47 protein-coding genes, 1 tRNA gene and 1 pseudogene (1 of these 49 running past the window's edge) are annotated in these 57,671 nt (G+C 67.1%); 31 read left to right on the top strand and 18 right to left on the bottom strand.

The genetic code is table 11. From position 1 onward, the window contains the following. The 6 genes from lgt to JZ791_RS16815 form a co-directional block, all read left to right on the top strand. A protein-coding gene (gene lgt, locus JZ791_RS16835; protein WP_216895899.1) for a prolipoprotein diacylglyceryl transferase crosses the window boundary here: on the top strand, positions 1 to 400 show its 3' portion. Its footprint begins 770 nt before the window's first position; 400 of the gene's 1,170 nt are visible here — the last part of the coding sequence; its start codon lies beyond the left edge, outside the window; the stop codon is at positions 398 to 400. A 98-nt stretch (positions 401 to 498) separates the two neighbouring features. After that, a complete protein-coding gene (locus JZ791_RS16830; RefSeq protein ID WP_216895927.1) occupies positions 499 to 885 on the top strand; it encodes a TM2 domain-containing protein in 387 nt (128 codons plus the stop codon). 122 nt (positions 886 to 1,007) lie between these two features. Then, positions 1,008 to 1,766, top strand: coding sequence for a transporter substrate-binding domain-containing protein (locus JZ791_RS46530; protein WP_254205818.1), 759 nt, complete (start codon positions 1,008 to 1,010; stop codon positions 1,764 to 1,766). Between the two features lie 15 nt (positions 1,767 to 1,781). After that, on the top strand, positions 1,782 to 2,450 hold the full coding sequence (locus tag JZ791_RS46525) for an amino acid ABC transporter permease (protein ID WP_254205817.1): 669 nt from the start codon (positions 1,782 to 1,784) through the stop codon (positions 2,448 to 2,450). 81 nt (positions 2,451 to 2,531) lie between these two features. Beyond that, entirely contained in the window at positions 2,532 to 3,953 is a 1,422-nt protein-coding gene (gene pyk / locus JZ791_RS16820) for a pyruvate kinase (RefSeq protein WP_216895897.1), read from the top strand. Between the two features lie 26 nt (positions 3,954 to 3,979). After that, a complete protein-coding gene (locus tag JZ791_RS16815; RefSeq protein ID WP_216895925.1) occupies positions 3,980 to 4,882 on the top strand; it encodes an acyl-CoA thioesterase in 903 nt (300 codons plus the stop codon). 42 nt (positions 4,883 to 4,924) lie between these two features. Here the strand turns inward: JZ791_RS16815 and JZ791_RS16810 are convergent, their stop codons facing one another. The 4 genes from JZ791_RS16810 to JZ791_RS46520 form a co-directional block, all read right to left on the bottom strand. Further along, positions 4,925 to 5,305: a hypothetical protein gene (locus tag JZ791_RS16810; RefSeq protein WP_308162954.1), complete on the bottom strand. Its 381-nt coding sequence runs from the start codon at positions 5,303 to 5,305 to the stop codon at positions 4,925 to 4,927. Between the two features lie 168 nt (positions 5,306 to 5,473). After that, positions 5,474 to 6,115 carry an arsenate reductase/protein-tyrosine-phosphatase family protein gene (locus tag JZ791_RS16805; protein WP_216895893.1) on the bottom strand — a complete coding sequence of 214 codons (642 nt, stop codon included), beginning with the start codon at positions 6,113 to 6,115 and terminating at the stop codon, positions 5,474 to 5,476. Positions 6,116 to 6,262: 147 nt separating this feature from the next. Beyond that, positions 6,263 to 6,781, bottom strand: coding sequence for a phenylacetaldoxime dehydratase family protein (locus JZ791_RS16800; protein ID WP_216895890.1), 519 nt, complete (start codon positions 6,779 to 6,781; stop codon positions 6,263 to 6,265). A 405-nt stretch (positions 6,782 to 7,186) separates the two neighbouring features. Then, on the bottom strand, positions 7,187 to 7,498 hold the full coding sequence (locus JZ791_RS46520; RefSeq protein ID WP_216895888.1) for a hypothetical protein: 312 nt from the start codon (positions 7,496 to 7,498) through the stop codon (positions 7,187 to 7,189). Between the two features lie 163 nt (positions 7,499 to 7,661). Here JZ791_RS46520 and JZ791_RS16790 point away from each other — a divergent pair, with 163 nt between their 5' ends. Beyond that, entirely contained in the window at positions 7,662 to 8,117 is a 456-nt protein-coding gene (locus tag JZ791_RS16790; RefSeq protein WP_216895886.1) for a hypothetical protein, read from the top strand. A 365-nt stretch (positions 8,118 to 8,482) separates the two neighbouring features. Here the strand turns inward: JZ791_RS16790 and JZ791_RS16785 are convergent. Further along, positions 8,483 to 8,569, bottom strand: a tRNA-Leu gene (locus JZ791_RS16785). 197 nt (positions 8,570 to 8,766) lie between these two features. Here JZ791_RS16785 and JZ791_RS16780 point away from each other — a divergent pair. The 8 genes and pseudogenes from JZ791_RS16780 to JZ791_RS16750 all read left to right on the top strand — a co-directional run bounded on the left by JZ791_RS16780 (position 8,767) and on the right by JZ791_RS16750 (position 19,384). Beyond that, a complete protein-coding gene (locus JZ791_RS16780) occupies positions 8,767 to 9,387 on the top strand; it encodes an ANTAR domain-containing response regulator (protein WP_216895884.1) in 621 nt (206 codons plus the stop codon). Between the two features lie 275 nt (positions 9,388 to 9,662). Further along, positions 9,663 to 10,895, top strand: coding sequence for a branched-chain amino acid ABC transporter substrate-binding protein (locus tag JZ791_RS16775; protein WP_216895882.1), 1,233 nt, complete (start codon positions 9,663 to 9,665; stop codon positions 10,893 to 10,895). A gap of 185 nt (positions 10,896 to 11,080) precedes the next feature. Further along, the gene (locus tag JZ791_RS16770; RefSeq protein WP_216895881.1) at positions 11,081 to 12,118 is read left to right on the top strand and encodes a branched-chain amino acid ABC transporter permease; all 1,038 of its coding nucleotides are present in this window, start codon (positions 11,081 to 11,083) and stop codon (positions 12,116 to 12,118) included. After that, the gene (locus JZ791_RS16765; protein WP_216895879.1) at positions 12,118 to 13,347 is read left to right on the top strand and encodes a branched-chain amino acid ABC transporter permease; all 1,230 of its coding nucleotides are present in this window, start codon (positions 12,118 to 12,120) and stop codon (positions 13,345 to 13,347) included. The genes JZ791_RS16770 and JZ791_RS16765 overlap by 1 nt, the downstream gene beginning before the upstream one ends. Positions 13,348 to 13,369: 22 nt before the next feature. Next, positions 13,370 to 14,314, top strand: a pseudogene (locus JZ791_RS46515) (ABC transporter ATP-binding protein); the annotation flags it as partial. A 252-nt stretch (positions 14,315 to 14,566) separates the two neighbouring features. Next, positions 14,567 to 15,262, top strand: a complete 696-nt coding sequence (locus JZ791_RS45055; protein ID WP_254205832.1) for an ABC transporter ATP-binding protein — start codon at positions 14,567 to 14,569, stop codon at positions 15,260 to 15,262. Positions 15,263 to 15,544: 282 nt separating this feature from the next. Continuing rightward, positions 15,545 to 18,271: a DNA polymerase I gene (polA, locus tag JZ791_RS16755; RefSeq protein WP_216895875.1), complete on the top strand. Its 2,727-nt coding sequence runs from the start codon at positions 15,545 to 15,547 to the stop codon at positions 18,269 to 18,271. A gap of 693 nt (positions 18,272 to 18,964) precedes the next feature. Beyond that, complete coding sequence (locus JZ791_RS16750; protein WP_216895873.1) at positions 18,965 to 19,384, top strand: 2-isopropylmalate synthase; 420 nt, start codon at positions 18,965 to 18,967, stop codon at positions 19,382 to 19,384. Between the two features lie 128 nt (positions 19,385 to 19,512). On the opposite strand, the gene trxA is transcribed toward JZ791_RS16750, so the two are convergent. Beyond that, complete coding sequence (trxA, locus tag JZ791_RS16745; protein WP_216895871.1) at positions 19,513 to 19,890, bottom strand: thioredoxin; 378 nt, start codon at positions 19,888 to 19,890, stop codon at positions 19,513 to 19,515. 250 nt (positions 19,891 to 20,140) lie between these two features. Here trxA and JZ791_RS16740 point away from each other — a divergent pair, with 250 nt between their 5' ends. From JZ791_RS16740 to JZ791_RS16725, 4 genes are all read left to right on the top strand, one after another. After that, the gene (locus JZ791_RS16740; RefSeq protein WP_438804529.1) at positions 20,141 to 21,232 is read left to right on the top strand and encodes an isocitrate/isopropylmalate dehydrogenase family protein; all 1,092 of its coding nucleotides are present in this window, start codon (positions 20,141 to 20,143) and stop codon (positions 21,230 to 21,232) included. 148 nt (positions 21,233 to 21,380) lie between these two features. Beyond that, the gene (locus JZ791_RS16735) at positions 21,381 to 22,289 is read left to right on the top strand and encodes an ABC transporter substrate-binding protein (protein ID WP_216895867.1); all 909 of its coding nucleotides are present in this window, start codon (positions 21,381 to 21,383) and stop codon (positions 22,287 to 22,289) included. Positions 22,290 to 22,378: 89 nt separating this feature from the next. Continuing rightward, entirely contained in the window at positions 22,379 to 23,266 is an 888-nt protein-coding gene (locus tag JZ791_RS16730; RefSeq protein WP_308162957.1) for an amino acid ABC transporter permease, read from the top strand. After that, positions 23,266 to 24,069: an amino acid ABC transporter ATP-binding protein gene (locus JZ791_RS16725; RefSeq protein ID WP_305802013.1), complete on the top strand. Its 804-nt coding sequence runs from the start codon at positions 23,266 to 23,268 to the stop codon at positions 24,067 to 24,069. Before JZ791_RS16730 ends, JZ791_RS16725 begins: the two co-directional genes overlap by 1 nt. Positions 24,070 to 24,112: 43 nt before the next feature. Here JZ791_RS16725 and JZ791_RS16720 read toward each other — a convergent pair whose 3' ends face one another. After that, complete coding sequence (locus tag JZ791_RS16720) at positions 24,113 to 25,042, bottom strand: LysR family transcriptional regulator (protein ID WP_216895864.1); 930 nt, start codon at positions 25,040 to 25,042, stop codon at positions 24,113 to 24,115. 71 nt (positions 25,043 to 25,113) lie between these two features. Here JZ791_RS16720 and JZ791_RS16715 point away from each other — a divergent pair, with 71 nt between their 5' ends. After that, positions 25,114 to 26,481: an FAD-binding oxidoreductase gene (locus tag JZ791_RS16715; RefSeq protein WP_216895863.1), complete on the top strand. Its 1,368-nt coding sequence runs from the start codon at positions 25,114 to 25,116 to the stop codon at positions 26,479 to 26,481. A 3-nt stretch (positions 26,482 to 26,484) separates the two neighbouring features. On the opposite strand, the gene JZ791_RS16710 is transcribed toward JZ791_RS16715, so the two are convergent. Both JZ791_RS16710 and JZ791_RS16705 read right to left on the bottom strand, forming a co-directional pair. After that, complete coding sequence (locus JZ791_RS16710) at positions 26,485 to 26,994, bottom strand: HAD domain-containing protein (protein WP_308162953.1); 510 nt, start codon at positions 26,992 to 26,994, stop codon at positions 26,485 to 26,487. A gap of 156 nt (positions 26,995 to 27,150) precedes the next feature. Continuing rightward, positions 27,151 to 28,473, bottom strand: a complete 1,323-nt coding sequence (locus tag JZ791_RS16705) for a carboxylesterase family protein (RefSeq protein WP_216895860.1) — start codon at positions 28,471 to 28,473, stop codon at positions 27,151 to 27,153. Between the two features lie 119 nt (positions 28,474 to 28,592). Here JZ791_RS16705 and JZ791_RS16700 point away from each other — a divergent pair, with 119 nt between their 5' ends. After that, the gene (locus JZ791_RS16700; protein ID WP_216895858.1) at positions 28,593 to 29,564 is read left to right on the top strand and encodes an Lrp/AsnC family transcriptional regulator; all 972 of its coding nucleotides are present in this window, start codon (positions 28,593 to 28,595) and stop codon (positions 29,562 to 29,564) included. 141 nt (positions 29,565 to 29,705) lie between these two features. On the opposite strand, the gene JZ791_RS16695 is transcribed toward JZ791_RS16700, so the two are convergent. After that, positions 29,706 to 31,766 carry a hypothetical protein gene (locus JZ791_RS16695; protein WP_216895856.1) on the bottom strand — a complete coding sequence of 687 codons (2,061 nt, stop codon included), beginning with the start codon at positions 31,764 to 31,766 and terminating at the stop codon, positions 29,706 to 29,708. A 137-nt stretch (positions 31,767 to 31,903) separates the two neighbouring features. Beyond that, entirely contained in the window at positions 31,904 to 32,623 is a 720-nt protein-coding gene (locus JZ791_RS16690; protein WP_216895854.1) for an SDR family oxidoreductase, read from the bottom strand. A gap of 147 nt (positions 32,624 to 32,770) precedes the next feature. Between JZ791_RS16690 and JZ791_RS16685 the strand changes: the two genes are divergently transcribed. Both JZ791_RS16685 and JZ791_RS16680 read left to right on the top strand, forming a co-directional pair. Further along, positions 32,771 to 33,688, top strand: a complete 918-nt coding sequence (locus JZ791_RS16685; RefSeq protein ID WP_216895852.1) for a LysR family transcriptional regulator — start codon at positions 32,771 to 32,773, stop codon at positions 33,686 to 33,688. A gap of 205 nt (positions 33,689 to 33,893) precedes the next feature. Then, a complete protein-coding gene (locus JZ791_RS16680; RefSeq protein WP_216895850.1) occupies positions 33,894 to 34,895 on the top strand; it encodes an aldo/keto reductase in 1,002 nt (333 codons plus the stop codon). A gap of 140 nt (positions 34,896 to 35,035) precedes the next feature. On the opposite strand, the gene JZ791_RS16675 is transcribed toward JZ791_RS16680, so the two are convergent. Then, entirely contained in the window at positions 35,036 to 37,162 is a 2,127-nt protein-coding gene (locus JZ791_RS16675) for an AMP-binding protein (RefSeq protein WP_438804528.1), read from the bottom strand. Between the two features lie 292 nt (positions 37,163 to 37,454). Between JZ791_RS16675 and JZ791_RS16670 the strand changes: the two genes are divergently transcribed. Next, positions 37,455 to 38,531 carry an alpha/beta hydrolase gene (locus JZ791_RS16670; protein ID WP_308162952.1) on the top strand — a complete coding sequence of 359 codons (1,077 nt, stop codon included), beginning with the start codon at positions 37,455 to 37,457 and terminating at the stop codon, positions 38,529 to 38,531. Here the strand turns inward: JZ791_RS16670 and JZ791_RS16665 are convergent. The 3 genes from JZ791_RS16665 to JZ791_RS16655 form a co-directional block, all read right to left on the bottom strand. Then, positions 38,509 to 39,957: an MFS transporter gene (locus tag JZ791_RS16665; RefSeq protein ID WP_308162951.1), complete on the bottom strand. Its 1,449-nt coding sequence runs from the start codon at positions 39,955 to 39,957 to the stop codon at positions 38,509 to 38,511. The two genes, JZ791_RS16670 and JZ791_RS16665, sit on opposite strands and share 23 nt — an antisense overlap. Before the next feature lie 68 nt (positions 39,958 to 40,025). After that, a complete protein-coding gene (locus tag JZ791_RS16660) occupies positions 40,026 to 41,423 on the bottom strand; it encodes a condensation domain-containing protein (RefSeq protein WP_216895848.1) in 1,398 nt (465 codons plus the stop codon). Positions 41,424 to 41,432: 9 nt separating this feature from the next. After that, a complete protein-coding gene (locus JZ791_RS16655; protein ID WP_216895846.1) occupies positions 41,433 to 47,810 on the bottom strand; it encodes a type I polyketide synthase in 6,378 nt (2,125 codons plus the stop codon). A gap of 472 nt (positions 47,811 to 48,282) precedes the next feature. On the opposite strand from JZ791_RS16655, the gene JZ791_RS16650 reads away from it, so the two are divergent. From JZ791_RS16650 to JZ791_RS16625, 6 genes are all read left to right on the top strand, one after another. After that, positions 48,283 to 50,439, top strand: a complete 2,157-nt coding sequence (locus JZ791_RS16650; RefSeq protein ID WP_308162950.1) for an MMPL family transporter — start codon at positions 48,283 to 48,285, stop codon at positions 50,437 to 50,439. Positions 50,440 to 50,468: 29 nt separating this feature from the next. After that, positions 50,469 to 50,621 carry a hypothetical protein gene (locus tag JZ791_RS16645; protein WP_216895842.1) on the top strand — a complete coding sequence of 51 codons (153 nt, stop codon included), beginning with the start codon at positions 50,469 to 50,471 and terminating at the stop codon, positions 50,619 to 50,621. Further along, positions 50,621 to 50,770 carry a hypothetical protein gene (locus tag JZ791_RS16640; RefSeq protein ID WP_216895840.1) on the top strand — a complete coding sequence of 50 codons (150 nt, stop codon included), beginning with the start codon at positions 50,621 to 50,623 and terminating at the stop codon, positions 50,768 to 50,770. Before JZ791_RS16645 ends, JZ791_RS16640 begins: the two co-directional genes overlap by 1 nt. A 240-nt stretch (positions 50,771 to 51,010) precedes the next feature. Further along, positions 51,011 to 51,922 (top strand): SPFH domain-containing protein, encoded by a 912-nt coding sequence (locus JZ791_RS16635; RefSeq protein ID WP_216895839.1) that lies wholly within the window; start codon positions 51,011 to 51,013, stop codon positions 51,920 to 51,922. After that, positions 51,922 to 52,089 (top strand): type II toxin-antitoxin system antitoxin, encoded by a 168-nt coding sequence (locus JZ791_RS16630; protein ID WP_216895837.1) that lies wholly within the window; start codon positions 51,922 to 51,924, stop codon positions 52,087 to 52,089. The genes JZ791_RS16635 and JZ791_RS16630 overlap by 1 nt, the downstream gene beginning before the upstream one ends. A gap of 91 nt (positions 52,090 to 52,180) precedes the next feature. After that, entirely contained in the window at positions 52,181 to 52,885 is a 705-nt protein-coding gene (locus JZ791_RS16625; RefSeq protein WP_216895835.1) for a hypothetical protein, read from the top strand. An 87-nt stretch (positions 52,886 to 52,972) separates the two neighbouring features. Here the strand turns inward: JZ791_RS16625 and JZ791_RS16620 are convergent, their stop codons facing one another. From JZ791_RS16620 to JZ791_RS16610, 3 genes are read right to left on the bottom strand one after another with little or no spacing between them, the layout of a single operon-like run. Next, positions 52,973 to 54,019 carry an ABC transporter substrate-binding protein gene (locus JZ791_RS16620; RefSeq protein WP_216895833.1) on the bottom strand — a complete coding sequence of 349 codons (1,047 nt, stop codon included), beginning with the start codon at positions 54,017 to 54,019 and terminating at the stop codon, positions 52,973 to 52,975. Positions 54,020 to 54,056: 37 nt separating this feature from the next. After that, the gene (locus JZ791_RS16615) at positions 54,057 to 54,950 is read right to left on the bottom strand and encodes an ABC transporter permease (RefSeq protein ID WP_216895831.1); all 894 of its coding nucleotides are present in this window, start codon (positions 54,948 to 54,950) and stop codon (positions 54,057 to 54,059) included. Beyond that, positions 54,947 to 55,804, bottom strand: coding sequence for an ABC transporter ATP-binding protein (locus tag JZ791_RS16610; RefSeq protein WP_216895915.1), 858 nt, complete (start codon positions 55,802 to 55,804; stop codon positions 54,947 to 54,949). The genes JZ791_RS16615 and JZ791_RS16610 overlap by 4 nt, the downstream gene beginning before the upstream one ends. Before the next feature lie 170 nt (positions 55,805 to 55,974). Here JZ791_RS16610 and JZ791_RS16605 point away from each other — a divergent pair. Then, a partial coding sequence (locus tag JZ791_RS16605) for an ATP-binding protein (protein WP_216895829.1) occupies positions 55,975 to 57,671 on the top strand: 1,697 nt, incomplete at its 3' end.

The following is a 57,671-nucleotide window of genomic DNA, read 5'->3' as shown; positions in this document are numbered from 1 at the left end:
CGCCACCCACATCTTCGGTATCCGCATCAACTCGTTCACCTCGACGATCGTATTCGTCTGCGCCGTAGTGTATTTCCTGCTCGCGACCAAGGGGCGCGAGGTCGCCGCGGCCCTGGAGCCGGGCGGCAATCGGCCCTGGCCCTGGCAGGTGGGCGCGTTGCGCGAGTTCGGCGCGCGGCGCGTGGAACCGGAATCGGACCGGTCCGCCGAATCCACTGCGACGGAAAAGGATTCGGAAGCGGCCACCGACGGCAAGACATCGGCCGACAAGGAAGATACGGCGCCCAGCGAGCAGGAAACGGACTCCTCGGCGAAATCCGATGCGCCGGGCGGCGAATCGGAGGAAGCTGAATCCGCGAGCAGTGCCGAGACATCGGACAGCAACGCGGGCGGCCGATAACCGTTCGGCGGGGAGACAAGCGAGGTAAGACGGTGACCGATCCGTACCAGCCGCAGGGTTACGGACCGCAGTACGGCGCGCCGGGCACCGGTCCTGGAATGCAGAACCCGTACGGTCAACCGCAGGACGGCGTCCCCTACGGTGCGTCCGACCCGTACAACCCGCAGGTCTTCGCACCGCCGGGCGGCTATGGGCCCGGGGGATACGTGCCGCAGGGAATGGATCCGCAGGCCCCCTACGGCCGCACCCCCTACGGCGAGCCCTATTCGGACAAGTCGAAACTGGCGGCAGGCCTGCTGCAGATATTCCTCGGCGGCTTCGGGGCCGGACGCTTCTACCTCGGCGACAACAACATCGCCATCGCCCAACTGCTGGTCACCATCTTCACCTGCGGCCTGGGCCACATTTGGGGGTGGATCGACGCCATCATGATCTTCACGGGCAACGTGCGCGACCCGTATGGTCGCCCGTTGCGGGAGAACTGACAATTCGGTATTTCGCGTAACTCGAGCACAATGCTCTGGATGCGTCGTCGCATGTCGTACGCTGTTGCGGTTCTCTGTGTCGCGTCCCGGTACGACGCGCCCGCCCGCTGGAAGGTATCCCATTGCGCCGCAAGCTGTTCGCCGCCGTGTTCGCCATCGCCGCCGTCACCGGGCTCACAGCAGCCTGCGGCAGCAGCAGTGACCCGAACGTGCTGAAGGTCGGCACTGAGGGTACTTACGCGCCGTTCGACTATCAGGGTAGCAACGGCCAGCTCACCGGCTACGACGTCGAGGTCACCCAGGCCGTGGCGAAGAAGCTCGGCAAGAAGGCCGAATTCACCCAGACCCCCTGGGATTCGATCTTCGCCGGCCTCCAGTCCAAGCGCTACGACCTGGTCGCTGATCAGGTGACTATCAACGCGGACCGGCAGGCCAAATACTCGCTGTCCCAGCCCTACACCACCTCCGAGGGCGTCATCGTCGCCCGCTCCGACGACCACTCGATCAACGGTCCGACCGATCTGCGCGGCAAGACCTGCGCCCAGTCCTCCACCAGCAACTGGAGCAAGGTGGCCTCCGACGCGGGCTGCAAGGTCGAGGCCGTGGAGGGTATGGTGCAGGCCGTCCAACTGCTGAAGCAGGGCCGCGTGGACGCCACCATCAACGACACCCTCGCGGTCGGCGACTACACCAAGACCACGGGCGACACCGCGGTGAAGGTCGTCGCGAAGACCGGCGACACCAGCCGGCAGGGCTTCGCCGCGCGCAAGGACTCCTCCGCACTGATCGGCCAGATCAATACCGCGCTGGACCAACTCCGCGCCGACGGCACCCTGGCCGCCATCTCCAAGAAGTACTTCGGCGACGACGTCAGCAAGTAGGCCGGGCAACCATCCATGGACTCCTCTACCTGGGAGCTGATCCGGCACAACCTCGAGCCGATGCTAGTCGCGACGGTCAAGGAGACGTTGCCGCTGACGGCGATCAGCTTCTGCATCGGTCTGGTCATCGCCGTGTTCGTGGCGCTGGCGCGGATGTCGACGAAGTGGCCTCTCGCCGCGGTGGCCCGTTTCTACATCTCGATCATCCGCGGTACGCCGCTGCTGGTGCAGCTGTTCATCGTGTTCTACGCACTGCCCGAGCTGAATATCGTGATCAACCCGTTCCCCGCTGCGGTGATCGCGTTCAGCCTCAACGTCGGCGGCTATGCCGCGGAGGTGGTACGGGCGGCCATCCTGTCGGTCGCGTCCGGGCAGTGGGAGGCCGCCCAGGCGCTGGGGCTGACCTATCCGCAGACCCTGCGCTCGATCATCCTGCCGCAGGCCGCGCGGATCGCCGTTCCGCCGCTGTCCAATACGCTCATCTCCCTGGTGAAGGACACCTCGCTGGCGTCAACGATCTTGGTAACCGAACTGTTGCGAGTGGCGCAATTGGCGGCCGCGCCGACGTTCGATTTCTTTGCTCTCTATGGTGTCGCGGCGGTGTACTACTGGATAATTTGTTTGATACTCGGATTTGCGCAAACACGGCTCGAAACGCGGTTGGCTCGGCATGTCGCGAGGTGATCCGGATCATAAGCGGAGCCTATTGATTGCGAAGGGTATGCCCGGTAAGCGAACCCTTCGGGGCAGGACTAGGCTCGAGCCGTGATGCGACGGACAAAAATTGTGTGCACCCTCGGGCCGGCAACAGCCACCGAGGACCGGATCCGTGAACTTGTCGACAGCGGCATGGATGTGGCCCGGTTGAATTTCAGTCACGGCGAACACGCCGATCACGCTGCCAACTACGAGAAGGTTCGCAAGGCCGCCGACGCGCAGTCGCGGGCGGTCGCCATTCTGGCGGACCTGCAAGGGCCCAAGATCCGGCTCGGCCGTTTCATCGACGGCAAGGTGCTGTGGGCCAAGGGGGAGGAGGTGCGGATCACCGTCGACGACGTCGAGGGCACCCATGACCGTGTCTCCACCACTTACAAGGAGCTCGCCAAGGACGCCAAAGCGGGTGACCGACTGCTGGTCGACGACGGCAAGATCGGCCTGTCGGTGCTGAGGGTCGACGGAAACGACGTGGTGTGCACCGTGACCGAGGGCGGTCCGGTGTCGAACAACAAAGGTGTATCCCTGCCCGGCATGGACGTGTCGGTGCCGGCGCTGTCCGAAAAGGACATCGCGGACCTGGAATTCGCACTCGAGCTGGGTGTGGACTTCATCGCGCTGTCGTTCGTGCGCTCTCCGGCCGACGTCGAGCTGGTACACGACGTGATGGACCGCGTCAGCCGCCGGGTGCCGGTGATCGCCAAGCTGGAGAAGCCCGAGGCGATCGATAACCTCGAGGCGATCGTGCTGGCCTTCGACGCGGTCATGGTCGCCCGCGGCGACCTGGGCGTGGAGCTGCCGCTCGAGCAGGTGCCGCTGGCGCAGAAGCGCGCCATCCAGACCGCGCGGGAGAACGCCAAGCCGGTGATCGTGGCGACCCAGATGCTGGAGTCGATGATCACCAACTCCCGCCCGACCCGCGCCGAGGCCTCCGACGTGGCCAACGCCGTGCTCGACGGCGCCGACGCGGTGATGCTCTCGGGTGAGACCTCGGTCGGCGAGTACCCGATCGAGACGGTGCGCACCATGGCACGCATCGTGCACGCCGTGGAGTCCGAACCCTCGGCCCGCGTACCACCGTTGACACATGTGCCGCGCACCAAGCGCGGTGTGATCTCGTACGCCGCGCGCGATATCGGCGAGCGCCTGAACGCCAAGGCGCTGGTGGCCTTCACCCAGTCCGGCGACACCGTGCGCCGCCTGGCCCGCCTGCACACCCCGCTGCCGCTGCTGGCGTTCACCCCGCTGCCGGAGGTGCGCAGTCAACTCGCGTTGAGCTGGGGCGTGGAGACGTTCATCGTGCCGACCGTGCACACCACCGATGAGATGATCGGACAGGTCGACAAGGAACTGTTGTCGATGAACCGGTACACCAAGGGGGATCTGGTGGTTATCGTGGCGGGGTCCCCGCCCGGTACCGTGGGCTCCACCAACCTCATCCACGTGCACCGGATCGGCGAGGAGGACCACTAGAGGTGAATGTGTCGCTGGGCGAATCGGTGTCGACGACGGGATCCGGCGATCTGCCGGTGCTGCTGAAGCTGCTCGATCTGGAAGAGATCGGCGAGGATGTATTCCTCGGCCAGCACCCGGAGAAGGTGTGGAGCCGCACCTTCGGCGGGCAGCTGGTGGCGCAGGCCATGGTGGCCGCGGGCCGCACCGTCGGACCCGGTCGCCCGGTGCACGCGGTCAACGCGCATTTCGTGCGCGGGGGCGATGTGAAGAAGCCCATCGAATATCGGGTGGAACGGCATCGGGACGGGCGCGCGTTCGCCAACCGGACCGTCACGGCCTATCAGGACGAGTCCGAGCTGTTCGTGATGCTGGCGTCCTTCCAGGACTACGGCAAGGGCCTCGAACACGCCACGCCGCAGCCGCAGGTGCCGGATCCGGACGGGCTGCCGCGAGTGGAGGAGTCCTTCGCGGGGCTCGAGGATCGGCTCCAGATGTTCGTGAACGCACCGCATCCGATCGATATGCGATACACCAACGATCCGGCGTGGATCCTCAAGGGCACCGGCGGCACCCTCGACTACAACCGGGTGTGGATGAAGGCCGACGGCAAACTGCCCGATGATCCGCTGATTCACGTTGCGACACTGGGCTATTCATCCGACACCACGGTGCTGGACTCGATCATCACCACACACGGGCTGTCCTGGGGTTTCGACCGGATCGTCGCGGCGACGGTCAACCATTCGATCTGGTTCCACCGGCCGTTCCGCTTCGACGAGTGGGCGTTGTACGCGACTCAGTCGCCGGTCGCGGCGGGGCAGCGCGGCCTGGCTATGGGGCACTTCTATTCGCGGGCAGGGGAACTCCTGGCCACAGTCGTCCAAGAGGGCGTCATCCGCCACTTCCCGCCCCGCTCTCCCGCCTCTCCGCGCATCAGGCCAGACTAGGGTGCCGCACCGGTGGCGTTGGCGGCCGGCGGTGTACCGAAATCAGTTGTCGCTTTGCGACAGAGAAGTCTCACGGTTCTCTTCGAGGTCGAAGCTCTCGCGGTCCAACGTGGTGATCTCGTAAGGGACCGCGTCCTCGGTCGTCAGGTCCATCATCAGGTGGCGTTCCAGTTGGGCCAGGTTCGCCTCGGTGAGCAGTTTCGCGTCGCCGACGAGGCTGATCGCGATCTCGTAGGTGGCGCGGGCGCCCGGGTCGACGCCGGGATGGTCCAGGCGCCACTGGTTCTCCAGTTCGGTGTGGTCCGGCTGGTCGGGGTCGACCGGCAGGGTGAAGCGCCATGCGAACAGGTCGCGATCGGCCACATGGTCGTCGACCACCTGGCGCACGATCGCGACGACGCGGTCGAGCGTTTCGGGTGTCACATAAACATGGAGTGAAACATCCGAAATTCGTTTCGGCATGTCTGAGTCCTGTTCTTGTGTCGAACCTTTGGCAGGGCCATTCGCGGGGGAGTGTAGTCGCTCTCCGACGCGAATGGGGAGGACACTTGCGTCAAGAACCCCTATGTAACGAACGAGACACGTGAATTGTCAGGCGTGACGGTCGATTCGAACGGAATTGGGCGGCCGTGTCGCATCGGCGCGCCCACCGGGCAGCACCACGAGTCGCGGGCGTCCGCGTTCGTCCGCGCCGCGTCTGTCCAGACCGTGTTCGGCGTGAATGTGCAAGGCCAGCAGCAGCGGCACCAGCGTCTCGGCGATATGATCGCCCGCCGCACAGTATTTCGCCGCGGACAGGCCCACCGGGTCGGGGATGTTCTCCCGACCCACCAGCGCGAGATCGTTACGCGCGGAATCGAGTTCGGCGACGGTGCGCGCACCGGTGACCTTCGCGATCCGGTACGCCTGCGGCAGTGTGAAGATCCGGGCGGCGGCATCGGGTGCGTGCGTGGCGAGTTCGTCGCGGATCTGTTCGCTCATGGCCAGGATCAGATCGGCGCGCGCGAGCATCTCGGGTTTCACGCGGCGCGCACGAAAGTCGCCGGCATCTCCGCCGAGGCCGGTGATCGTCTGCGCCGCAAGTGGTTCCACGCCGAATCCGACGAGTGCCCGGGTGCCCGCGCTTTCGGCGGTGAGATCACGAAGTCCGTATTCGGCGGCTAATGCGCGCGCGAGTCGTTCTGCGATGACCGAACGGCACACGTTGCCGGTGCAGACGAACAGAACGTGCATGGCTGGTACGGTATGCCGCATCGAACCCGGCGAGAAGTACGCTGTGACCGAATACCTATTTCCGTAGCCGTATGTTCATTTCTTCGTCGCGTGTCACCGATGATTCGTTTGCGCGGTATTCGCTATACGTTGTAGATCGACCGAAATTCACTCCCGGTCGGAACCATCCTGGTAATACGTCTTTTCCCCGACAACGGGCGCAACCTTCGGAGTGTCGTCCTCGACCCGCCCCCGCGCGGAGAACAGCCGCCCCCGCATGGCCACGGTCGGCGCCACCCGCGCGAGCCCGGTCGGGGTACTCATGTCGTCGTACATGGTGTCGATTCCCCCACGCAGGAAATACGCCTCGTGCCAGAATCCGGTCCCCCCTGAATCGCGCAGGAACTGCTGCCACCACTCCCGATGCGGTTCTGACCGCGTCCACCGCTCCAGACTGTCCAGGTCACGCCAGTATTGCCGGGCTCCCCAATGTGGCGGGAACAGCCCCCAGATGATGTCCTCGTGTAGCAGCAGCCCGTCCGGCCGGTCACGATGCGACTGAATCAGCTTCGGCCCCAACCCCAACAGCCGCAGCACCCCCCGGGTCTTACGCACCCGCATCCCCAGATACACAACAACCAGATCCGGATACCCGGACAAATCAGCCGTACGCCGTTCAACCCGCATGTGCGACCTCCAATCGAGCCCGGGTCGTAACGCCGCGCTATCCGGTACTACGTACCCGCCCGCGCAATGGTTCGACTCGATCGATCACGACCCCACCCGGCCGAGCGGCCACGGGTCCTTGACATCCGACGACTCCCTGCCCTACTGACCCGGTCATTCCGCCGATCTACAGCGAAACCGGACCCCAGCGCAACACCTACCCCCATGGGCTTACAGCAAGCTGCCGGGTACGTCCGAAATGGATGTCGCTCACAACCGCCTCCACGGATGCCCAACTCTAACGGCTCTTCACCGCCCGCTAAAGGCGTGGAGAGACCAACCTGTAGGCGCGCTTTCTGCTCTTCGGCGGAGCAGTGGGCACGATTCGCCACCATGGCCCTGCCGAGACCCGTGGCTTCGGCGATTTCACTGGACCGCAACGTGATTCCGGGACGAAAGAGGGCGAGGATGGCCACGTCGGGCCCGCTCAGGTTGCCGGACTGCACAGTGGTCGGCTGTGTCGAACGGTCGAAGATTGTCGTGAAGCGGGTGATTCGAGATCCCCTCGGTCCCCAGATCGTCCGGAGTGACTGGGCCGAACAGACCGCCGGGGTTTCGAACGACGAGCCCGTTGATGTACAGCTCGATCTGAATTTGCGTGCCCCGCGCCGTAGGGCTGTAATCGCGATGCATCAGCGCATTGACGATCGCCTCGCGCAGCGCGTCGAGCGTGTCCACACGTCCGGCACCGGAAGTGCGCCGGTCGCTGGCGCAGTGCGTGGCGCGACATCTGTGTCACTCTTCCGATCGGTAACGCCCATCGCTGGGGACGCGACTGCTTTCATGTAAAGCTGCCTCGGCCATCCCGCTCTGCGGGCCGATGAGATTCTCAGGAGATCGCATGAGGGCAAGGACCTATATCGGTGCGACCATCGCGGCGCTCGCGATGACGGCGGTCGGCGCCGGCGTCGCGAATGCCGGCCCGCCGTCGGTCGACCCGACACCGTATCTGGTCAACGGCACCGCCTATTTCAGTGTCGGTTCCGTGGATTGCGGTATCCAGTCCAACGGTGATGTCGGCTGCGACATCCCAGCGGGAATAGCTAAGTGGTACGACGTCATCCCGGTCACCGACCTGGCCATTGATCTCCCGTTCCTCCCCGCCCACCCAACCTTCGGCCTCCTGGGTCCGCACGGCCGCCCAGGCAGCCTGGGCCTGCCCGACAGCTATGGCGACAGCGGCAGCTCCATCACCTACGCGGGCGCCACATGCTCAGGCGGCGGCCGCGGCGGCATCTACTGCACCTCAAAGGGCCACAGCTTCAGCTTCGGCTGGTCAGGCACCCAAACCACCTGATTCCCAGCAAAGCAACCCAACCCCGCACCTGCCCTCACCCGCGCGAGCCGCGGCAAGCTGCCGGGTACCGCTTCCACGGTTCCTCAACCGTCAAGGGCTCTCCGCCCCCACTGAAGACGCGGGAGGCGGGGGGCCCTGGTGCCGAGGGCTGAGAACAACGGCTTCGTCCACTTTCGGCTCGTCCCAAATTCGGTGGTAGCGGGGGGACTGTCGAAGTCGAGAAGTAGGCAATGGCGAATTCGGATGAGCTGTTCGACGGCGCTCATTCGGGAAGTAGTCGACTGGTGAACTCGCATCGACCAATCGCGAACGGGTGCCCAACTCCAACAGCTCTCCGCCCCCGCTGAAGACGCGGAGCGGCGGGTTGGTGCCGACTGTGGGACTCGAACCCACACGTCCTTTCGGACAACGGTTTTTGAGACCGTCGCGTCTGCCTGTTCCGCCAAGTCGGCGCACCGGGTGCAAATGATAGCTGGTGGGTGGGCCGGTTACCGAATCGGTGTGATGCTGGCCGGTTCCCGCTGGGTAGGTGGGTTCTGGGCGAAGTTGAAAGGTACTCTTTAGGTCACTCGGATGCGTGACGGTCCGTCGAGGGCGGCGTCGGACGGTAGCGCCGGGTGTCGGCATCGGAAATTAGAGGGGTCTGTCTATGGCAACGGCAACAGGGGGCGCGAAGAAGGATGGGGCGAACGCCGCGAAACGGGTGGTCGTGGCCGAGGACGAGGCGCTCATCCGGATGGACCTGGTGGAGATGCTCTCCGAGGAGGGCTATCAGGTAGTGGGGGAGGCGGGCGACGGCCAGCAGGCGGTCGATCTTGCGCAGGAGCATCGCCCCGATCTGGTGATCATGGATGTCAAGATGCCGCGCCGGGACGGGATCGATGCCGCGGCCGAGATCGCCTCGAAACGTGTTGCGCCGGTTGTGATCTTGACCGCATTCAGCCAGCGTGACCTGGTGGAGCGAGCGCGGGACGCGGGTGCGATGGCCTACCTCGTCAAGCCGTTCACCAAATCGGACCTGGTACCCGCGATCGAGCTCGCTGCCAGCCGTTTCCATGAGATCACCGCGCTCGAGGACGAGGTCGCGAACCTGTCCGAGCGGCTCGAGACCCGCAAGCTGGTCGAGCGTGCCAAGGGTGTGCTGATGCAGACCCAGGGGCTGTCCGAGCCGCAGGCGTTCAAGTGGATCCAGCGCACCGCGATGGACCGTCGCACGACGATGAAGGCCGTCGCCGAGGTGGTGCTGGAGAACCTCGCGCCGAAGTCGTAACGGGTACATCCGGGTATTTACCCGTTCGTAACCCGAGTGCGTTCGCATACCGCGTGGCCTGGAAGTCATCGCAGACGGGCCCGGTTGCCGCTCGTTAGCATGATGGAAACATGAGCGTGACAAATATTCGGGGTCGAATTAACACGAAAGCCCCGAATGTGATGCGGAGCTAACCTCGCACCGCTAAGTTCTGAGCGTGGCCGACTAGGACATAGTCGGCCCCCTCGGCAAACCCGAGGGACAGCTGGACAATGAGGTGTATCTTGCTAGGTTCAATGACCCGGAGTTCCACGCGTGGTCGCGTGGTCCGCGGTGCGTTGGTGATCGGGGCCGCGGCCGTGCTCGCCGTCTCCGGATGCAGTAGCAAATCGACGTCGAACAACGCCGGTGGCGGCAGCTCGGGCAATTTGTCGATCAAGTCGCTGGTACAGATCGACAATCAGGGTAAGGCGTTGTCCGCGTCCGCCGGCGCCACGCCGGCCAACCCGGCCGGTGACGGCAAGGCCACCTGCGCGCCGACCACGTCCATCGCCATGGCCGGCGCCCTGACCGGCCCGAACGCCGCACTGGGCATCAACATCCTGGACGGCGTGAAGCTGGCGATCAACCAGCACAACGCCGCCAACTCGGCCTGCCAGGTCAAGCTGAAGCAGTTCGACACCGAGGGTGATCCGCAGAAGGCCACCCAGGTCGTCCCGACCGTCATCAGCGACCAGTCGGTATCCGCGCTGATCGGGCCGGCGTTCTCCGGCGAGACCAAGGCGACCGGCGGGTTGCTGACCTCGGCCGGTCTGCCCTCGCTGACCGCCTCGGCGACCAACGCGTCGCTGACCAAGAACGGCTGGACCACCTTCTTCCGTGGCCTGGCCAATGACGATGTGCAGGGCCCGTCGGTGGCGCACTATCTGGTCGGTGCGGGTGGCTTCAAGAAGATCTGTGTGGTGCAGGACGATTCCGATTACGGAGTCGGCCTGGCCAAGGCGGTCACCGCGGCCCTCGGCTCGGCCAACGACACCGACTGCTCGGCCAACGTCAAGACCGGTGACCGCGACTTCTCCGCGACGGTCTCGAAGATCTCGTCGGCCAAGCCGGACGCGATCTTCTACGCCGGCTACTACGCCGAGGCGGCGCCGCTGGTGTCGCAGCTGCATTCGGGCGGTGTGACCGCGACCTTCGTCTCCGACGACGGCACCAACGACCCGCAGTTCGTCAAGCAGGCCGGCGACTCGGCCAAGGGTTCGCTGCTCTCGTGCCCCTGTGGCCCGGCGCCGGATACCTTCGCCGCTCAGTACAAGGCTCTCAACAGCCAGGATCCGGGCGTGTACTCGGTCGAGGCGTACGACCTGACCACGATCGTGCTGAAGGCGATCGACTCGGGCAAGGTGGCCCGCCCCGACATCCTGAACTACGTGCGCGCCTACGACGGTCAGGGCCTGGCTCGTCGTTACCACTGGGACAACACCGGTGAGCTGACGAATGCTTCGATCTGGATGTACAAGGTCCAGTAACGAACTCCGATGGGCAGTCGAACTGGCGTCGAACTGCTGCCCGTATCGGCTCACAGCGTGCACCGGGACGAGCATCCCTCGTCCCGGTGCACGCGCTTCGGTTTCCACGCCAAGGGGCAGCGTGGTCGCCTACGGGCTGCACCGCGATCCGGTGCACGTTGATCCAACGATGACGAGAGTTTTGGATGTCTCTAACCATATTGGCCGATCCCGCGCTGCTGGCCGGCGGGACGATTGATTTCAACATATCGGGGGTGGCTCACCAATTCTGGCAACTCACCGTCGACGGACTGAGTTACGGCGCGATCTACGCGCTGGTGGCTGTGGGCTACACACTGGTCTACGGCGTACTTCGCCTCATCAACTTCGCACACTCGGAAATCTTCATGCTGGGCATGTTCGGCCAGTATGTAGCCCTCGAGCTGATGGGTTTCACACCCAGTGGCAATGCCTATGCCGAGGGCACCATGATGACGATCGTCTATCTGCTCGCGGCGATGATCATCGGCATGCTGGTATCCGGCGGCGCGGCGGTCGGCCTCGAGCGGGTGGCCTATCGTCCCCTGCGTAAGCGCGGGGCCAAACCGCTGATCTTCCTGATCACCGCGATCGGCATGTCGTTCGTGCTGCAGGAGACCATGCACTACGTGGTGCCCAAGTTCGTGCACAATCTGGGCGGCACCAACCCACAGCAGCCGATCGAACTGGTCGAGCCCAAACAACTGTTCTCCCTGTTCGGGGCCTCGGTCACCAATCTGACCATCGTGATCGTGCTGGCGGCGATCGCGCTGGCGGCGATGACCGAGATCCTGATCAACCGCACCAAGTTCGGCCGCGCCATCCGGGCGGTCGCGCAGGACCCCGACACCGCGACCCTGATGGGCGTCTCGCGCGAGCGCGTGATCATGCTGACCTTCCTCATCGGCGGCCTGCTGGCCGGTGCGGCCGCGACGCTGTACACGCTGAAGGTGCCGCAGGGCATCGTGTTCAACGGCGGTTTCATCCTGGGTGTCAAGGCTTTCAGCGCCGCGGTGCTCGGCGGTATCGGAAACCTGCGCGGCGCGCTGCTGGGCGGCCTGCTGCTGGGTCTGGCCGAGGACTACGGCCAGATCCTGTTCGGCACGCAGTGGCGTGACGTGGTCGCCTTCGTGGTGCTGGTCGCGGTGCTGATGTTCCGTCCGACGGGCATCCTGGGTGAGAGCCTCGGAAAGGCGCGTGTCTGATGAGTGAGGCGACCAAGGTGCCTGTGGCGCCGAATCCGGCCGATCAGCCTCGCGGCGTCGGAGATGCGGTTCGCGGCTGGTGGGGCGGGCTGTCCCGGCCCGCGCAGTGGAGCGTGGGCGTGCCCGCGGTGATCGTGCTGGGTTTGATCGCGCTGTTCCCGCCGCCGATCATCAACACTCCCGGAACGAGTTTCGGCGGCGTGATGGCGCAGTTCGCGATGTACGCGCTGATCGCCATCGGCCTGAACGTGGTGGTCGGGCAGACCGGCCTGCTGGATCTGGGCTACGTCGGCTTCTACGCCGTCGGCGCGTATACCGTCGGCATCCTGACCAGTCCGAACAGCCCGTTCCACTCGAGTTCGGGCTTCTTCGACTCCAAGTGGGCATGGCTGGCGTGCGTGCCGCTGGCGATCATCGCGACCGCGGCGTCGGGCCTGATCCTGGGCACCCCGACGCTGCGGCTGCGCGGCGACTACCTGGCCATCGTGACCCTGGGCTTCGGTGAGATCGTGCGCCTGCTGGCGGACAACCTCGGCGGGGTCACCAACGGCAGCCTGGGCCTGTCGGGGATCGCGTTCCCGCATCTGGGTGAGTCCACGACCCACCCGAGCGGCTACTTCTCCGCGGGCAACCTGGGCTCGCACAGTTCGAATCCGCTGGACCGGGCCAACTCCGGGGTCTGGTGGTTCTGGCTCGGTATGGTGCTGGTGGTCGTGGTGCTGATTCTGGTCGGCAACCTGGAGCGCAGCCGGGTGGGCCGCGCGTGGGTGGCGATCCGTGAGGACGAGGATGCCGCCGAGATCATGGGCGTGCCCACATTCAAGTTCAAGCTGTGGGCGTTCACGATCGGCGCGGCCGTCGGCGGGCTGTCCGGTGCGCTGTACGCGGGTCAGGTGCAGTTCATCAACCCGACCGGGTTCAACGTCATCAACTCGATGCTGTTCCTGTGCGCGGTGGTGCTGGGTGGTCAGGGCAACAAGCTCGGCGTGATCGTCGGCGCGTTCCTGATCGTGTACCTGCCCAACCGGTTCATGTCGGTGAACGTGGGCGGACAGTCGCTGGGCGACTTCAAATATCTGTTCTTCGGCCTGTCGCTGGTCGTGGTGATGATCTTCCGTCCGCAGGGCCTGTTCCCGGCGCGGCAGAAGCTGCTCGCCTACGCGCGGCAGGTATATCGAGCGGTACGGCGGCCCGCCCCGGCCGCCGAGGCGACGGGAGCTTCACTATGAGCGAGCGCAGCGAGGTGGCGGCATGACAGGGCCCGGAGCAGGGGGCGCGCTGTTCGACAACGAGGACCTCGGTGGGGCCGGCGACACCGGCACGGTGGGTTCCGCCGGCGTGGTCGACGTCGGCGACGTGCTGCCGGAGCTGGCCGATGCCGAGACTGTCGCGGAAGTCGTCGCGGCGCATCGCGATATCCAGACCGAAGTGGGTGCGCCGCTGCTGCGCACCGACGCGCTGACGATGAAGTTCGGCGGCCTGACCGCGCTGGACTCGGTGAGCTTCGAGATCCGCCGCGGCGAGATCCTCGGACTCATCGGGCCCAACGGCGCGGGCAAGACCACCTGCTTCAACGCCATCACCGGGGTGTACCGGCCGACGTCGGGCACGGTGGAGTTCGACGGCAAACCGCTGGCCAAGTCCAAGCGCAACGAGATCACCCGTCTCGGCATCGCTCGCACCTTCCAGAACATCCGGTTGTTCGGGGAGATGACGGCGCTGGAGAACGTCGTCGTCGGCACCGACGCCCGGCACCGGACCTCGGTGCCCGGCGCGGTCTTCCGCACCACACGGCACCGCCGTGAGGAGCACGACGCGATCGAACGCGGGATGGCGCTGCTGGAATTCGTCGGCATCGCACCGCGTGCGGTGGAGAAGGCGCGCAACCTGTCCTACGGCGATCAGCGTCGGCTGGAGATCGCCCGCGCGCTGGCGACCGAGCCGAAGCTGCTGTGTCTGGATGAGCCCGCGGCTGGATTCAATCCCAGCGAGAAGTCGGCGCTGATGGATCTGATCCGCAAGATCCGTGACGACGGATTCACGGTGTTGCTGATCGAGCACGATATGCGGCTGGTCATGGGCGTCACCGACCGGATCGTGGTGCTGGAGTTCGGGCGCAAGATCGCCGACGGGCTGCCGGAGCAGATCCGGGAGGATCCGGCGGTGATCGCGGCGTATCTCGGTGTTCCGGACGAGGCGGAGGCCGTCGAAATCGCTGCGGCCGAGCCCGAACCTTCGATGTTCGTCAGCCCGGCCTCGGCGACCGATACCGCGGTGCTGCCGGTGTTCCGGGACGATGCCGAGCCGGGTACCCCCGATGTCGCCTTCCGGGCGCCCGAACCGGTCGCGTCGCGCGGTGCGACACTGGGATCGAGTGCCGTATGGACGGAATCGAGCGGTGCGACACGAGGGTCCGGCGATGGCGAGCCGTTGCTCACGGTCGAGGACATGGTCGTCAACTACGGCAGAATCCAGGCGCTGCACGGTATTTCGCTCACGGTGGCGCAGGGTGAGCTGGTGACCCTGCTCGGCGCCAACGGCGCGGGCAAGACCACCACCATGCGTGCGCTGTCCGGGCTGCTGCCCCTGAGCCGAGGGCGTATCACGTTCGAGGGCAAGGACATCAGCCGTACGCGGGCGCACGAGCGGGTGACCACCGGGCTCATCCAGGCGCCCGAGGGCCGCGGTGTGTTCCCCGGCATGACCGTGCAGGAAAACCTGGACATGGGTTGTCACGCACGGCCGTTCAAACAGCGCTCGGAATATACGAAGACGCTCGACTGGGTCTTCGAACTGTTCCCGCGCCTGGCCGAGCGGCGTAAGCAGATGGGCGGCACCATGTCCGGCGGTGAGCAGCAGATGCTGGCGATCGGCCGCGCGCTGATGGCCCGGCCGCGGCTGCTGCTGCTGGACGAGCCGTCGATGGGTTTGGCGCCCATGGTGATCCAGCAGATCTTCCGGATCATCAGTGAGATCAACGCCCAGGGCACCACGGTGCTGCTGGTCGAGCAGAACGCTCAGCAGGCGCTCACCCGCAGCGATCGCGCCTACATCCTGGAGACCGGTGAGGTCACCAAGACCGGCGGTGGTCGGGAATTGCTGAACGATTCGGCGGTCAAGTCGGCTTACTTGGGCGTCGCGTAACGGCGCGGTCCCAGCGGTTCGATCCGGCCGAACGCATGCCGGGATGGTGGCTGTCTTCTCGACGGTCGGCATCCCGGGTCGCTCGGGCGGGTTGCCACCTTGGCATGCGATCGGCCGGGTCCCTGACCTGGGATTCCGGCCGATCGCGCACCGCTACGTAAAGCAAAGCCGCGATCGCGTGAGTGTGGATTCCGGCCTTGGGTGCCTCGGCGTGCCCGGGGCCGGGATTCCGTTCGGCAGGTCCGGCGAAGTCTGTCGGTGGGTATCCCTAGACTCTGTGCCGTGACCTCAGCCACCAGCGATCAGCGTCCCAGCACCGTACCCGCAGGCGAGCGGCCGACCTTGTTGTTGCTGGACGGGCATTCGCTGGCCTATCGGGCGTTCTACGCGCTGCCGGCGGAGAACTTCAAGACGGTCACCGGGCAGACCACCAATGCGGTCTACGGGTTCACCGCGATGCTGATCAACCTGCTGCGGGACGAGAAGCCGACGCATGTCGCCGCGGCGTTCGACGTCAGCCGCAAGACCTTTCGTTCCGAGGCGTTCCCGGAGTACAAGGCCAACCGCGCCGCCACGCCCGACGAGTTCCGCGGTCAGGTGGAGATCACCAAGGAGGTCCTGGGCGCGCTGGGCATTCCGGTCATGGCGATCGATAACTACGAGGCCGACGATGTTATCGCCACACTGACCACACAGGCTGTGCCGCAGGGCTTCCGGGTGCTGATCGTCTCCGGCGACCGGGATTCCCTGCAACTGGTGAACGGCGATGTCACGGTGCTCTATCCGCGCAAGGGCGTCTCCGACCTCACCCGCTTCACCCCCGAGGCGGTGGAGGAGAAGTACGGTCTGACCCCGACTCAGTATCCGGATTTCGCGGCCCTGCGCGGCGACCCGAGCGACAATCTGCCCGGGATTCCGGGCGTGGGTGAGAAGACCGCCGCGAAGTGGGTGCGCGAATTCGGTGATCTGAACGCGCTGGTCGACCGGGTGGACGAGGTGAAGGGCAAGGTCGGTGATGCGTTGCGCGCCAACCTGTCCAGTGTCGTGCTCAACCGGCAGCTCACCGAGATGGTGAAGGACGTCCCGCTGCCCTACACCCCCGATCAGCTGGCCCAGCAACCCTGGGATCGCGACAAGATCCACCGCCTGTTCGACGACCTGGAATTCCGGGTGCTGCGCGACCGGCTGTTCGACACCCTGTCCGCACCCGAGCCCGAGGCCGAGGGCGGATTCGAGATCTCCGGTGGTGCGGTGGAGCCCGGCGCCGTAGCCGACTGGCTGGACGAGCACGCGAAAACCGACCTGCGCCACGGTATTTCGGTTGTCGGCACGGGCACGCCGGTGGACGGCGACGTGCGGGCGATCGCGATCTCCGCGGCCGACGGCGAGGGCGGTTACTTCGACACCGTCGGCCTGACCCCGGAGGACGAGAAGGCGCTGGGCGCGTGGCTGGCCGATCCCGCGGTGTCCAAGGCGGTGCACGAGGCCAAGGCCGCCATGCACGCGCTGCGCGGGCGGGGCTGGCATCTGGGGGGCCTGTCCAGCGATACCGCGCTGGCCGCCTATCTGGTTCGCCCGGGGCAGCGCACCTTCAACCTCGACGACCTGTCGCTGCGCTATCTGTCCCGCGAGCTGCGGGTGGAGTCCGATGGGGAGGCACAGCTGTCCCTGCTGGACGAGGAGGGTTCGGTCGACGCCGAACTGGCCCAGGCCGAGATCCTGCGCGCCCGCGCGGTGGCCGATCTGGCCGACGCGTTCGACGCCGAACTTCAGGGCATCGAATCCACCACTCTGCTCACCGAGATGGAGCTGCCGCTGCTGGGTGTGCTGGCCGAGTTGGAGGAGGCCGGTATCGCGGTCGACACCGCCGCACTCGAGCAGTTGCAGTCCGAATTCGCCGATCGGGTCGCCGACGCCGCGAGCGCGGCCTACGAGGTCATCGGCAAGCAGATCAACCTCGGCTCGCCGAAACAGCTTCAGGTGGTGCTGTTCGAGGAGCTCGAGATGCCCAAGACCAAGCGCACCAAGACCGGCTACACCACCGACGCCGACGCGCTCGAGTCGCTGTACGAGAAGACCCAGCACCCGTTCCTGGAGCACCTGCTGGCGCACCGCGACGCGACCCGCCTGAAGGTGACGGTCGACGGCCTGCTCAAGGCCGTGGCCGACGACGGCCGCATCCACACCACCTTCAATCAGACCATCGCCGCCACGGGTCGGCTGTCCTCGACCGAGCCGAACCTGCAGAACATTCCGATCCGGACCGATACCGGCCGCCGCATCCGCGACACCTTCGTCGTCGGTCCCGGCTACGAATCGCTGATGACCGCCGACTACAGCCAGATCGAGATGCGGATCATGGCGCACCTGTCCAAGGACGCGGGCCTGATCGAGGCGTTCAACTCCGGCGAGGATCTGCACACCTTCGTCGCGTCCAAGGCGTTCGACATCCCGATCGGCGAGGTGACTCCCGAACTGCGCCGCCGCATCAAGGCGATGTCCTACGGTCTGGCCTACGGCCTGTCCGCCTACGGCCTGTCCCAGCAGCTGAAGATCAGCGCCGAGGAGGCCAAGGCCCAGATGGAGGTCTACTTCGCCCGCTTCGGCGCGATCCAGGACTATCTGCACGACGTGGTCGACCAGGCCCGCAAGGTCGGCTACACCGAAACCCTGTTCGGCCGCCGCCGCTACCTGCCCGACCTGGACTCCAGCAACCGTCAGCGCCGCGAGGCCGCCGAACGCATGGCCCTGAACGCCCCCATCCAGGGCACAGCGGCCGACATCATCAAGGTCGCGATGATCAACGTGCAGAAGGCGATCCACAACTCCGGCCTGACCTCACGCACCCTGCTCCAGATTCACGACGAACTCGTGTTCGACGTAGCCCCCGGCGAGCGCGACCAACTGGAAGCCCTTGCCCGCCAGCACATGTCGAGCGCCATCGAACTGTCCGTGCCCCTGGAGGTTTCGGTCGGCGTCGGCCGCAGCTGGGACGCGGCGGCGCACTAGGTGGGCGCGCGGGGAGCCGAGGGGGCGGCAGCAGGCCGACGGGGCAGGAGTGAGCCGATGGGGGGAGCAGGCCGACCGAACGCCAGGTCGGGGCGACTGAGTGACGTCTCTGGGCACTGAGCAATGGTTACAGCGTTCGTTCGGTGCCTATATGGTCTGCTCAGTCGGTGGCGGGGGGCTGACGGGGGTGATTTGGGTCTCTGCTCGCATATGGCTAAATCTTCGCAAACTGGACGCGCCGACTAGTTGCTCGATAATTGCGAGTGATCTAGGGCGGGCTGTCTCAGCCCCTCAATCGGTCATTTGACCTGGTTGCCGGCCGCATCCCCAACCGTTGGTTTTCCGTTAACGGACGTTTGTGACGAAGTTACCCGTCGGTTCCGCGCAAATGTGGTTGCTATCAGCGGTTCGAGTCCATATTCTCGGAGCCGTGCCGAATTCCGCCGCTAGCCACAGCGCCGCTCGCAATGTCGCCGATCGCGACCGCGTGGCGCTATTGCCGCTTACCGCGATGGTGGCCGACGGTCGACTTCTCGTAGTTCTCCGCCGTAGCGGGGTCTGATTCGGACCGGCCCCTCGCTGCGGGCCGATATTGCTTTTCTCTGCGCTGGTCCCCTGTCCACACAGACACGTTTGTGGCGTCGGACACGATGTCACTACTGACGACAAGGCTTCGGGAAGACCTGATACCCCATGACACTGACCATCAACGCCCATGACTTCATCACCGCCGCTCCGCGCGCCATGCGCACCGAGTGTGGCGGCCTGACCCCCGCCGAGTTCTTCACCCGATTCTGCGAGCAGCCCGGTGGCATCCGGCTCGGCGACTGGAGCCGCCGCGACTCGGCCTATACCGCGACGCTCGAGTTCGGCGACCGCCTGCGGACGGTCGTCTCGGCCGGCAGCCCGGTGGCGGCACTGACCTCCGCCCTCTACGAGGAGGGCTATCCGGTCGAGATCCTCCAGTTCCATCAGCGCAAGACCGGCGCCGGCATCGCCACCTTCGTGCAGTGCGAATGCAACGGACGTCGTGGCTGGGGCGCCGCCCTCGCGGCAGACGGGCCGGAATCCACTGTCCGGGCGATGCTTTCGGGCATCAACTCGTTCAGCTGACCCGCAGACGACTCAACCCCTGTCGCCTGATTCGGCGACGGGGGTTGAGGGTGTAAGGCAGTGTGGCCTTTATCGATTCACGCCTCGCGCAAGCTGACAGGTTGCGCCGCAGGCGGATTCGATCCGCGTTACGCCTGCTCGGGCGCGGCTTCCTGTTCGGCGAGCTGCTTGCGCACATCGTCCATGTCGAGGGACTTCACCTGGGTGACCAGATCCTCGAGGGCCGCCGGGGGCAGTGCGCCCGGCTGCGCGAAGACCAGCACGCCCTCGCGGAAGGCCATGATGGTCGGGATCGACTGGATTCCGGCCGCCGCGGCCAGGCTCTGCTCGGCCTCGGTGTCGACCTTGCCGTGCACCACATCGGGGTGCTCGGAGGAGGACTTCTCGAAGGTCGGGCCGAACATCTTGCACGGGCCGCACCACTCGGCCCAGAAATCGACGAGTACGACATCGTTTCCGGTCACGACCTCGTCGAAGTTCTGCGCGGTCAATGTCTGGGTGGCCATGTGATCCTCTCTGCTCCGCCTCCCCGCGCCTCTGGCCAGATTCGGGTGCCAGGTCAGTGGCGCTGGCGGCTTGCGGTGATTTGATGGGCAAGTTAGCCGGTACCCGGCAAGTTACCCATATTCCCACGAAATCAGTCGTCCAGTTGCGTCTGATACAACGCCGAGCCATGCGGATATCTTCCGTGCACACGAACGAGGCCGGTCCGCACCCTCTTCGATGACCTGGAGGCGGGGATGCCACGATTGAGTGGTGACTGCGACCGCGCGAGTGGGGTTGATCGAGGGGGATGGTATCGGTCCGGAAGTGGTGCGTTCGGCCCGCGACGTCGCCGACGAGGCGTTGTCGGCGGCCGGTGCGGCCGAGATCGACTGGATGCCGCTGCCGATGGGGCAGCGTGCGATCGCCGAATACGATGACCCGCTGCCGTATTCGACGCTGGAGGCGCTGGCCGAACTCGACGGCTGGGTGCTCGGCCCGCACGACAACGCCGCCTACGCCGCGCATCACCGCACCGGAGCCCCGCCCGGCGGCGCGATCCGCAAACGGTTCGGGCTGTACGCCAATATCCGTCCGGTCCGGGCGTTCGCGGGCGTTCGCGCCGGCGGTATCCGGCGCGAGTCGCCGGATATGGACCTGGTCATCGTGCGGGAGAACAGCGAGGGCTTCTACGCCGACCGCAATATGTTCTCCGGTTCCGGCGAGTTCCAGCCCACCCCCGACGTGGCGATGTCCGTTGGCGTCTTCAGTCGCGCCGCGATCGAGCGGATCGCGCACGAGGCGTGCCGCCTGGCCCGCTCCCGACGCAACCGGCTGACCATCGTGCACAAGGCCAACGTGCTGCCGATGACGATGGGCCTGTTTCGCGACGTCTGTTACGAGGTGGCCGCCGACTATCCCGGACTGAACATCGACGACGAGCATGTCGACGCCGCCGCCGCGCATCTGGTGCGCGCGCCCGGCGACTACGATGTCCTGGTCACCGAGAACATGTTCGGTGACATCCTCTCGGATCTGGCCGCCGAACTGGGCGCCTCCCTGGGAACGGCGCCCTCGCTGAACTGCTCACGGACCCAGGCGATGGCGCAGGCGGTGCACGGCGCGGCCCCGGTGCTGGCGGGGCACAACCGCGCGAATCCGGCGGCCATGCACCTGTCGACTGCGATGCTGTTGCGCTGGTTGGGTGCGCGCCGCGAGGACGCAGAGGTGATGCACGCGGCCGAGCGCATCGAGCGGGCCGTCGCGGCGACCTTCGAGGCCGGAATCGCGACGGCCGACCTCGGTGGACTGGCCTCTACCAGCGAATTCACAGAACAGGTTCGCGCGCGGGTTCGGCGCTGGTGATAAGGTCCTCGACTCGGCGTGTAAGGGCAACAGCGGGGCGCGGTACGGATTAACCTTCGGTAACCGAGCGGCACGGTCGGTCCGTATCGCCTAGATTTCGTACGGCGGGTGACTCGCGTTGTCGCCCATCCAAACATGGAGGACTGCTGTGTCTGTTCGATCCGGTGCTCGCGGGAACATCCTGCGAGCCGCATGCATTGTCGCCGGTGGTGCGCTGCTGCTGACGGGATGTACGAAGAACTCGGAGAGTAACGCCCCGACCGTGGCGAAGGTCCAGGTCAGCAAGGTGGATTCGCTCGCGTCCCAGCTACCCGCGAAGGTGAAGTCGGCCGGCAAGCTGGTCGTCGGGGTCAATGTGCCCTACTCGCCCAACGAGTTCCAGGATCCGTCCACCGGTAAGATCGTCGGCTTCGATGTGGATCTGATGAACGCGGTCGCCTCGACCCTCGGCGTCACCGCCGACTACCAGCAGGCCGATTTCGAGAAGATCATCCCGGCGATCCAGGCGGGCACCTACGACCTGGGCATGTCCTCGTTCACCGATAACACCGACCGCGAGAAGACCGTCGATTTCGTCGACTACTTCTCCGCTGGCAGCCAGTGGGCCGAGCAGAAGGGTCAGAACATCGACCCGAACAACGCCTGCGGCAAGAAGGTGGCAGTGCAGCGCACCACCGTTCAGGAGACCGACGAACTCCCGGCCAAGAGCAAGGCCTGCACCGACGCCGGTAAGCCCAAGATCGACATCGTCGCCTTCGACGACCAGAGCGCGGTGGCCAACGCGCTGGTGCTCGGCCAGGTCGACGCGTTCTCGGCCGACTCGCCGGTGACCGCCTACGCGGTGAAGCAGAACCCGGACAAGATCCAGACCGACGGCCCGATCTTCTCCTCCGCGCCGTACGGCTGGCCGGTGCCGAAGGGCTCGCCGCTGGGCCCGGTACTGCAGGCCGCGGTGCAGCATCTGATGGACGACGGCGACTACAAGAAGATCGCCGACAACTGGGGCGTGCAGCAGGGTGCGATCACAAAGTCCGTGATCAACGGAGCCAAGGGCTGAGCTGAGTGAGTTCGACGGACCCCGACAAGTCCCCCGAGGCCGCGGCGGCCAGTGCCGCCGCGGCTGCGGCCGCACCAGAGCCCGCGCCGATCAAGGCGGTGCCGTTGCGGCATCCGGGCCGGTGGGTCGCGGCGGTGATCATCCTGGTGCTGGTGGCGCTGTTCCTCTATGGCGCGGCCACCAACGACAGCTACCAATGGAGTACATACCGGGATTATCTGTTCGATCAGCGGATCCTCCAGGGCGCACTGGTCACCTTGGAGCTCACCGTGATGGCGATGGCGATCGGCGTCGTCCTGGGCATCACGTTGGCGGTCATGCGGCTGTCGCCGAATCCGGTGCTGCGCTCGGTGTCCTGGGTGTATCTGTGGATCTTTCGTGGCACACCGGTGTATGTGCAGCTGGTGTTCTGGGGGCTGTTCCCATCGCTGTACAAGCATATTCAGCTCGGAATCCCCTTCGGCGGACCGCATTTCACCGATTGGAACATCCAGCAGTGGCAGGCCGCGATGCTGTTCGCCACGATCGGCCTGGGCCTGAACGAATCGGCCTATATGGCCGAGATCGTGCGTGCCGGAATCAATTCCGTGGGTGACGGGCAGCGGGAGGCATCGGTCGCGCTGGGCATGTCGTGGGGGCAGACGATGACGCGCACGGTATTGCCGCAGTCGATGCGGGTGATCATCCCGCCGACCGGCAACGAGCTGATCAGCATGCTCAAGACCACCTCGCTGGTGACCGCTATTCCGCTGACCACCGACCTGTACGGGGTGGCGCGCAACATCTCGGGCGTCAACTTCCGTCCGATCCCGCTGCTGATGGTCGCCGCGAGTTGGTATCTGGTCGTCACCAGCGTGCTGATGGTCGGGCAGTTCTACCTCGAGCGGTACTACTCGCGCGGTGTGAGTCGTCAGTTGACTGCCCGGCAGCAGCGCGCCATGACTGAGGTCGCCGGGGGAACGGGCGGGGTTCACTGATGTCCACCGCGGCAAGCGATTCCACGAACCTCGGAGACGGATCGACCCCGATGATCCTGGCCCAGCAGGTGTGCAAGAACTTCGGCAGTCTGCAGGTGCTCAAGGGCATCTCGCTGGAGGTGACGCGGGGCGAGGTGCTGTGCATGATCGGCCCGTCCGGGTCGGGCAAGTCGACCTTCCTGCGCTGCATCAACCACCTGGAACAGGTCAACGCCGGACGGCTGTACGTCGACGGCGATCTGATCGGTTACCGGGAGAAGGGCGATCGGATCTATGAGATGAGCCCTCGCGCCGCCGCTCGCCAGCGTCGCGACATCGGCATGGTGTTCCAGCACTTCAACCTGTTCCCGCACCGCACGGCCTTGGACAACATCGTCGAGGCGCCCACCCAGGTGAAGAAGATCCGCAAGGCGGACGCGATCACCCGGGCCAAGGAGCTCCTGGACCGAGTCGGCTTGGCGGACAAGGCCGATTCGTACCCCTCACAGCTGTCCGGCGGCCAGCAACAGCGCGTCGCGATCGCCCGCGCCCTGGCCATGGACCCCAAGCTGATGCTGTTCGACGAGCCCACCTCGGCCCTGGACCCCGAACTGGTCGGTGAGGTGCTGGGCGTCATGCGCGAACTCGCCGCCTCCGGCATGACCATGATCGTGGTGACCCACGAGATGGGCTTCGCTCGCGAGGTCGCCGATCAGCTGGTGTTCATGGACGCCGGCGTCGTGGTCGAGTCGGGCAATCCCCGTGAGGTGCTTGCCAATCCGCAGCACGACCGCACCAAGGCGTTCCTGTCGCGGATTCTCTAGTGGGCTGGTCCTGAAGTCGCACGGTTGCGTCCCGGCCGGTATCTCACGGTGCCCGGGAGTCTGCGGATGGCCCCGGGCGGGGTGAGGCGAAGGCGATGCGCAGCTGGCCCAGCAGCGCTTTGGCCGCGGGGCTGGCGGGGTGGTCGGTGCGCCAGGCCAGGGCGAGGCGGCCGTGTAGTTCGGGGTCGATGATCTCGACCGTGCGTACGCCCGCGACGGCGGCTTGGGCGGCCGGCAGATCGGGGACGATGGCGATGCCCAGGCCGCCCGAAGCCAGCCGGGTGAGCAATGGTGGTGCGGCGGCTTCGAATTCGATGCGCGGGGTGAATCCGGCGGCAGCGCAAGCTCGTTCGAGTACGCCGCGGATGCCGGTGCCACGGGTCAGGCAGATCAGTGGGTAGTCGCGTAGGGCGGAAAGTGTCGTCCGGTCGTCGAATTCGGTATTCGCGGTGGCGACCACGGCGTTGATGCGGGTATCCAGAACAACGTCGATGCCGAGGCTGGGATCGAGCTCGGCGCCGGTCAGTCCGACCAGGGCGATATCGAGATCGCCGCGGACCACCGCGGCGAGCATGCGGTCGGAGGTGTCCTCGGTGAGGCTGATCGCGACCTGCGGATGGTCCCGATGGAATCCGGTCAGCACTCGGGTGACGTCGAACTCTTCGGTGGCCGCGCCGGAGACCAGCCCGATGCGGACGTGTCCGCGCAGCAGGCCGGTGAATTCGTCGACGGTGTGCGAAACCTGCTGTGCGGCAGCGAGGGCCGCTCGTGCGTGCGGGAGTATTGCCGTACCGGCCGCGGTCGGGGTGATCGATCGGCTGGACCGGTCCAGCAGGGACTGTCCCAACTCCTTTTCCAGCAGCCGGATCTGGGCCGAGAGTCCCGGCTGTGCCAGATGCAGGCGGGCCGCGGCGCGGGTGAAATTCGCCTCCTCGACGACCGTGACGAAGTAGCGCAGCTGCCGCAGTTCCATAACTATTGATTATAGCTTCGAGAAGATCTAGCTGTTCGACTTCTAGTAGCGGGTCGAGCACTGTGGATCTCATGACGCACTCACTCACCGAACTCCCCGCGGTCGCCGGGCCCGTCTTCCGCCCGGGCGACGCCGGATACGACGAGGAGGTCACCGGTTTCCAGACCGCGTACACCCACCGGCCCGCGCTCGTGGTCGGAGCGCTGCACGCCGAGGATGTTCGTGCCGCCGTGGAGTACGCCGCGCGCCACGGGCTTCCGATCGCCGTGCAGGCCACCGGCCACGGGCTGTCGGTCGCCGCCGCCGAGGGCGTGCTGATCAGTACCCGCCGGATGCGGGATATCGCGGTCGATCCGCTCGCCCGCACCGCCCGCGTGGGCGTGGGCGCGGGCGTCCAGGCGCAGGGCCAGATCGCTGCGGCGGCCGAATACGGCCTGGCCCCACTCAACGGCTCCTCCCCGACGGTCGGGGTCATCGGCTACCACCTGGGCGGTGGTCTGGGCATCCTCGCCCGCACCTTCGGCTACGCCGCCGATCACGTGCGGGCGATCGACCTGGTCACCGCCGACGGCCGCCTGCGCCACCTGACGCCCGACGACGAACTGTTCGGCGCGGTCCTCGGGACCGGCGGCAATTTCGGCGTGGTCACCGCAATGGAACTCGACCTGCTCCCGATCACCACCGTCTACGGCGGTCAGCTGACCTTCGACACCAGGTTGGTGGAACCGGCGCTCGAGGCATGGAGGCTCTGGACGCGAGACGTTCCCGAGGAGATGACCTCGGCCATCACCATGATGACGATGCCCGACATCCCGGTGATCCCGGAACCGTTGCGCGGCCGCTACATCGCCACGATCAACATCGCGTACACAGGGCCGGAGCGCGACGGTGAACGGTTGGTCGCGCCGTTGCGGGGCATTGGTGAACGACTGGCCGACACCGTGCGCACGATGTCGTACCGAGAAACCGACACCATCTACAGCGACCCGCCCTTCCCGCACGCCTACTCCGCGACCAATGCCCTGCTGTCCGACCTGACATCCGATGTGACCCAAGCCCTTCTGGATGTCGTCGGCGCGGACTCCCCGGTCCCGGTGGTCGCCGGTTTCCGTCACCTGGGCGGCGCGCTGCGCCGACCCGGTCCGGCCGACGCGGCGATCGACCACCGCGCCGCCGAATACCTGGCTCGCTTCATCACGGCTCCCGAATCCGGTGGCACGGCGGTCCGCGACCGTCACGACCTGATCGCGGAGACGTTGTCCCCTTGGACGATCGGCCACAGCCTCAACTTCCTGTACGGCGCGGGCGACTGGGCCGACGAGTCCCAAACCCGCATCGGCTACACCCAGCAGACCTACGGTCACCTGGCCACGATGAAGGCGAACCTGGACCCCGCCAACCTCTTCCGCTACAACCGCAACATCCGCCCGAGCAGCTAGTGCCTACGGTGATTCGCTGAGCCATTCGGCGACGGTGGTGAAATCGGCGTCGAGCAGGCCCAGCGTGCCATCGACCCGATGCAGTAGCGCCCGGCCGCTGTGGTTCCCGCGAACCCAAGTCCGGTCCTGCTGTCTGAGTTCGTCGTCAACCCAGACGAACGGCCGCCCACCGGCTACATTGACCAGAGTCCTTGTTTTCCAATGTAATTCATCGTCGTAATAGTCGCTGCCAGGATAGATGGGCAGCATCACCACGGGTAACCGCGGCAGGCCCAGGAGCGGAGCGATGACGCGGTTGGCGTCCTCGCCCCATCCGGTGGCCCACACCAGTTCGCAGGCCAGTGCCGCAAGCTGGTCGCCGAGGTCTCGGCTCAACGAGGACAGGAGCGGATTGGACGGCTGTTGCCAAGCGGCCCAATCCACCTCGTCCACCGCGAATGCGTCGCCGCCCCTCGGAAGCAATGTCCCGTCGACGTCCAGGAACAGCAGCGGTTGATTCGAACCCCGGATCACACAGCCAATTCTGCGCAGACGACCGCTGTTCGGCCACTGGCGACGTGGATGTTTTCGGTTCGATATCGTCATGCTTCGTATTCGAGCCGAATCCGTTGGATCCGGATTCCCCTGGGCGTCGAGGAGATTCGGAATCCGCGTCCGCGCAGCAGCGCGCTAGCCGACGGGGAAGATGTACTCGCCGTTGCCGGGACGGTAGACGGGCCAGTTCGGGTCGTTGTCGAGTCCGGTCGCGACGAAATCGGCGGCGGCCGAGCTGAAGGAGCAGGCCAGTTCGCGGTCGGCGTCGGTGACCGGGCCGAGCATCGGTGCGTCCGGATAGGCGTCGAGGTTGTCGAAGAAGAACGGTAGTTCCGCGCAATGCGGGGAGCCGAGTGCCGGGGCGGCCTGGGAGGTGCGGGTGAAGCGGTAGACGTGGGCGGGGACCCCTGCCTCGGCGCGTGCGCGGGTGATCCGGTCGATGCCCGCGCCGAACAACTGCTCGGTCTCCTCGGCGAGTTCGGGGGCGTCGGGCGGGAGTGAACCGGCACGGAACGCGGTGATCTCGTGCTCGGTGCGTCCGATCAGCACCTGCTTGTCGCCCAGCTCCGCGAGTGCGTCCGACCAGGTCACGGGATAGCCCGCGCCGCCGAGCACCGGGAACATCGGTGGCGCGATGGCGCCGGGCCGGGCGAGCGCGGCGTAACCGTCCATCAGGTCGGCGACCGGTACCGCGCGCAACGCGGCGCCGACATCGCCGTTCCGGTCGATGCCGAGGATGTCCAAGTAGCGGGTCGCGGTCTGCCGTGCGGTCTGTTGCGACTCCGGTGCCAGACCCCACGGTCCGCTCTGCACGATGATCCGGCGCAGGAGCGGGCCCGTCGCCGGATCGAGCGCGAGGGCCAGCGCGGAGAACGCACCGGCCGACTGCCCGCCGACCGTGACGGTGGTGCGATCGCCACCGAACGCGGCGATGTTGTCGGCCACCCAGCGCAGGGCCGCGCCCTGATCCTGCGCGCCGAGGTTGTTCGCGCCGATCTCTGGCAGCCACAGATAACCCAGCGCATGCAGGCGGTAGTTCGCGGTGACCACCACGATATCGCCGGCTTCGGCGAGCCGGGCCCCGTCGTACCAGTCCCACCCGCCCGAACCGCTGCTGAAACCGCCGCCGTGGAACCACACCAGCACCGGGCGGGGTCGGCCGTCGGTCAGCGCCGCGGTCGGCGCCCAGACGTTGAGGTTCAGGCAGCCATCCTCGTCCCAGTCCGGTTTCCGCGACCCCATGACCGCCTCCAGCCGCGAAGGCAACTGCGGGACCGAAGGCCCGGGCCGATCGGTTGCGCGCACCCCGGACCAGCCCTGATGCGCCGCCGGCGGTCGGAACCTCGCGTCACCGACCGGGCTGGCCGCGTAGGGGACCCCGAGAAACGCCGTGACTCCGCCTCGGTCCACGCCCGAAAGTTGTCCCTGTTCGATCCTGACGGGCTGCTGCGAACTCATGAGTACCTCCGTGTGCGATTCACTCTCGATATCCATCTACTCAGGCAGGGCAGGATATGCGCCAATATTCGCGTTCAATCTGTCGTATCTGTGCCATTTTCTGCCGGTAAACTCAGAATGTGCGCCGTCAGCTCGATGAGATCGACCGGCGAATAGTCGCCGCACTCCTGCTCGCACCGAGAATCAGTTGGCGCGCACTGTCCGCCGCTCTCGACATCCCGGAACGCACCCTCGTGCGCCGGGTCGGCCCCCTCTACGGCGACGGCACGCTGCGCGCGACCGCCGTGCCCAACCCCGCATACTTCCCCGACCTGATCCCGCTCGTCCTGCGGGTGCGGTGCCGGCCCAACCGGGTCACCGAGGTCGCCGACGTCATGGCGCGCCGGCCGGACACGGTCTGGGTCGACATCCTCGGCGGAGACGAGGTCTGCACCGTCCACTTCCTGGACGGCCCGCAGGCGCGCACCGACCTCCTGCTCCGCCAGTTGGTCGCGACCCCCTCGGCGACCTCCTGGACCTTCCACGAGTTCCTGCGCATCTTCCCGACCGCCTTCACCTGGTCCGGCGGCATCCTGACCGAGGAACAGACGCGCACCCTGTCGCCCGGCCTTCCCCTGGTCACCGAGCCCACGCCCCTCCGCGAGATCGACCTCGCACTCATCCGCGCCCTGGTCCACGACGGCCGCGCCCCCTACCGAGATCTCGCGCAGCGCACCAAGATATCGCCGGTCACCGCGCGCCACCGAGTGGACACACTGCTCGCCGGGGGAGCCGTCCGCCTCGCCACCGAGGTCGACCTGGCACTCCTGGGCATCCGAACCGAGGCCCTCCTCTGGATGACCGTGCCACCCTCGATCCTCGACGAGACCGGCCAACGCCTCGCCCAACATCCCCAGGTCCGCTTCGCCGGCGCCGTAACAGGCACCGCCACCCTGTTCCTGGCAGTCGCCGCCCCCGACCTAGCCGCCCTCTACACCTTCCTGACCGAAACAATCGGCGCCATAGACAACCTCACAACCCTCGAAACCGCCCCCATCCTGACCACGGTCAAGCGAACCGGCCTGGCCCGCCTACCGGCACCACGCCGATGAGCCGACTCCTGGTGCTGGTGAACGGACTTCCCGGCTCGGCCTCGCTCCGGTGCTGACAGTCGATACGACGCAATCGACGGACTGCGCCGTGCTGGCTGAGCGGGTTCGCCGTGTCGCCAGGTCGGTCCGCGAAGACCTCTGTTAGTCCGACTCCTCGGGTTCGGCATCGGCGAGGCTGCTCCACACGACGGTGCTGTCTTCGGTGTACAGGCGGATTTCTCCGCTGGACTCCACCTCGAGGTGGTCGGCCGGGCCGGCGAGTTGCTCGAGGGGGGTGCCGTTGTCGGCGAGGACCCGGAGGTATCCGTCGATGTCCAGGGTGAGACCGGCGCTCGTGGCGGTGCCGGCGTACCAGGCCGGGGCGCCGTCGGCGTCGTAGAGCCAGATGCCGTTTCCGGGCTCGTGGGCCAGGACGACGTCGCGGTGGGCGGAGGTCAGGGACTGGTTGTGCAGTGATTGGCCGCGGCGCAGGACCGCGCCGCGGGGCGGGGTGAGTCCGGATGCGGTGGAGCAGGGGGCGTGGCCCAGGGCCTGCCAGACGATGGTTTCGGTGGCGTTCAGCAGGGCCAGGGCGCCGTCGTCGCGGACTTCCAGGCGGATGACGCCCAGATTCGTTGTGCCCGAATGCCAGACGGGTGCGCCGCAGGAGGTGCGCAGGACCAGGTCGCCGGCGGAGGTCAGGTCGAGCCGGCTGTCGCCGAGCCAGTCGGTGCCGGTCATCCAGACCGGGGTGTGGGTGGTGTTGCAGTAGAGCACCAGATTCCCGTTGTGGTGGTGCAGCAATGTGTGCGATCCGGACGGGGAGGTCAGCGATTGGCGGCGCAGGCGTGATCCCGGTTCCAGCGTGGGGCCGCCGTATTCGTGCGGTCGTGCGGGCGGGGGTGTCGTGGTCGAGGAGGGAGAGTTCTGGCGCCACAGCGGATTTCCGGCCGCGTCGAGCAGGCACAGAGTCAGGCCCGCGTCCGCTAGCCGCCGCCAGGTCAGGATCGTGCCGGCCTGCTCGAACCACTGTGCCAGCGGTAAATCCAGCCATACGGATTCGTTCTTGCCGGTGGCCAGCAACGAGCCGTCGGGTTCGCGTTGGACGGTATGCGTGATCGCGCCGCGCGCGTTCCTGCGGTAGAGGTACCCATCGGAGGTGATCTCGGCGGCCGGCGCCGAATCCTCGAAGACGGGTCGGGCATTGGCTCGCCGGGAGCCGCCCGTGCCGACCGTGAGGTCACCGAGACGTTCGGCCCTGCGGGTGGGTCGCGGCGTCTCCCGCATGACGCGCACCCCACGATAGACGACCGGGTCCTGGCCCGCGCGGTGGCGATATCCGACGAAACCACTTGCGGCGGCGATAAAACGGATCGACTCGAGTTGGATGTTCCCGGCTCCCTGGTTGCGCAGGATGTTCAGTCGATATCGGTCGTAGGTCCCGGACCTGGCGATCCGGTACATCCGGGACAGGTGCCTGTCGGGGAACGACTGGCCGACGCGAGTGTCCAGAACCTGCCACAGACTTCCGTCCGCCGAGCCGCGCAGCGTCCAGGTCTCCGGATCGCGACGAGGCTCGTCGTTGGCCGAGGTGAGGATGTACCGATCCAACGTAATCGGTTGGGAAAGCTGAAATTCCAGCGTGGCGCGGGTGAAGGGCGCGAGCCATTTGGCGGTTGATCCCCGTATGAGATTCGTGGCGAACTCGTTCATCTGGGGATGTTCGGAACTGGCTCGCACCTCGGTGACCAACTCGGTGACATCGAGTGTGCCGGACGGGCTCGGCGACCGCAGCACTGCCGAGCAGGCGTTGCCGGACCGGTCGCGCCAGGTGACCGAGCGCAGAGATGCCTCGCTGCCGTCGTCGAGCACCAGCCGCAGGCGCCCGGCCGGTTCGTCCCCGATCGAGGTATCGAATTCGTATTCGCGTGCGCTGTCGGCGGTTACGGAACGGTCCGGGCTGTCGTCGATCTCACCCCGGACCTCCACAACATCACCGTGGGCGGTGTGCCGATGGCCGTAGCAGCTCGCCATGTCCGAGGAGAAGCCGATCGTGAACTGCGCGCCGTCGCCGGTGGTCCAGGACAGCTGTTCCAGTTCTACCGACTCGCCGTCGTCCACCGCCACCAGCAGTCGAGTCCCCGGTGACCATTCGGCGCAATCCCCTGCGCGCCACCACATCCGAAACCCGAACGGGGACGCCTCCTGCAGCTGCGACCGCACCGATCCTCCTCGTCAGCCGCGCCGCCGGATATGGATCACCGGTGATCCGCGGTGACACCACCGTAGCCGTCTCACCAGACTCCTTCCACCCCAGTGGTATTCACCACCGGGAGGGTTGCGCCGCGCACCGTGTGATCTCAGACCAGGACAGCGCCTCCGTCGAGGGTGATCACGGTTCCGGTGGCGTGGGGCTGGCTGAGAAAGTACAGGTAGCCACGGGCGATGTCGTCGGGGCCGGCGACGCGGCGCAGGGGAGTGGCGGCGGCGTTGTCGCGGTACAGCTGGTCGCGCATGTCCTGGGGCATCGGATCCCACAGCGGCGTGCGGACCACGCCCGGCATAACGGCGTTGACGCGGATCGGGGCGAGTTCGACGGCCAGGGCACGGGTCAGCCCTTCCATCGCGGTGCAGACACTGGCGGCCACGACGAATCCGGGACCGGGACGTATGCCCGCGGTGCCCGAGGTCAGCGTGATCGAGCCGGTGGGAGCGAGATGTGGCGCCGCCGCCTGAACCGCGGTGAGAGCGCCGAAATAGCGGAGCTCGAAGAACTTTCGGGCCGTATCGATGTCGAGGTCGGCCAGCGGAGTCAGCAGCAGCGGGTCGCCCGCGGTGTAGACGAGGTGGTCGAGCGGGCCGAGGGTGTCGAACAGATCGCGCACCTGCCCGGCGTCGGCGAGGTTGGTGACGCGGCCGGTCACGCCGGAGGGGAGTTCGGCCTTCGCGCGGTCGACGCTCGTTTGCCTGCTGGAGACGACGGTTACCTTCGCGTCCTGCTCCGCGGCGGCAGCTGCCACCGCGAGGCCGATTCCCGAGGTGCCGCCGAGTACTGCCACGTGTTGACCGGTCAGAGACACGATCGTCCTCTCATGTACGGAAATAGTTGCGGAAGAATGAGTTTCGGGAAGAAATGGTCCGTCCCGGAATCCCGCTTTCCAGCATGCGTGCCCTTGCCCGCCCGCGTCCAAGACCTATCGCCGCCGCTGTAATACCCTGAAGGCATCATGGCCGATGTCGATCTCCGCAAGTTGCGCTACTTCGTCGCCGTGGCCGAGCACCTGCATTTCGGCCGGGCGGCTCGGGAGCTGTTCATCGCCCAGCCGGTGCTGTCGCGGCAGATCCGGGCGCTGGAGGACGAGCTGGGTGTGCGGCTGTTCGCGCGTGATCGTCGCTCGACCGAGCTGACGCCCGCGGGCGAGCAGTTGCTCGCCGATGCGCGACCGCTGTTGTCCAGTGCGGAGGCGTTGCGGCGCAGGGTGATCCGCGCCGCCGCCGGTTCGGACACCTTCACCGTCGGTTTCATGCCCGGCGTGAGTGTGACCGCACCCGTGCGCGCCCTGGCCGCGCGCTATCCGGACCTCGCCATCGACCTTGTCCCCACGACCTGGGACGACCAGGTCACCGTGCTGCACGACGGCCGGGCCGACGTCAGTGCGGTCCGGCTGCCGGTCGATCTGCGGGGCCTGCGAGTACTGCCGCTGCACTTCGAGCCGCGCGGAGTGGTCGTCGCCGCCGACCACCCGCTCGCGGGTAAGGACACGGTGCGTATCGCCGACCTCGCCGAGGAGCGGCTCGCGGGTAAACGCGCCGTGCGGATCGCCGACCTCGCCGACGACCACCTGCTCCAGGATCCCGACACCGTGCCGCAGTGGCGCGATATCGCCACTGAAATGCGCGGCGATCCGCCCGCGCCACCGGTCTTCCACAGCGTGGAGGAGAAGCTGGCCCACGTCGCGGCGGGCCGCGGCATCATGTTCCTGCCGTTGTCGGTGATGAACTTCTACACCCGTCCCGACATCGCCTGCCTCGAGGTCGCCGATCTCGCACCCACCCAGGTCGGCCTGGCCTGGCTCGCCGACCGCGGTAGCGCTCTGATCGAGGAATTCGCCGACCTGGCCGCCGAGGCATCGGTTTCGATGTAGGTGCGCCCGGCCTGTCCGTCACCGGGCTGCCGGCCCTCGGGATATCCGCTCGGTGGTCGCCGGCATCGTCACCAGCGCGGATCTGCCGTTGGACGAGTCGCGGGCCGGTTCGAACAGTGAGCGCCGCGGGATCGGTCGAGCGGTCGGGAGCCGTCACTGGTTACATGGAGTGCGTCGGCACCACCCTCACTGAAAGGTGCACCGTATGCGGTACCGCAAGCTCGGTAACTCCGATCTTCAGGTTTCGGAGATCTCGCTCGGGTCCTGGCTCACCTATTCCGGCGGCGTCGCGGCGGATGCGACCCGCGCCTGCACCGAGGCGGCCTTCGACGAGGGCATCAATTTCTTCGACACCGCCAACGTGTACGGTCGTGGCGCGGCCGAAACCGCCTGGGGGGAAATACTTTCCGCCCATCCGCGCGACTCCTATGTGCTGGCCACCAAGGTCTGGGGCCAGATGTCCGACGATCCGGCCGACAGCGGCCTGTCCCCGGCCCAGATCGCCAAGCAAATCGACGCCTCGCTGACTCGCCTGCGGACCGACTATGTCGATCTGTATCAGGCGCATCGGTTCGACCCCGCCGTGCCGCTCGAGGACACCGTCGAGGCCCTGCAACGGGTGGTCGAACAGGGCAAGGCGCGGTATCTCGGGTTCAGCGAATGGACCGTCGAGCAGATCAGGACGGCGATCGAGATCGGCGGGCCGGATCTGTTCGTCTCCTCCCAGCCGCAGTACTCGATGCTCTGGCAGGCTCCCGAGGTCGAACTGTTCGACCTGTGCGCGAAGAACGGCATCTCCAACATCGTCTGGTCACCCCTGGCACAGGGCTTGCTGACCGGTAAGTACGCACCTGGCCGGCCCGCCCCGTCGGGAACTCGATTCGCCAGTGAGGCAATGGGGCTCGCCCAGGGCCTGGTCAACAGTGAGGCCGCGGCCGAGGCCGTACAGCGTCTGGTCCCGCTCGCCGAGGGCGCGGGCATCAGTATGCCGACGCTGGCGTTGGCCTGGGTGTTGCGGCGCAGCGAGGTCGCCTCGGCTATCACCGGAGCCTCCCGGCCCGAACAGGTTCACGCCAACAGCATTGCCGCCGGAGTGAGCCTCTCCGACGAACTTCTCGCCGCCGCCGACGAGGCGCTCGGCGACATTCCGGTCACCGAGGTCACCCTCGGTCCCAACGCCCAGACCGGAATCAAGCGCCGCTCCTGAATTCCGGCAACCACGAATCCGCTGTCCGGTTCCGGCCGGACAGCGGACTCAGTGGCGCCGCGCCGCGTGCCCGCACACCAGCGTCCGGGCGATTCGGTGGTGTGCGGATTCACGCACTGCGGCGTGAATCGGTATGCTGCTCAGGAACTTCCGTCCGGCAGCCCATCGGCGAACACCGGTGCGCCGGGAAGATATTCTCCGGACAGCAGCCGCTTGAGAATCTTGCCGGTCTCGCCGCGCGGGAGGGCATCGAGGAAGGTCACATCGCGGGGCACCGAGAATCTGCTGAGACGGTTGCGGATGTAGGTGCGGACCATATCCGAATCCAGGCCCGAGCCCTCACGTTTGACCACGTACGCGGCCAGGCGCTGGCCGAATTCGTGATCGGGCACCCCGACCACCGCCACGTCGGTGATCTGCGGCAGATACGACAACGCCTCCTCCACCGGCCGCGGGAAGACGTTCTCGCCGCCGGAGATGATCATCTCGTCACCGCGCCCGGCGATGAACAGCCGGCCCGCCGCGTCGAGATAGCCGAGATCGCCGGTGTCCAGCAGTCCGTCGGACTCCTCGGGCGGCGCGTAGTTGACATAGCCGTCGAACAGCATGCGGTTGCCGACGAATATCCGGCCGATCGCGCCGATCGGTACCGGATGCCGATCACCATCCAGCACAGCGACTCTCGTGCCCAGCGGCGGGCGTCCCGCGGTGGTCGGCGAGATACGCAGATCCTCCGGTGTGGCGACCGTCGCCCAGGAGACCTCGGTGGATCCGTAGATGTTGTAAAGGATCTCGCCGAACACCTCGGTGAACCGCAACACGGTGGCGGCGGTCAGCGGTGCGCCGCAACTGGCGACCACCCGCAGGCTCGAGGTGTCGTACCGGGCGCGCTCGTTCGGCAGCAGATCCAGGATCCGCTGCACCATGGTGGGCACGAGAATTATCGTGCTGGCGCGGTTCTCGTCGATCAGACGCAGGCATTCGCGGGCGTCGAACTCCTCCTGCAGCACCACGGTCGCGCGCAGCGCGGTGCTGAGCTGTAGCGCGGCCAGGCCCCAGGTGTGGAACAGCGGCGCCGGAATCACCATCGTCTCGTTCATCTTCCACGGAATCCGGGACAGCAGCGCGGCCACGGTGCCGAAACCCTTGGGATGCGGCCGCCGCGCACCCTTGGGCGCACCACTGGTTCCCGAGGTCAGCACGATCGACCGGCCGGGGCTCTGCGGGCGACGGAACTCGGTGTGCCCGAGCGCGATCAGTTCGTCGATCGTGGTCCGGTCCGGATCGGCCGATGCGCGATCACGGTCGGGCGCACCGCGATCGGTACGATAACGGCGCACCTCGGAGCTGAGGTACCGGATCAGCGGGTCCAGACAGTCTTCGACGAACAGCGTGGTGAGCCGGTGCCGCTGCACGGTCTCCTCCAACTGCCTCGGTGACAGGCCCGCGTTCAGCAGTACTACGTCGACGCCGAGTTTGCCTGCGGCGACCATGGTTTCGACCGCACCGGCGTGATTGCGGGCCAGCAGCCCGATCGCATCACGGGAGGTCAGTCCGAGCGTCGCGGACATCGCACCGGCCAGCGCGTGGGTCCGCTCGTGGATCTCGGTGAAGCTGCGCGCGCCGTCACGATCCACGATCGCGACGCCATCGGGTTCGTAGGCCGCGGCCGCGGCGTACCCGCCGCCGAGCGTGAATCCCCAGGTGGCCAGCGAGCCGATCTGCCGGACGCCACGATCGGGTCGATACGAGCGCACCACGCCGGAGGTGATCATCTGCCGGATCACCGCGGCACGCAGCGACAGCGCCGAATCCTGTCCGTTGACCACGGTCGAGGTCGGCGCCCCGTGCGCAAGCTGCGCCACCCGCCCCAACCCCTCGTGAGTCCAGGCTTCGAGTTGCTCGTTGTCCAGGGCGGCGACCACCGGATGAATGCGGCCGGGCGCGAAGTAGGTGACCGTCACCCGCACGTCGTCCTCGCGCTGCCGCAGCCGCACCGCGACGAAACTGCCCAGGGCTCCGCACCGCAGTTCGAGGCGACGCCCGTGTCCGCCGTCGAGTAATCCGACCGTCAGGGTGCGCACCTCGGTGTGCGGGCCGCCGACCCGCACCTGCCAGTGCGGTAGGCCGCCGATCGACTCCACCGGATCGCAGGCGCCGATTCCGGCGAACAGTCGCGCATAGGTGGCGGGTTCGGTGAGCAGTTGCCACAGTGTGTCCCGGGCGACCGGCATATCCGCGGTCACCTCCACGATGTCGGTGACCAACGTAGTCGTACTCCTCGTTCTGGCGTGCAGAACCATGTTGCCGAACATTCACGTCCGGATCGAGGAATCACCGACGCCTCCGGACAATTCACAGCACCTGTCCGGCACGGTCCACCTCGTTCACAGTGGCGCGGACTCGGAGAGTTCCGCTGTGCACGAACACATTGTGTTCCGGGCCAATCGGTTCGACCCCGGACTGGCGGATAACCCAGGGGCGGTGCGAAACCCTTGTCCTGCGGCAGACGGGCTCCTAGCGTCGGCAAGCATCGTGTCCGGCAACAGGGAGGGTCGCGTGCGTCGTCGAATCGGGCAGCGCCGTTCGCGCCGAGTACGTTTCGCGGCGGTGTGCGCGGTGGTGGCGTTGAACTTGGGCTACGGCGTCGCGGCGGCCGCCACCCCCGCCGACGCTGTCGCGGCGGCCCGCGCGCATGCCCGGCCCGCACTCGACGGCTCGCATCTGGTCACGGCCATAGCCGAGCCGGGAGGCGTGGTGCAGCTGTCGGTGTTCTCCGCCGCGATGGAGCGCCCATTCTCCGTGGAAGTGCTTCCTCCCGTGGATATCTCACGTCCCGCGCCGGTGCTGTATCTGCTCAACGGCGTCGACGGGGGCGGTGGCCCGGGCGGCTGGAGAGGGGGCGGAAACTGGCTCACTCGCACCGATGCGAGGAGATTCTTCGCGGGCAGGCAGGTCACGGTCGTCATGCCGGTCGGCGGGGCGGGCAGTTTCTACACCGACTGGCGCGCTGATGATCCGGTGTACGGACGCCGGCGCTGGAGCACCTTCCTGACCCGTGAGCTTCCGCCGATCATCGATGCGGCGTTCGGCGGGTCGGGGGCGAACGCGATCGCGGGCCTGTCGATGGCGGGCTTATCGGTCTTCCAGCTGGCCCTGGCCGCGCCGGGACTGTATCGAGGCGTGGGCTCGTTCAGCGGCTGTGTGCGGACCAGCGATCCGCTGGGCCAGCTCATGGTCGACGCGATCGTCACCGGAACCGGCGGCGACACGCTGGACATGTGGGGCCCGCCGACCGATCCGGCCTGGGCGGCGGGCGATCCGTATCGGCATGCCGACCGGCTACGCGGGCTGGCGCTGTACGTCGCATCCGGCAACGGCCTGCCCGGACCGCTGGACACCCTGGACGGTCCGGGCATCGGGCACAACCCGATGAAGCTGGGTGATCAACTCCTGGTCGGCGGCATCCTGGACGCGCTGGCCGGCCGCTGCACGCAGGAGTTGCGAGATCGTTTACGGCAGTTGCGCATTCCCGCGACCGTCGTACTGCGGCCGGACGGCACCCACTCGTGGGGTTACTGGCAGCAGGATTTGCACAACGCCTGGCCGATGCTCAGCGCGGCGCTGAACCGGTGAGCCCGGCCGCGTCGTGCCGCGCCGGTTCGGGCAGCAGCAGCGTCATCCCGGCGATTCCCGCGGCCACCACGGCGATCGCGGTGAACATGGCGATACTTCCGCCGAGGGTGTGTGCGCGGAAGAACACCGTGCTCAGCACCGCGAGCCCGACCGCGTTGCCGATCTGCTCGAGGGTGGGCAACAGGCCCGAGGTCTCGCCGACCTGTCCCTGATCCAGTCCCGCGAGCATCACCGGCTGCACCTGCAGCCCGAACACCCCGACACCCAGACCCGAGACGAAGACCGGGACCACGGTCAGCGCCACGCTGATTCGGCCGCCGGTCAGAGCCAGATACACCGCCGCCACCGCCATACAGCCGGCGTACAGTGCGATACCGCAGGCCAGGGACCGCACACCCCAGCGCCGCACCAGCAGTGGCGCCGCGAGCGCGCCCGCACCGGCGCCCAGCGCGAACACGGTCATCGCGATGCCGGTGCGCAGGGGGGAGAAGTGCAGTTCGTCCTGCAGGGTGATGGACGCGGCGAAGACGAACGCGGTGAACATACCGAAGAATCCGGTCACCAGAACCGCGCCGATGGCGAATCCACGATTGCCGAACAGATCGGGCCGCATCAGTGGAGGGCGGCCGCGACGGATCAGAACACGTTGGTACGCAAGGAATCCCGCGCCGAGTGCCAGTGCTGCCAGGACGGTCCCCACCGGCAGCGTCCCCCATCCGTGCTCTTGCACCTCGGCCAGTCCGTACAGCAGCGCGAGCAGGCTCGCCGCCGACAGCAGTACTCCGCCCAGATCCAGCCGCGCACTGCCGGATTCGGCGCCCACGTGCAGAAAACGCGCGGCCAGCACGAACGCCACGATGCCCAGCGGCAGATTGATCAGGAACACCCAGTGCCAGCCCAGGCCCCACAGATCGAGTGTCAGCAGAACGCCGCCCAGAATCGGACCGACCATCCCCGCCCCGCCCGCGGCCAGCCCGTACAACGCGAACACCTGAGGATGGCGGCCGCGCGGAAAGCTGGCCGCCAGGATCGCCAGGGTCTGTGCGGCCATCGCGCCGCCCGCGATACCCTGCACGATTCGCGCGATCACCAATTCTTCTGCCCCGGTGGATATTCCACACCAGACCGAGGACGCGGTGAACACCACTACGGCCACCAGGAACAACCGCCGGCGCCCCCACAACGCGCCCAGCCGCGCCGCGGTCAGCAATACGCAGGCGAACGCGACGGAATACCCCGAGATCACCAGCAGCTGAGCCGAGCGCGAGGCGCGCAGATCCCGGGTGATGTCGGGCAGCGCGGTGTTCACGATGGTCACATCGATCATCTGCATGAACACCGAGATCAGGCAGGCGGCGAAGGTCAGCCAGGCGGTCAGTTCGCCGCGCGGGACCGCCGTGGGATTACGAATATCGATACCAGCCACTGTTCCGTACCTCGATCAATGATTGCCCCGACGAATTCGGCTGTCGGCGTGGACGGTTCGCGCGCCGGTCAGGCTGCCTTTCCTGCGACTTCGGTGAACACCGCGGCCAGCGCGGTGACGTAGCGATCCACCGAATCGTGGGCCGCGGGCGTGTCCGGATAGATGACACTGAGCGTGGTGTGCTCGGGAAAACGGTTGATCCACATCAGGACCTCCTCCGAGGCAGCGCGGTTCGCGTAGACACCGCAGTCGGCCAGGTCGAGGTACTCGCTGCCGGACAGCTCGCGGGTGTCCACGTAGGAGATCATCGGGTGCGCCGAGCCGGGCCCGGCCTTGATCTCCGGATCGGACCGCAACAGGTGCAGCACCCGGTGCAGCGCGGTGGGCGCGAGCAGCAGTCCGTCGTCGTAGGCACGCTGTGCCATCGGGACCATGCGGGTGAACGGAGTCCTCGCGCCGATCGGGAAGGCCACCGGTACCAGGTTCACGTACCAGCCCACGGACGCGCGCTCGGCCGCCGAGACGCGGGTACTGATCGGCGTCATGCCGAAGTAGTAGTCGCTGCCGGTCAATTCGCGTTCGGCCAGCGCCGCGGCGGCGAAGATGCCACCGGTGAACTCGGCACCCTGATCGCCGCACACGCGATCGAACCGTTCGGCGGCGGCGGCGTCCATGAGGGTGACGGTGCGGTGCGCGCTGCGGTTGTAGCCGTCCATGCGCTTGCCCAGATCCATGGGGAAGCAAGGCAATCGGCCGTCGTTGCCACGTAGCAGCTGGCTCCAGCGGCGCACGCCGGGCGAATTCAGGGTGAGCTGTTCGGTGTAGGCGCGCTCGCGGGCGCAGTAGTCCAGATAGCTGGCGGGTTCGGCGAGCATGCCGCTGTCCTGCCACACCTGCGAGACGTACAGCATGGCCAGTTCGAATCCGGCGATGTACTGGCCGAATGCGTCGGTGTGCAGATGATCCGCGGCCAGGTAGACGGTGGTGGATTCGGCGCGTTCGATGGCGCCGAAGGTGAAGCAGTCCCAGGTGAGCGGTCCCGGGGTGGTCTTCTCGACATGTTCGCGGATGGTTTCCGAGTCGTAGATCTCGCCGTAGTCGACCGGAACGAATTCCACGTCCTCGGCGGCCACCAGATGCCGCTGGACCGTCCCGCCGGAACCGAGCGTGAACCAGGTGCGGAAACTGTCGTGACGTTGCAGGAAGGCGTTGACCGCCGTCGTCATCGCCTCGCGATCCAGGTCCCCGGCGGGAATCTCGGCGGTCACCACGCACAGACCCGAATACCGGAATCCCGCCTCGCTGTGGCGATCCGCCAGGCGCAGATACTCCTCCTGCTGGTGTGAGGGCGGGACGGGATGCTCCGGCGCCCGGGCGGCCCGCTCGAGCGCCCGCGGCGAGGCCACCCAGCCGATGAGGCGGCCGGGGGGCGGTTGCCATTCATCGATCAGACCGAAACCGACCACGACATGTCCTCACTTCCCTGTTTCCGCTGCCACGCCGATCGGAACAGGCTGCGGCGCCTCGGTTTCCGATGCCGACGTCGCAGAGGCCAGGATGAGCTCGGCCACCTTCGGCCCGGCCTGTTCCAGGCTGAACGAGCGGCCCATCTGCAGGGACATCAGATCGATGCCGAGCGTCTTGGTCACCCGCGCGCCCAGCTCCACGGCCATCAGCGAATCCAGGCCCAGTTCCGGCACCGGGACGGTCATGTCGATCGACTCCACCGCAACGCCCATCACCACCGCGAGTTCCTCGGCCATCTTGCGGGCGATGGACGGGCCGCGCTTGGCCTCCTCCATCGCGGCCAGTTCGTCGCGCAGCCGGGCCAGCTCCGAGGTGTCCTTGGCCGAGGCCTGGGCCAGAGCGGTGGTGCGCCCGGTCCGGGCCAGCTGCGGGAACGTGCCGGTGAGCTTGGCCCAGTCGGTCGGGATGATGGCCGCCCGCGTCGCGCCCAGGCGCAGGGTCTGCTCCAGATAGGCGGTGGCGTCGGCCATATCGATGATCCCGAAGCCGACCAGATCGAGATATTTCACCGCGGTCTCGTCGGCGGCCATACCGCCGGTCGCGCCGGACAGGTGGCCCCAGCCGACGCACAGCGCCCGCTCACCCGCGCGGGACCACTGCTCGGCCAGGGACTCCACCGCGACATTGGCCGCGCAGTAGTTGTACTGGCCGTAGATCCCGTACATCGAACCGCCGGAGGAGCACAGCACGAACATGTCCAGGTCGATGCCGGCGTCCGCGACCGCCCGGTGCACCACGCGCGCGCCGTGCACCTTGGGCCGGTACACCCGATCGAGCTGATCGTGTTCCATCAGCTCGATGCGATTGTCGGCCACCGCGCCGGCCGCGTGGAACACACCGCGCAGCGGATGCGCCGCGGTGTGCGCCCGGCCCACCATCGCCGCCACGGCCCCGGCGTCGGTGACGTCGAGCTTCTCCTCGAGCACCTCGACGCCGACGGTGCGCCACGCGTCGAGCTGGCGACGCGTCTGTTCGGTCGTCGCGCCGCCGCGTCCGGCCAGCGCCAGTCGCCGCGCTCCGCGCATGACCAGCCAGCGCCCGATGGCCATACCGAAGCCGCCGAAGCCGCCGGTGATCAGATAGGTTGCGGCACTGTCGATGTCGAGTTCGGGCAGCTGCGACCGGACCGGCGGCTCCGGATCGTCCATGCGCAGGGCGATCCGGGTGGTGCGGGTCGAGCGGATAGTCTCCTCGAACGCCTTGGCCACGTCGCGCGTATCGAACATGGTGTATTCCAGCGGCTGATACCGTCCGTCCAGTACCTGCTGGTAGACCCGCTGCAGCAGGGCGATGAGCCGTTCGGGCCGCACGGCGACCAGGCGATCCAGATCCATCGAGAAGTAGGCGACATTCTTGTCGAAGTTGCTCATCTCGAGCAGCCCGCCGGTGTAGATGTCGGCCTTGCCGACCTCCACGATGCGCCCGAATTCGGCCAGCGCGTTGAAGTTCTGCCGCAGGATTTCCCCGGGCGCGCTGCTCACCACCACATCCGCGCCGAGGCCGTCCGTGATCGTGAGCACGTCGTCGACGAAGTTGAGCGAGCGGGAGTTCACCGCGTAATCCGCACCCAGGCGCAGGATGTGCGCGCGGCGCTCGTCGGTGCTCGCGGTGCCGATGATGCGGGCCCCCCGTGCCTTGGCGACCTGGATGGCGGCGGTGCCCACGCCGCCGGCCGCGCCGTGGATCAGGACCGTCTCGCCCGGCTCGACCCGCGCCAGGTCGTTCAGCGCGTATTCGGCGGTGCCGAAAGCGATTGTGCTGGTGCAGTATCCCGGATCGATGTCCGCGGGCAGCGGGATGGTGAGCGACCGATCCGAGATGGCGAACCGGCGCATCATGCCCTTCGCCGCGATCGCGACCAGATCACCGACGGCCAGATCGGTGACGCCCTCGCCCAGCCGGGTGATCTTTCCGACGCCCTCCATACCCGGCACGGTGCCGAAGTAGGTCGGGGCGAGCTCGCGCTCGCCGAGCAGTCCGATGACCTTGAGCGGATCCTTGTAGTTCAGTCCGATGACCTGCATGCGGACCTCGACCTGGCCGGGACCCGGCGCCGGGCGCGCACATTCGCGCCAGGCCACCGAGGACAGCACCCGGGTGCGCGGCAAATCCAGGGTGAAGTTGGCGTCCGGATCGGTCAGCGGCCGATCGGTATCCAGATCCTCGAGCCGCTCGGGCAGTGGTTTGGTCACCACCGGAACCCAGCGCACTCCCTCGCGCAGCAGCACCTCGTCGGAGTTGTCGAGCGAAAATGCGCCGGGCACAGCCAGTTCCGCGACCAGATCGGCGATCGGGGTACTCGGTTCGGTGTCGATCAGCCGCCAGCGCAGCGCGGTCTGCTCGTTGAGCAGCACCCGGCGCGCGCCGGCGAGCGCGGCGTGGCCGGACTCCGGTGCGGTCGGGCTGTCCGGCAGGGTGAAGGCGTGTTCGGTCACCAGGGTGGCGTGGCACGCACCGTCGCCGAAGATCGACTGCGGCGTGCCCTGCGTGGACTCCGGATTCGCGAATTCGTGGACGGCGACGGCGATTCGCTTGAGGGTCCACAGATCCGCGACATCGTCGTGCCGGTCGGGTGCGGCGACCAGAATCACGTGCAGCCGATCAGCGCCCTCGTCCCGCCCGGCCCGCAGGAGATCGGTCAGCTCCGGCTCCAGCTCGTCTCCCGGCGAATCCACCTGGTACAGCCGAGACCCCGACATCGCCTCGGCGAGTTCGGTTGCGCGAGCGTGCTTCCCGATTGCGACGATCACGGTGGTGACGGATCCGGCGTCGGCCAGTGCGGCCGGGTCGATGGGATCGCGCCGCTGCATGGTGTCGGTGTAGTAGAAATCGACCATCCGGTGCAGCGGGTCGTCCCCGGGACGCAGGGCGCCGATCTGCAGGCCGGTCAGGCGCATCACCAGATTCTGGTCGGCGTCGAGCAGATCCACATCGGCACGCAGGCGCGCCTTCGGATCGCGGCGGGCCACGACGGTGATCCGCTCGGGCAGCGGGGCCAGCAGCCGCACCGCCTCGACCCCGACCGGGACCATCGTTCCCTCGTTGATCCGCTCGTCGGCGAACAGCAGCGCCGCGCTCTGCATGGCCGCGTCCACCACCGCGGGATGGGCCAGATGCCCCGAGCCCGCGGCGATGCTGCCGTCCACGGTCGCCACCGCGATGTCCTCACCGACCCGCACATCCACCACACGCCGGAAGTACGGGCCGTATTGCAGACCCGCGGCATCCAGGCCGGAGTAGAACATCTCCGGATCGATGTCGACCCCTACCTCGATGCCGGGCACCCTGGCGAAGGTCCGCTCGTGACTGCCGGTCAGCAGGCGGCCGCGCGCGTGCACGGTCCACGCCTGTCCGGTCGCGGCGCGCGAGCGGATCAGGAACCGCCCGCTGGCCTCCTCCACACTCAACGCCACCAGCGGCACATCCGGTGCACCCATGATCAGCGGCGCGACGAACCGGACCTGTTCCAGGCCGACGCGTTCGACGCCGAGCCGGCTGGCCGCGGCACTGAGCGCGGCGTCCAGATACGCCGCGCCGGGCATGATCTTCACGCCGTTGACGACGTGGTCGGCCAGCCACGGCAGCAGCTCGCCGCCGACCTGCAGCAGCCAGTCCGGGCGGCCTTCCAGATCCGGATCACCCAGCATGGCGTATCCATCGGGGGTGCCCAGCCGCGCCTGCTCGAAAAGCGGTAGCGGGGAATGCAATCGGGTCCGCTGCCAGGGATAACGCGGTAGCGGCAGATGCGGTGTGGCCGGGCGGCCGGACGGGAACAACGTGTCCACCGCGAGCACCCCGGCGGCGTACAGGCCGATCAGGGTGTTCCGGACGCTCTGCGAATCCGGTTGTGTTCGATCGAGTGTCGGCACGGTGGTGCCGTTGACGTCCGCGCCCAGCAACGTCTCGCGGATGTTGCCCGAGAGCACCGGATGCGGGCCGACCTCGAGGAACACCCGGCTGTCCGCTGCGATCAGTGCGGCGATCGCGTCGCGGAACAGCACCGGCCGGCGCACGTTGGCGCACCAGTACTGCGCGTCCCAGTCACCCTCGGTGACCCGCGTGCCGGTGACGGTGGAGTACAGCGGCACGACCGGCGGCCGCGGCTTCAGCTCGTCCAGTTCGGCGCGCAGCTCGTCCAGGATCGGATCCATCAGCCGGCTGTGATAGGGCACCTCTACTCGCAGGCGCCGCGCGAAAACGCCGTCCGCGGTGAGCTTCTCGGCGATCTCGTCCAGCCGCTCGACATCGCCGGACAGGGTCAGCGAACTCGCGCTGTTGATCGCCGCGATATCCACCCGCGCGTCGTCGCCGACAAGTTCACCGGCCTGCTCGGGACTCAGGCCGACCGCCAGCATGCCGCCCGTTCCCGCGGTGGTCGCTTGCAGCCGGGCCCGGTGATACGCCACCCGCACGGCCTCGGGCAGGGTCAGCACCCCGGTGACACAGGCCGCGGACACCTCGCCGACGCTGTGGCCGACAACGGCGGCGGGCGTGATTCCGTACCCGGCGAGTTCGCGCACCAGCGCCACCTGGATCAGGAAGTTCGCCGGTTGGGCCACCTCGGTCCGGGTGACGCGGGACTGCTCCTCGGGCCGCCGCAGTTCCTCGATGATGGACCAGCCGGACAGCTCCCGGAACTCCTTGTCGATCTGTTGCGCGGTCTCGGCGAAAACCCCACCGGCAGCGAGCAGTTCGCGGCCCATCCGCCAGTGTTGCGGGCCCATGCCGGAGAAGACGAAGACCGGCTCGGCCACCCGGGAGACGATCGTGCGCGCGGCGTCGCGACCCTCGCCCGCGGCGAACTCGCGCAGCCGGGTGATCAGATCGGTGGCGTCGCCGTCGACGAGAACGCCGGTGCGGTACGGATGATGCGCCAGCCGGGTCCACGCCGCTTCGGCCAGATGATTCGGGTCCGCCCCCACTGCGAGCAGATCCGCGAATCGGCCCGCCTGCGCGCGTGCCGCGGCGGTGCCGCGGGCGGAGATGGGCAGGACGCCGAAGTGATTGTGCTCGCGAGCCTCGGCGGCGCCGGGCTCGCGGTATTCCTGGAGGATCGCGTGGGCGTTGGTGCCGCCGTAGCCGAATCCGTTGACCGCGATGGTCATCGGCGCGCCGCCGGGCGCGAGCGGCTCGGGTTCGAGCTGGACGCGCAGGCCCAGTTCCTCGAACGGGATGTCCGGATTGGGCTTGTCCAGCCAGCCCTGTGGCGGAATCGTGCGGTGCGCGATCGCCAGCGCCGCTTTGATCACGCTGGCCACACCGGCCGCGGCCTCGGTATGTCCGATGGTCGATTTCACCGAGCCGACGCCGAGGGGCTCGGCCCGTCCGGCCGGTGCGCCGAACACCCTTCCCAGCGCACGCAATTCGACCGGATCACCGACCAGGGTTCCCGTGCCGTGCGCCTCGACGTAGGTGATCTCGTCCGGCGCCAGACCCGCGCGCGTGCACACCTGACGCGCCAGGGACTCCTGAGATTCGGCGCTGGGCACGGTGATCGCGGTGGTGCGCCCGTCCTGGTTCGCGCCGGTGGCCTTGACCACCGAATAGATCCGGTCACCGTCGCGGACCGCGTCCTCGAGCCGTTTGAGCACCACCATGCCCGCACCCTCACCACGGCCGTACCCGTCGGCGGAGGCGTCGAAGGATTTGCAGCGGCCGTCGGTGGCCAGGAAGCCGCCCTTGCACATCAGCACGAACGTCTCGGGTTGCAGCATGACGTTGACGCCACCGGCCAGCGCCACCTCGCAGTCGCCGTTGTCCAGCGCCTGGCAGGCCAGATGGAAGGCCACCAAAGAGGAGGAGCAGGCGGTGTCGACCGTCAGCGCGGGCCCGGTCAGGTTGAGCGCGTAGGCGATCCGGTTGGACAGCATCGTGTAGGAGGCGCTGGCCGGAGTATGCATGTCGGTGTGGAACAGCGCCGGGCCGACCACGCCGATGACCGACTGGTCCACCACGAATCCGCCGACGTACACCCCGACCGGCGCGCCCGCCGCGCGCCCGGCCGCACCCGCGTCGTCCAGGGCCTCCCAGGTGACCTCGAGCAGCAGTCGCTGTTGCGGATCGAGCACCGTCGCCTCGCGCGGGGAGATGCCGAAGAAGTCCGGATCGAATTCCCACGGATCGATCGTCATGAACGCGCCGCGCTTGGTGTAGGCGCGGCCCGGTGTACGCGGTTCGGGATCGTAGTATCGCCGATAGTCCCAGCGGTCGGCCGGAACCTCCACGACGCCGTCCCGTTTGTCGACCACGAATTCCCAGAAAGAATCGGGTGAATCGATGCCGCCCGCGAATCGACAGCCTATACCGACAATTGCAATATCAGACACGTAGTTTTCCTCCCGAGTTCGGGATATGTCACCGCCGTCGATACGACGATCCGTGTAATTCAGCACCCCACACAGTTGACAGGCCGGATCAGTGTATCGTCGGATTACGAGACGAACAGATCTGCGAGAGCATTTTGTGCCGTCCGCGCGGTCATGCCGTCCGCGACTGTGACATCGCCCAGAAGTAGCCGTTGAGCGGCATGTCGACTCGGCTGAAGCGGTATCGTGTGACCGAATTCCGGCACAATACGACAGTCGGTATCGTTCACAATCTCGATAACCCGTCATTGTGGGATTCGGTAATCCGTCAACTATTCACAGTGCATTCGAACCTGCGTGGATAGGATCCGGTCGGCACTCGGCGTGCGTACCGGGAGCCGCGCATATCGGTACATTCGACGCGGCAGAGAGGCGGCCATTGTTCATCGATTTCACGCGCTGGGCGGACATGGTCGTTCGACGGCGATTCACGGTGATCGTGATACTGCTGGCCGGCCTCCTGGCGCTGGGCGTCTACGGCATGGATCTGCACGACCGGCTCAGTGCGGACGGCTGGGACGATCCGGGTTCGCAATCCATTCGCGAGGCGCGAATCAAGGATGAAGCCTTCGGGCACAACCACATTGCCGATGTGCTGGTGCTCTACCACGCGCCGCCCGGACGCACCCTCGACGATCCGGCGTTCTCGCGGGCCGTGGTGCGCAGCCTGAACAGTCTGCCGCGGCGCTTCCCGGATCGGATCGCCAAGATCAACGGGAGCTACTGGCGCACCGAGACCGGGGTGTCGTGGCCGGACGTCTTCGGCTCGAAGGACCGCCGGTACGCCTTCGCCTCGATCGCCCTCCGCGGCAACGACAACACCGAGGTGATGCGCAACTATCGAAGCGTCGCAGGAGCGTTCGCCATCCCGGGGATCGACACGGAGGTCGCGGGCGGGCAACCGGTCGCGGGAGCGCTGAACGACACCATGGCGCATGACCAGACGCGGGTGGAACTGTTCGCCATCCCCGCGGTCGCGGTGCTGCTGTTCTTCGTCTTCGGCGGCATCGTCGCGGCCGCGCTGCCGCTGATCGCGGGCGGGCTCACGGTGATCGGCGCGTGGGGGGTCATCCGGGCGATCACCACCGTCTCGCAGGTGAATTCCTTCGTCTCCCCGGTGGTTTCGATGATCGGGCTGGGACTGGCGATCGACTACGGACTGTTCATCGTGAGCCGTTTCCGCGAGGAACTCGCCGACGGGCACGAGATTCCGGCAGCGGTGCGCCGCACAGTCGCCAGCGCCGGGCGAACGGTGGTGTCCTCGGCGACCATCGTGGTGGCCGCGTCGGCGGCCATTCTGCTGTTCCCGCAGGGGTTTCTGCGATCGTTCGCCTACGGCGCGATGATCACCGTCGCCCTGGCCGCGCTCACCGCGGTCACCCTGCTGCCCGCCATGCTCGCGGTGCTGGGCCGCCGCATCGACCGGTTCGGCTTTCGCCGGTTCCAGCGAACCCGCGGCACTGCCGAGGATCCGGACAACCCCTGGGGGCGGCTGGCCGGATGGGTGATGAAACGCCCTCTGGCCGTGGGTATCCCGATCGTCGCGATCCTGGTGCTGCTGATCGCTCCGGTGCGCGACATCGCCTTCGGCGGCATCAGCGAGCGATTCCTGCCGCCGGACGATCGAACCCGCCTGGCGCAGCAGCATTTCGACCGGATCTTCCCGCTGCGTCAAACCGGGCCGATCTCTGTGATCCTGATCGCGGATGACACCGCTGATGTCCCCGGAGTGCTCGATATCGCCGATCACGCACCGGGACTGGCCGCGCCGTTCCCGAAACCGGTGCAGGCCCCCGCGCAGCCGAACGTCTTCACCACCGACACCGTTCTGCTGGATCCGCATCGCCCGGACCGGGCCATCGACTACCTGCGTTCGATGCCATTGCCCAGGGGCACAACGGTTCTGGTGGGCGGCACGCCCGCCGAACAGCGCGACAGCGTCGACGCGCTGTTGCATCGGCTGCCGCTGATGATCGCGCTGGTCTTCCTCCTGACCACCGCGCTGATGTTCGCGGCGTTCGGCTCGATCGTGCTGCCGTTGCAGGCCGGGGCGCTCAACCTGCTCGGCCTCGGATCCACCCTGGGTATCTTGACCTGGGTCTTCGTCGACGGACACGGTGCCAGGACAATGAACTTCACCCCGCAGCCGATCATGGCGCTGGTCCTGGTGCTGATCGTTTCGGTGATCTACGGACTGTCCACCGACTACGAGATATTCCTGCTCGCCCGCATCGTGGAGGCGCGCGAGGCGGGCGCGTCCACCATCGATGCGGTCCGCTCCGGCATCGCGCACACCGGCCGGATCATCACCGCCGCGGCCCTCATCCTGCTGATGGTCACCGGTGCGTTCGCCCTCTCGGATCTGGTCATGATGCAGTACATCGCGTGCGGCATGGTCGCGGCCCTGTTCATCGACGCGACCATCCTGCGCATGCTGCTGGTCCCGGTGACGCTGCGCCTGCTCGGCGACTTCTCCTGGTGGGCCCCGCGCTGGCTCCCTCGCCCGCGCCGTCGACTTCCTGCCGGCCCCGCACCTGCCGAGCCGCGGGTCGAGACCGCTCCGGAGGTCGTCCACTCCGCCGCACCCTGATCGCTTCCCCGCCCGATAGCGGGAGCCTCGTGGATGCGCTTGCGACCCGAACCGTCCCGCAGTGGCGCGATATCGCGACGGCACGCGCGGTGATCCGCCCGGCCGCTGGTCTTCCGCAGCGTCGAGGAGAGCTGGCCCCCGTGGCGGCGGGTCGCGGCATCATGTTCCTGCCGCTGTGGTGATGAACTTCTACATCCGTCCGGACGTCGCCTGCCTCGAGGTCGCCGACCTCGCCTTCACCCAGGTCGGCCCTGCCTGGCTCGCCGGCTGCGATGGCGCCCTGATCGAGGAATTCGCCGACCTCGCCACCGAGGCATGGGTGCCCATCTAGGTGCGCCCGGCCTGGTGCTGCATTTTGTGGGCTCGTTCGTCGGAAACCAGCGCGTCGAGCCCGAAGAATGCAGCCGCAGGCCGGACTGGATCAGTCGGCGGGCGGGGCGCCATCGGCCACAAGTCTCGTCCGGCGCGCAGCGCCCTGATTCGGTACGGGTCGCCGCCGTCGGATCGGGTATGGACGCCCGGGCCGTGGAGGGATATCGTAGTGATATCACTACGATATTGGGAGGATCTCATGGAACTACGTCGGGCCTTTCGCGCCAACGGGTTCTTGTTGTTGATCGTGCTGCTCGCCCTGGCGGTGATCGGCGCGGTCGTCGGGGTGAACGGAGCGTCCTCGTCCAGGAGTGGCGGGGGCGGTGCCGCGCAGGCGGTGGTGGGGTATGTCGTGCTGGTGGTCTCGGTGCTGCTGCTGACGGGGTTGACCACCGTCGGGCCGAACGAGGCCAAGGTGGTGCAGTTCTTCGGGCGGTATATCGGCTCGGTGAGTGAGGCGGGGTTCCACTGGCTGGTGCCGCTGAGCGGTAAGCGGCGAATCTCGTTGCGAGTGCGCAACTTCGAGACCCAGAAGCTGAAGGTCAACGACTCCGACGGCAACCCGGTGGAGATCGCGGCGGTGGTCGTGTATCGCGTGGTCGACAGCTTCAAGGCGGCGTTCGCCGTGGACGATTACGAGGAGTACGTGCGTACCCAGTCCGAGACCGCGGTGCGGCATCTGGCGACGACGCACCCGTACGACGCGGCGCCCGATGCGGCGGTCGGGGCGGGCGCTCCCGTCGCCGAGAACCGGACGAGCCTGCGCAACGGCACGGAGGTGGCCGAGGAGATGACAGCCGAACTGCGCGAGCGTACGGGCCTGGCGGGTATCGAGATCCTCGAGGCCCGCATCACGCATCTGGCGTACGCGCCGGAGATCGCGCAGGCCATGCTGGTTCGCCAGCAGGCCAGCCAGGTGGTGGCGGCGCGCAGTCGCATCGTGGAGGGCGCGGTCGGCATGGTCGGCATGGCGCTGCAGCGCCTGGCCGAGGAGGGCATGGTCGAACTCGACGAGGAGCGCAAGGCCTCGATGGTGTCGAATCTGCTGGTCGTACTGTGCGGCGACCGAGCCGCGCAGCCCGTGGTCAACACCGGGACCCTCTACTCCTGATGGCGGCGCGCGAGCCCAAGAAGGTGCTGCTGCGCTTGGACCCGGCCGTCCACGAGGCCATCGCCAAATGGGCGGCCGACGACCTGCGCAGTGTCAATGCCCAGATCGAGTACGCGCTGCGGCTGGCCCTCGACCAGGTGGGGCGAGGACTCAAGCACAGAGAGTGACGGGTAATTTCATTTGTCACCGATGGGTTACGTATTGAGCACAAAACGCCCTAGTACGTGCGAGTACATAACGGATAGGTAGCGTGGTCGCGTGCCAATCTCGTTCGAAACCGGGGGACTGCAGAAACTTGACCAGAACACCTGGGGAGATCCGAAGACCCGTGACATCGTCACCCTGAGCTACTTCGACTCGGCTCCGGACCTCCCGGCGCCGCTCGAGGACGAAGACGTCCTGCGCCGCAAGCTCACCGAACTCCAGGCCGAATTCGGCTGCCTGCTCGAGGCGCACTCCATCACCGTCAATGGCCAGCCCGCGCTGCTGCGGCTGGAGAAGTTCCCGCTGCCGGAGCGCGAATCCGGCCTCGGGTTCACCGCCGGAATCGTGGTGCCCAAGGCCAAGTGCAGCGCGATCCTGAAGATCATGTGCTCGGAGAGCGGCCGCCCCGGCGCGCGGGAGGCCGCGGTCGTGCCGAAGGTCGGCTTCCCGAACATGTTCCCGCCGCATCCGTACGCGCCGGAGGTCCGGGGCAAGCTGCCCTACAACGCCGCGGACGACATGCGCTGGGACGACATGTTCCCGAACCACGCACTCAGCCGCGCCCGCCGCTGGATCGTGCACATCAGCCGCACCGCCAAGGTCGACCCGCGTTTCGCCGCGCTGCCGGCGTTCACGGGCCCGGCCACGGCCGACGCGGGCGCGACGACCGTGAAAATCGCGAGCGCGGGGTCCGGATCGGGGTCGGGTGCGCCGAGTACATCGGCCACCGAAGTCATCCCGATCGTCCCTAGAAAGTAACGCCCGCAAGCTGTTTCATGGCACAGAAAACCGGATGCCCCGGCCGAGCTCACTCGGCCGGGGCATCCCCTCATTTCTCGGGGCCGTTCAGTTGCCTGAAGCTTTGTTCGCCGCGATGACGAAGTCGTTCGTGTAGGTCGCGGGCATGTCGACCGGCTTGGTGACCTTCCCGACGTATTTGTCGACGTCCAGCGCCGTCTGCGGCGCGCCCGGCGGCATCATGCCGTCCGGCAGGAACTGATCCTTGTCCTGGTCCAGCGCGGTGATGTAGTCCTGCTTGGTGATCAGCCCGTTGGAGACGAACGCCGGGGGCAGATGCGCCGCGATATCGGCCGCGCTGTGGGTGTGGATGTAGTGCATGGTGTCTACCAGGGCGTTTACCACCTTCTGCACCAGATCTCGATGGGAGTTCACCCAATCGGTCTGCGCGAGCACCGCGGCGCCCGGATACACGCCGCCGAACCACTTCTGCGCCCCGGCGGTCGTGGCGATATCGATCGCCGAGGCGCCGACGCCCTTCTTCTCGATCCCGGTGACGGTCGGCTGGGTGGTCATGGCGCACACGATCCGTCCGCGCTGCAGCGCGGAGATGAGGGTGCTGCCGTCACCGACCCCGATCCGGCTGTAGTCCTGCCCGCCCAGCTGCTGTCGCGCGGCCAGGTAGCGAGTGAGATCGTCTGTGCCCGAACCGAGATCGGTCACCCCGACGCTCTTGCCCTTCCAGTCCGCCGGGGAGTGGATGTTCGCGGCGCCGGCGCACATCTCGCGCTCACCGGGCGCGCCGGACAGCTGCGCGACGTCGATGACCTTCTTACCCGCCTGCTGGAAGTCGATCGTGTGCACATACCAGGCGCCGGCCATGTTCACCTGCCCCGAGGCCATCGCGTCCTCGGCCCCGACCCCGCCCTGCGTTTCGGTGCTCAATTCCATGTTCACGCCGTACTTCTTGTACAGGCCCAGCCCCTCGGCGAGCTGGTACGGCAGATAGATCTGCTTGTCGATCCCGCCGACCATCATCGATACGGTCGGCAAACCGTTGCCCGGGTTCGAGCCTGAACCGCAGGCGGTCAGCCCCACGGCGAGTCCGACGGCGGCGACCGCACAGGCCGTGCGTGCGACGATGCTGCGTGTCATAGTTCTTCTCCTCGAAAATCGAAGGGGTGCACGAGGTTCACAGTCCGCGCGCCTCGGAGTTGGTGGCCGGTCGCCAGGCCAGTAGCCGGTTCTCCAGCCGGGTGATCACGAATTCGGCGCTCAGTGCGATCAATCCGATGACGACCATCGCCGCGAACACCCCGTCGGGCTGAAAATTGTTCTGCGCCGTGGAGATGACCAGGCCCAAGCCGTGCTGCGCGCCGAGGAACTCCCCGACGATCGCGCCGATGACGGCGAACCCGAACGCCACGTGCAGGCTGGCGATGATCCAGGTCAGCGCCGAGGGCAGCACCACGTGCCGCACGATCTGCCAGCGCGAGGCGCCCAGCACCCGCACATTGGCCAGCAGATTCCGGTCGACCTCCCGCACGCCCTGGAAGGCGTTGAAGAACACCACGAAGAACACCAGCACCGCGGCCAGCATCACCTTCGACGCGGTGCCCAGGCCCAGCCACACCACGAAGATCGAGCCGAGCACGATGCGCGGCATCGCGTTGAGCACCTTGATATACGGCCCGGCCACATCGGCCAGGAACGGGATCTGCCCGAGCAGTATCCCGGCGACGATTCCGGCGACCGTCCCGTAGGCGAAGCCGAGCAGGCCCTCCTTCATCGTCACCCAGATCTGTGACCACACCGAGCCGTACTGGGTGCCGTGCTCGACCCAGTCGATCAGCGTGGACACGATCCCGCTGGGACGGCCGAAGAAGAACGGGTCGATCACGTTCGCTCCGGTCAGCAGCTGCCAGCCGCCGATCACCACGACGAAGACCGCCAGGCGGGACAGGTTGACCCAGAGGCGACGTCGCCGGGAGCGGCGGCGTGAGTCGGCGGCGATCTCGGCCTCGTCGGGGACCTTGCGAATATCGGATTGCAGGGCGCTCACCGCCTCGGAGACGTCATGCGTCACGGCCGGGCCTCCCTGGTGCTCGCATAGGCGGTTTCGACCTCGTCGCGCAGCGACTGCCAGATCTGGTGATGCAGTTCGAGGAATCGCGGCTGGAACCGGATCTCCTGCACCGCGCCGCGCGGGCGGGGCAGGTCGATCTCGTAGACGTCCTTGACGGTGCCGGGGCGCGCGGTCATCACCACCACGACGTCGGCCAGCGCGATGGCCTCCTCGAGGTCGTGGGTGATGAACAGGACCGTCGGGCGGGTCTGTTCCCACAGGCCCAGCAGCTCGTTCGACATGATCGCCTTGGTCTGCACGTCCAGCGCGCCGAACGGTTCGTCCATCAGCAGCAGCGACGGCTCGTTGATCAGCGCCGCGGCCAGGCTGGCCCGCTTGCGCATGCCGCCGGACAGCTGATGCGGATAGTGGCTCTCGAATCCGGCCAGACCCACCCGGCGCAGCCAGTCCCGTGCCCGCTGCTGAGCCCGTCGCTTGGCGGTGTGCGCCAGGACCGGACCCAGTGCCACGTTGTCCAGCACGGACTTCCACGGCAGCAGTGCGTCGAGCTGGAACATGAACCCGGTGCCGGGTGTGATGCCCGAGACCTCGCGGCCGGCCACGCGTACCGATCCCGAGGTGGGCTTGTCCAGTCCGGACACCAGGCTCAGCGTGGTCGACTTGCCGCAGCCGGTCGGCCCGACGATGGCGCAGAACTGTCCGGGCTCGATGGTGAGGTTCACGTCATTGAGCGCGGTGAACGCCTCACCCTTGGGGCTGGTGAATCGCTTTGTCACACCGGACAATTCGATTCTCGAATCGTGCGTCCGGGTGGCGACCGGGGGATCGGCCGTCGTCTCGGCGGCGGAGGGCATCGTCGTCACTGGGTAGTCCTCGGGTAGTCCTTCGGTGATGCCGACGACCATCCCGCGTGACCCGGGTCACGTCGATGATTCCGCGACCGATCCGGTGTTTGCGGCAGTTACGCGCATTTCCGAGCATTACGCGCACGAAGCGTGTCCGGTTTCTGCGTTATCATGCGCCTGTGACGCCCTTCACATACCGGCGTCGGAGACTGCGTTTGTCCACCCAAGTGCTCGTCCTCCTACTCGGAATTCTGCTCATCTCCGCGGTCGCGGACGCCGTGATCTCGTATCGGGAGATCCGCGACGACCTCGACCGTCAGGCGGGCACGGCCGCGCTGCGGATCGCCGAGGCCACCGCGGCCGATCAGGCGATAGTCGCCGGATTCGCCGCGCCGCATCCGGCCGGGGTGATCGACCCGGTCGCAGAGACGATCCGGCGCACCACCGGCGCGGCGTTCGTCGTGATCGCCGACAGTCGCGGGGTGCGCGTCGCGCATCCGGACCGCACCCTTATCGGGCGGTCATTGTTGAGCGATCCCGGCGAGGACCCGGCCGCGGTGCTGGCCGGCGGTACGTACGTGGGCGTGCAGCAGGGTTCGATGGGCCGGTCGATGCGCGCTAAGGCGCCGATCCGCGACGCGCGGGGCCGGGTCGTCGGCCTGGTGTCGGTGGGCACGCTGGAGAACACCGTCAGCGGCGAGCTGCGCTCACGCCTGCCCTCGACGTTCGTCCCGCCGCTGCTGGCGCTGGGGTTGGCCGTGATCGGATCGCTGCTGCTCGCGCGGCGGATCAAGCGACAGACCTACGGCCTGGAGCCCGCCGAGATCACCACCATCCTCGAGCAGCGCGAGGCCATGCTGCACAGCATCGCCGAGGGCGTGATCACCCTGGACCTGGACGAGCACATCACCCTGGTCAACGACGAGGCGCAGCGGCTGCTGGGCATCGTGCGGGAGGACGCGGTCGGGCGGCGGCTGGCCGAGGTCGCCCCCGCAGGACGGGTGCGGGACGTGCTGACCGGCCGGATCGCCGGGCGTGACGAGATCATCCTGCTGGACGAGCGCATCCTGGTGGTCAACCACATGCCCGTGGACGTGCGCGGCCGTCCGGTCGGCGCGGTGATCACCCTGCGCGACCGCACCGAACTCGAGGAGCTCCTGCGCGAGCTGGACGACACCCGCTCCCTGACCGAGGCCCTGCGCTCGCAGGAACACGAATTCGCCAACCGGCTGCATGTGATCGGGGGGCTGATCGAACTGGGCCGCCTCGACGACGCCGTCGAATTCATCAACCGCTCCTCAAGCCTGCACCAGCAGCTGGCCGCCGGGCTGGTGGATGGCATCGGTGACCCGATCCTCTCGGCGCCGCTGCTGGGCAAGGTGGCGGTGGCGGCCGAGCGCGGCATCACCGTGTCGGTGTCCACCAGTGGTGTGCTGCCCGGCCCGTTGGACGACGCGGAGGGCCTGGTGACCATACTCGGCAATCTCATCGACAACGGGCTGGACTCGGTCGCCAGGGAGGGTTCTGCCGGTGGACGTGTGGAGGTCGGAATTGTTGTATCCGGAAATGATTCGGCAGAGGAATTGATGATTACTGTGCACGATTCCGGTCCCGGCGTGGACGAGGCGCTGACCGGCGAGATCTTCCGGCACGGATTCACGACCAAGGCCGCGCGGGGCAATCGCCGTCGCGGTATCGGCTTGGCGTTGGTCGCTCGGGAGGTCTGCCGTCGGGGTGGGCGTATCGAGGTGCGCAATGCCGGCGGCGCGCTGTTCACCGTCGCGATCCCGCTGCCGGGCGGGCAGATGGCGGGGGGCGAGGTCTCGATACGCGATGGATTGTTGGGCGTGGGAGCGCCGGGCGAAGGGGCCTGGGG

The organism is Nocardia alni (genome assembly GCF_019038435.1).
In the GTDB taxonomy this organism is placed as follows: domain Bacteria; phylum Actinomycetota; class Actinomycetes; order Mycobacteriales; family Mycobacteriaceae; genus Nocardia; species Nocardia alni.
The sequence above is the reverse complement of the archived record's forward strand: the minus strand, read 5'-3'. Positions and strand labels throughout refer to the sequence as shown.

Coding starts and splice junctions, on each gene's coding strand:
- JZ791_RS16725 (WP_305802013.1), top strand. CDS start 23,266: ATGTCCACCGCGGCAAGCGATTCCACGAACCTCGGAGACGGATCGACC.
- JZ791_RS16805 (WP_216895893.1), bottom strand. CDS start 6,115: ATGCACGTTCTGTTCGTCTGCACCGGCAACGTGTGCCGTTCGGTCATC.
- JZ791_RS16750 (WP_216895873.1), top strand. CDS start 18,965: ATGACACTGACCATCAACGCCCATGACTTCATCACCGCCGCTCCGCGC.
- JZ791_RS16620 (WP_216895833.1), bottom strand. CDS start 54,019: ATGACACGCAGCATCGTCGCACGCACGGCCTGTGCGGTCGCCGCCGTC.
- JZ791_RS16780 (WP_216895884.1), top strand. CDS start 8,767: ATGGCAACGGCAACAGGGGGCGCGAAGAAGGATGGGGCGAACGCCGCG.
- JZ791_RS16775 (WP_216895882.1), top strand. CDS start 9,663: ATGACCCGGAGTTCCACGCGTGGTCGCGTGGTCCGCGGTGCGTTGGTG.
- JZ791_RS16635 (WP_216895839.1), top strand. CDS start 51,011: ATGGAACTACGTCGGGCCTTTCGCGCCAACGGGTTCTTGTTGTTGATC.
- JZ791_RS16830 (WP_216895927.1), top strand. CDS start 499: ATGCAGAACCCGTACGGTCAACCGCAGGACGGCGTCCCCTACGGTGCG.
- JZ791_RS16800 (WP_216895890.1), bottom strand. CDS start 6,781: ATGCGGGTTGAACGGCGTACGGCTGATTTGTCCGGGTATCCGGATCTG.
- JZ791_RS16685 (WP_216895852.1), top strand. CDS start 32,771: ATGGCCGATGTCGATCTCCGCAAGTTGCGCTACTTCGTCGCCGTGGCC.
- JZ791_RS16610 (WP_216895915.1), bottom strand. CDS start 55,804: ATGCCCTCCGCCGCCGAGACGACGGCCGATCCCCCGGTCGCCACCCGG.
- trxA (WP_216895871.1), bottom strand. CDS start 19,890: ATGGCCACCCAGACATTGACCGCGCAGAACTTCGACGAGGTCGTGACC.
- JZ791_RS16770 (WP_216895881.1), top strand. CDS start 11,081: ATGTCTCTAACCATATTGGCCGATCCCGCGCTGCTGGCCGGCGGGACG.
- JZ791_RS16705 (WP_216895860.1), bottom strand. CDS start 28,473: ATGAGTTCGCAGCAGCCCGTCAGGATCGAACAGGGACAACTTTCGGGC.
- JZ791_RS46525 (WP_254205817.1), top strand. CDS start 1,782: ATGGACTCCTCTACCTGGGAGCTGATCCGGCACAACCTCGAGCCGATG.
- JZ791_RS16640 (WP_216895840.1), top strand. CDS start 50,621: ATGAACTTCTACATCCGTCCGGACGTCGCCTGCCTCGAGGTCGCCGAC.
- JZ791_RS16715 (WP_216895863.1), top strand. CDS start 25,114: ATGACGCACTCACTCACCGAACTCCCCGCGGTCGCCGGGCCCGTCTTC.
- JZ791_RS16765 (WP_216895879.1), top strand. CDS start 12,118: ATGAGTGAGGCGACCAAGGTGCCTGTGGCGCCGAATCCGGCCGATCAG.
- JZ791_RS16630 (WP_216895837.1), top strand. CDS start 51,922: ATGGCGGCGCGCGAGCCCAAGAAGGTGCTGCTGCGCTTGGACCCGGCC.
- JZ791_RS16720 (WP_216895864.1), bottom strand. CDS start 25,042: ATGGAACTGCGGCAGCTGCGCTACTTCGTCACGGTCGTCGAGGAGGCG.
- JZ791_RS45055 (WP_254205832.1), top strand. CDS start 14,567: ATGGTCGTCAACTACGGCAGAATCCAGGCGCTGCACGGTATTTCGCTC.
- JZ791_RS16680 (WP_216895850.1), top strand. CDS start 33,894: ATGCGGTACCGCAAGCTCGGTAACTCCGATCTTCAGGTTTCGGAGATC.
- JZ791_RS16790 (WP_216895886.1), top strand. CDS start 7,662: ATGAGGGCAAGGACCTATATCGGTGCGACCATCGCGGCGCTCGCGATG.